Here is a 52,231-nt window from a genome sequence, read left to right as displayed (position 1 = left end):
CCCCGATAGAAATGGCGCTATTTACATTATCTGCATCATTTATATTGCTAGATTCTAGCTTTTTATTGATATTTGCGATGATACTTTGTATTGTCACTGCAGCATATTTTATATAGTTTTCATCACAGCCGAAAAACACATGCCCCACTTGACTATTTTCAGCATCATTATTTATCGTTTTTATATTACTAGCTTGACTCATTTATGCGAATCCCTTATTTTGATATTAAATATAAAAAAAGACTATGATTATAACATATTTTTGTCATTTTGAGTGTAGTGAGACAAAGCACGAGCCTTTTGTAATTTATATTTGTTTTTAGACTTTGGCTTGCTTGATATTTTTCATATAAGCATTTAGCTTGTAGCTGAAGACGGAATCTAGAGCGTGCTTTGTGTGAGGCGCGACAAGGCGCATTTGGTGGCATCGCATTTGCTAGCATTATTGGCGCAATCAGCCACATCATCGCAATTCGCACAGCTCACACAATTTTGGCAGCTTACACATTTTTGGCAATTTGCGCAATTTTGACAATTCGCGCAATTTTCACAATCGCTGTTTTTAGAATCCGCGCAGAAATCATATCTATATACGCTTGGTTCTGGTGCGATTTTGCGTATTTGTTTGAGCGCTTTTTTTAGGCGGTTGTGCGCGATGAGATCTGGCGCAGAATCCTTGCGAAACAAAAACACCTTCTCTTCCATGCCATCATCGCTTCGCACACAGCCTGCGATTTTGCCAGCGTTTTCACCGCCCGCGCCGCTATTTCCGCCAGCACTGCTACCGCTCCCGCCATTTTCGCCCGCGCCGCCAAGCCGCACAAAGCTAAGATTTGGAATGCGCCCATTGATATTCATGATAGGGTGGCTTAGGCTGGCATCGATTTGCAGCGTGCTTGGATTTAGCGTCATCGCCTCATAAAACCCATGCGCCTTATCCTCCGCGCTATGCGTGCAAGTGCGCACGATAGGCACTTCATCGCCGCTATTAAACACATCGATATGCCCTAGATACTCCACATCCATGCGCTCATCGCCACCTGTGATGAAATCTTTTAGCCGAGATAGCCCTTCATCGCCCGCGCCAAAGCCCGCGTTTGAGAGATCACTTGCTAGATTTTGCGCTAGAGACTCATCCAGCGCCCTAGCAGCGCTATCACAAATATGCGGCGCGCTAGTTTGGCTAAAATCTATCAGCGCATAAAGCGGCGGCGCGCTTATATTGCGCGTATTTGCCGTGCTTGTGGCATAGAGCCTATCTGGCATCAGCCAATAAAGTGCGCCATCAAAGCCAAAAAGCTTCGGCAGTGCTTCATAAGTCGGCGCGCAGTAGGAATGTGCTAAAATGGGCGCGCTGGCTTTGCTAGGTGTTTTGTCTGGGTTTTGGCTCGATGTCTTATCGGAGTTTTTGTCGCTAGTTTGCGTGATAAGCGTGATAAGCCCCATGCAGCGCTCCTGCATGGATTCTTTGCTAAAGATTCCGATAAAGGCACTCGTATCCTTGGCATAATGCTTGAAATACCCTTGCGCGAAAAGCGCAGAATCTAGCTTGCCCTCCAGCATCAAGCCAAGCGTGGATTCTAGCGTAAGCTTAGATGCGGGCGTGCGTAAGATATAGGCGAGATTTTTTGGCAGCGCGCTAAGCTCGCCGCCTTTTTGCGCGTAGGCTTGCAAAAACGCGCGGATATTTTGAAGCGCAAAAAACCCGCCCTGCTTGTATTCAAGCTCTGCAAGCGAAAGGTAAATGCTCGCATCATCGCGATGTGTTTTGTCGCTTAGCATTTTTTCTGCTAGCACGCGCTTTGCCTCTAGCAGCTGGCGATCATTGCTTTCTGCTTGCTTGAAATGTGCTAGATAGGCGCGCTGGCAGGATCTCACACCTTGACAAAGGCTAGAATCTATCTCAAATCTAAGGCGCGTTTGGGGCTTTGGCGTGGCGGGGGTTTTGGGGTTTGCGGGGTTGGATTCTGCGGATTTAGATTCTATAGATTTGGATTCTGGCGCGGTGTTTTTAGATTCTGCGATATTTGGCGCGCTAGAATCTGCCAAAAGTGTATCAAAATCCAAAAAACTATCCATAAGTTTATTTGCATCTTGCGCGCTTGGCGCGGGCTGTTTATCAAGCGATTTATCTGGCGCGCTTTGTGAAATATAGGCTGGAAAAATATGTGGCATAAAGGCAAATGAGCGCACAAAATCGCGCGCGCTAGAGAAGCTAAAAGTGTCCGCGCTTGTGGTTTTGCTGGTGATTGTGGTTTTGCCATTATTTGCGCTTGGCGCGGGCTGTGGATTTTGCGCGGATTCTGGCGAATTTTGTGCTAACTTTAGCGCGGATTTTGACGCGCTAGATTTTGCATTTGCCCTAGAAGCTATTTTAGATTCCGCGCCTGCCTGCAAGCACCCAAGCCCAAACAAAAGCGCAAGCGCGCCACAAACCCAAATCCCCCTGATTTTTCTCATCATTTTTCCTAACCCATAGAGTCCATATCGCTCATAGCTTGATAATCTTTGCGCCCATGCCACCCATATTTGGCGGGGCATCATCAAAGCTTAGCACCTTTGGATGCGCGCTTAGCACATCGCGCACCACCTTCGCAAGCCTGCCTGTGCCGATGCCATGATACACCAGCACCTCATCAAAGCCCGCTATAAGCGCATCGCTGATGAAATCCTCTAGCTTTTCTATCGCCTCTTCCGCGCGCAAACCATGCAGATCAAGACTCACGCTCGCGCGCGGCGTGTAGTCTAGCTTGATATTTGCTAGGCTTTTTAGGCCTTTGCTTTTTACGCTTTTTGCGCCACTTATGCCACCATTTGCGCCACTCGCGCCACCGCTAGCATTCGCCCCGCCAGCACCTCCATTTTTCGCGCCACTTGCGATATATCGCAGCTCATGTTTATCGACTTTGGCGCGCATACCAGAATCTAGCTCGATAAGGCATTGGCTAGATTCTAGGCGCAGTATGACGCCGCGCGTGTCCTTGTATGCCACGAGATCGCCCACGCTAAGCTTTTTTGGCGTATCTTTTGGCGCGCTGTATTTGGGCGCTTTTTTTAGGATTTGGTGCGCGTTGTTGATATTGCGATGTATGTCGCTTATATCTTTTGCCTCCTTTTTTAGCGTGTTTAGTGCGTCTTGATAGGTTTTTTCAAGCGCCTGAAGCTGTCTTTGGTGATCTTGTTTTAGATTTGCTATGAGCTCTAGATATTCTTGGCGTTTGGATTCTGCGGCTTGGATTTTTTGATCGAGTGCGCGGTTTTTGGATTTTAGCTCGATTTCTAGCTTTGATGAGCGCTCGATAAGCTCATTTAGCCGCTCTTTATCACTCCCATAGTGCGCTATCGCCTTGCTTATGATGTGTTTTGGGATGCCATAGCGCTGCGCTGTCTCAAAGGCATAGCTTTTGCCAATGCTTCCATGCATAAAAGCATAAGTCGGCGCGCCGCGCTTGATGTCAAAAAGTGCCGCGCTCATCTGCACGCGCGCATCATCCGCCATAAGAGCAGCTAAGCGTTTGTGGTGCGTGGTGATGATGATTTTGTTATTTTTGGCAAGCATGGTTTGAAGCAGCGTTTTATACAGGCTCGCCGCCTCATCCGCATCGGTGCCAAGCTCGATTTCATCGACACCCAAAAGCATATTTTCTAAGGCTAGATTTTGGCTAAATTGTAGCATCCTGCCTGCAAAGGTGCTTATGTCGTTTTTGGTGTTTTGCGGATCAGAGATGATGGCGCAGATGTGTTTAAAATGCGCGATTTTGCTATGGTGTGCGTTGCATTTCATCGGCAGCAGATGCTTTGCCAAAAATGCGGCACTCAAAATGGATTTTAAAAGCATGGTTTTGCCCCCGGCATTTACGCCTGTTAGCACTAAAAGCTGCTGGGAAAAATCGATGCTTAGAGGTGTGGGGTTTTGCAAAATAGGGTGGCAGAAGTCTTTCAAAATGATAGGCGCGCAAATGGGCGCTGTATAGGCGGGGGCGGTGTAAGCGGGCGCGGCGTGTGTGTGGCTCGCTGGCGCGGATTCTGCGCTAGAATCTAGTTTTTTAGATTCTGGTTTTAACGCGTGATTTTGGCGTGCCGGATTTGGATTTGGCGCGCTTTTTTGTGGCGATTTTTGCGGATTATAAGGCATGATAAACTCAAGCTCGAGCGTTTTGGCAAACTCGATGCGCGCAAAAAGCAGATCAAACCTATCAAACGCACCATTTATGAAGCGCAAAAACGCCAAATGCTTTTGCATCACTGCGCTCACTTCTTTGCAAAGCGCGCTTATCTGCACCTCTAGCGCGTCTTGCAAATCCTTCTGGCGCGCATACAGCCGCTCAATGCTCTGTGGCAAAACATAGAAAAACCCGCCTTGTGAGCGATCAAGCACCGAGCCTTTGAGCGCGTGCGTGTAGCCCGCTTTCAAAAGCAGCGTTTGTGCGTCAAACACGAGGTGGATCTGCCTATCGACAAGATAAGGCTCTAGGCTTTTGTTGTTGCTTAGGCGGTGGAGTTCGGATTTTATCTGATCTTTGGTATTTGATATATTTTGCTTGATATTATGTATTTCTACAAATTTTTTATCTATAAGCTCGCCATTTGACTCAAAAATACAAATCGTTTCTTTCAAAATCTGTGGTATTTCAATCTTATGAAGTAGCGTATAAAAGCTAGATTCTGGGACTATCTCACTCATATTTAATAAATTTTCAAAATAGCTTAAAATCTGGCTAAAAGCAAAAATATCTTTAAGTCTCAAAGTGCCAAATTTTTGCAAGATAAAAAGCTCTTTGTCTAGGTTTGGGATACGCGGCATGGGCGGAATAGTAAGCGTCTCTAGCTCATCGATGATTTTTTTGTGTGATTGCAAATCGCCTTGGAGATAAAAGCCTTTGGGTCTAGCAAGAAGCGAGGCAAATTTATAAATAAAAGATTCTAAATCTAGCTGGGCTAAAAGCTTGGCGTCTTTTTTGCAAAAAATCGCGCAATATTGGCTTGGCGTAATGGCGGAGATGTCATCTATCGTGGCGGCATAAGAGGCATTGTCAAATGCGCTGCCAAATGCGCCACTGCCACTATTAAACGCGCCATTTTCTGAAGCACCACCAAAAGCAGATTCTGGCGCAGAATCCAAAATGGAATCTAAAGTAGTGGAATCTAAAGCAGCAGAATCCAAAGCAGATTTTTTGAGCGCAGAATCCTTTGTCAAATCCCCAGCACGCGCAGAATCCAAAGCGCGCAAAGTTCTAGATTTTGATATTTTAGATTCTGGCATTTTTGCCCCATTTACTCCATTCGCCCCGCTCAATTTGGCAGAATCCATCAATACCCCATCTCATAAAACTTTTTGCGCTCGCTCGAGCTTGCGATATTGAGCTGTTTGCGGTATTTGGTGATGGTGCGGCGCACGATTTTTAGCCCGAAATGCTGCTCGATGAGTTGGAGTATTTTTATATCGCTTAGCGGTTTTTTCTTGTTTTCGTTTTTTATTATCTCGCTTAGAAAATCTTTTATCGAAGCATTGCTCACATCGCCTTCTATCGCGGCGGTGAAAAAGCTTTTGATAGGAAAAATCCCGCGCTGGCATTCAAGGTATTTGTTGGATATGGCGCGCGAGATGGTGCTTGGCGCATAGTTTAGCTCAGTAGCGATATCTTTTAGCTTCATAGGCTTCATCTCACCGCCGCGGAAAAAATCATATTGATAATCCACAATCATAAGCCCCACTTTTTTTATCGTGGCTTTTCGCATCTCAAGCGCATCGATGAGGTCGCGCGCTTCTTTGATTTTGTTTTTGATATAGCTTTGCGCGTCTTTGTCAGAATCTATGCTATTTTTGGAGTCTTTGGCTTTGGCGTCGTTTATCTCGATGATTGGATAATACTCATCATTTGTATGCACGATGATGTTGCCATCCTCTTCTTGCACGAAAATATCTGGAATCTTATAGCTTTCCTCATGCGCGAAATCAAGCGCTGGCGGGTTTTTGAAGCTTCTTATAATTTTCATCGCCTCGCTATAGCGCGCGTGTTTTTTTTGCTTGGCGTGCAAGTCTAGATTTTCGATGATTTCTTTGCATAGCGCATAAAGTTCATTATCCACTTCTTGGCTCTCCAGCTGGAAGCAAAACGACTCGCGCACATCTCTCGCACCTATCCCTCTTGGCTCTAGGAAACAAAATCTAGCGCGCACCTTTTCGTATTCTCCCACCTCTACGCCTAGCCTTTGCGCCGCTAGCTTAATATCTTCTTGGAAATACCCCTCCGCATCGATGCCTTCGATGATGTCAAATGCGATATCTTGGCTAAGCTTAGTAGGAAAAAGCGGCGGGCAAATCTGGCTATAAAGATTCTCATACAAGCTTTCTCTAGCGATGGTTAGCTGCTCGATTTTGTCACTTATACTCGTGCCAGATTTTGCGTTATTACGCATTTGCTTGGTGAAAGTCGAGCCAAAATCCTTACTCATAGGCGTTTGCACGCTTACAAATGGATTTTCATTTGCGTATTCTTTGAGTATGTCTTCTACTTCAAACAAATCGCCCTGCAATATCGGCAGCCAGCTTTTTAGCGTGGTGGAGAGCTTGCCTTTGATATTTTGTCTAAGTCTCGCCCCACCTGATTGTATGCCCTGTGCCACGCTATCGCCCTATGCTTTAAAATGTTCGCCAAGATAGTATTTTCTCACAAGCGCATTGGCATAGATTTCATCCGCTGTGCCGCTTGCTAGGAGTGTGCCAGATTTTATCACATAGGCGCGATGACATACTGAAAGCATCTCGCGCACATTGTGATCGGTGATTAGCACGCCGATTTCCATTTGTGAGAGTGTCTCGATGATTTTTTGTATATCTATGACAGCTATAGGATCCACACCGGCAAATGGCTCATCTAGCAGGATGAATTTGGGCTCTTTGATAAGCGCGCGCGCTATCTCCACGCGCCGCCGCTCGCCACCGCTTAGGCTTAAGCCTTTGCGCTTGCGTATAGGCTCGATGTTGAAAGCCTCTAGCATTTGCTCGATTTTATGCATTCCTGCTTTTCTGCTAGAAAATGTCGCCTCTGCGGCAAGCGCTAGATTTTCCTCCACGCTCAAGTCTTTGAAAATGCTAGATTCTTGTGGCAAGTAGCCAATACCCATATTTGAGCGCTTATGCAAGGGGTAGGCGGATAAGTCGTTGTTGTCAAGATAGACATTGCCCGCACTTGGCTCTAATAGCCCGCAAATCATATAAAAAGTAGTTGTTTTGCCAGCACCATTTGGCCCTAGAAGTCCCACGACTTCGCCGCTTTTGACTTCTAGGGACACATCATTTACGATTTTTGTTTTTTTGATATGTTTGGCAAGGTTTTTGGCTTGCAGTTTGTGGATACCCAAAATTTTTCCTTCTATAAAAGCATGGTTTTGGCGCGCGTGGCTAGAATTTTGAAGCCTAAAATCTAAAATCCCAAGAATCCAGATTTTTGGATTCTAGTGCGTCTTTAGATTCTAGCTCGCTTGCTTTGCTGTTTAGATTCTCGCACAAAAGCTAATATTTTATACCCTCTTGTCTTAAAGATCAATCTCAAAGCCCCGCAAACTTATATGCCAAATCTCGCCGCTAAATTTAGTGCAGAAGGCTTGAAAGCCAGATAAAAGATTCAAGCTATTTTGCAAATTTTGCTACAATGCTACGCATCAACCTCTACGCGCGCCATGCTAACGCACAAGTCAAAACGCGCGCAAACACGCAAAACAAACGCTTCCAAGGAGAATCTATCATGCAAGGAGAATCTATTATGCAAGGGAGTCTATTATGAAAGTCGCAAAAATATTTGGCACTGATGGCGTGCGCGGGCGCGCTGGCACACATATCACGCCCACGCTTTGTATCGACCTTGGTATCGCTGCTGGGCTTTATTTCCGCGAGCTTGCAAGCACTAGCAAGACGCCCTCGACAAATAAGATTCTGCTAGGCAAAGACACGCGCCGCAGCGGCTATATGATAGAAAATGCGCTTGTGAGCGCACTAACTTCTGTAGGCTATGATGTGATACAAGTAGGACCGATGCCAACGCCTGCTATCGCCTTTCTCACCGCAGATATGCGCTGTGATGCGGGCATCATGATAAGTGCGAGCCACAATCCTTATGATGACAATGGCATCAAGTTTTTTGACCGCTTTGGCTGCAAACTCGATGAAAACGCAGAATCTGCGATAGAAAAAATCTACCACCAAAAAGACTTGCTAGCTAGGAGCTACAAAACAGGGCGCGAGATAGGCAGCTCTAAGCGCATCGATGATGTCATCGGGCGCTACATCGTGCATATCAAAAACTCTTTTCCAAAAGAGCTGACACTGCAAGGGCTTCGCGTGGTGCTTGATTGTGCCAATGGTGCGGCGTATAAAGTCGCGCCTACGATTTTTGGCGAGCTTGGCGCGGATGTGGTGGTGATGAATGATGAGCCAAATGGATTTAACATAAACGAGCAGTGTGGCGCGATGCACCCGCAAGATCTGGCAAATGAAGTCATCAAATATCGCGCGGATATTGGGTTTGCGCTAGATGGTGATGCGGATAGGCTCGTGGTGGTGGATGATAGCGGCGCTATTGTCGGCGGGGATATGCTTATCGGCGCTCTTGGAGCGTATCTAAAAAGCATAGGCGAGCTAGAGAGTGATACTATCGTGGCGACACAGATGAGTAATCTCGCGCTAGAAGAATACCTAAAATCGCAGAATCTAACCCTCGCGCGCTGTGATGTGGGCGATAAATATGTGTTTGATATGATGAAAAAGACGCATAGCAATTTTGGCGGCGAACAAAGCGGGCATATCATATTTAGCGACTACTCGACTACTGGCGATGGGCTGATGAGTGCGATACAAGTGATGGCGCTCGTGCTTAGAGCGCGCGAGAGAAGCGGTGCTAAAGCGCATGAGGTGCTTTCACCATTCACCCTATATCCGCAAAAGCTCATAAACATCGCAGTAAATAAAAAGCCCCCGCTAGAATCTATCGCTGGCTATGATAAGCTCTGTGGCAAGCTGGCGGATTCTGGTATGCGCTCGCTCATCCGCTACTCTGGGACAGAAAACAAGCTGCGCGTGCTGATAGAGGGCAAAGATGAAAGCGCGCTAAAACAGGCATGCAAAGAGGCGGAGGAGTTTTTCTGCAAAGCGCTGGGGTAGGGCAAGTTTAGCATTTTTGCAATTATATAGCTAGCAGAACTATCGGCGTATTAAGTGGGCTGGTTTTTGATTTTGCCAAATATCAATTTGGCGATAATATAAGAATCTTTTTAGTGATTTTAAAGTATATTGCGCGGGTTGTAATTTTAGGGTTTGGCGTTTTGGGTTTGCAATCTACGCATTAGCAATAATGCCAAAATCATGCAAATTAATGTATTGAAATTTAGAGCGAGGAAAAATATGCAGCATTTTTTGACATTAAAAGATTTTAGCAAGCAAGAAATTTATGAGATTTTGGCTTCGGCGCTGGTGCAAAAGGCAGGAGCGCGCCTCACCTCTGAAAATTCTAAAAATCAAGTCGCGCAAAATCTAGATTCTGCGAGCGTGCGCGCCACACAAAGCGCACAAACTATGCAAAACACAAAAGCTCAAGATTCCAAAAATACACAAAACACGCCAAGCCGCGCAGCAGAATCCAAGACGCATGCAGATTCTGCGCCCTTCACGCTAGCCTTGCCGCTTTTTGGCAAAAATATCGCGCTTATCCTAGAAAAGCCCTCCACTCGCACGCGCGTGAGCTTTGAGGCGGGTGTGAATAATATCGGCGCACATCCTATCGTGCTTATGGGCGGCGATACGCAAATCGGGCGCGGTGAACCCATAAAAGACACTGCGCGCGTGCTTAGCGGCATGGTGGATATGGTGATGATTCGCACTTTTGAGCAGGCGCGCATCGAGGAGTTTGCGCGATATAGCCAAGTGCCTGTGATAAATGGCCTGACGGATTTGTTCCACCCGCTGCAGATTCTGGCGGATATGCTTACGATGATAGAGTGCGGGATTTATCCTAAGGATTTTGGCGAGTTTTTTGCGGATTTCGTGCGCGAGTGCGGGGCAAACACGACTCAAAGCGCACAGCAAAACGCACCGCAAAGCACCGCCCACATCCTGCCAGCATACATCGCAGAGCCAATCGTCGCCTACATCGGCGATGGCAACAACATCACAAACTCATGGCTAAACCTAGCGAGCATCCTTGACATCCCCTTGCGTATCGCCACGCCCAAGGGATATGAGCCGGATGCCGCCACGATAGAGTATGCCAAATCGCGCCTAGATTCTGCGCTCACGCTCACCCACTCGCCAGAATCCGCGATAGAAAATGCCAGCGTAGTTATCACAGATACTTGGATTTCTATGGGGCAGGAGGAGGAGAAACAACGCAGGGTAGCGGATTTCAAAGGCTTTTGTGTGGATGAAAATCTCATGCAAAAAGCGGATAAAAACGCGATATTTTTGCACTGCTTGCCGGCGTATCGTGGCTATGAAGTAAGCGAAAATGTGATAGAATCCGCGCAAAGCAAAGTGTGGCTTGAAGCGCATAATAGGCTTTATATACAGCAAGGCGTCATGCTATGGCTAGCCAGACAAAACAAACGCGCCAAATAGAATCTAGGCCAAGCGAAATCTAAGCCAAGCGAAAACTAGCCACAAAGCAGAATCTAAAAGCATCTAGGCAAATCCAAACAGCAACAACCTAAGGCAGATACATGAAAAATCAATCCGCGACATTTGCAGATAAATCGCCAGCAGAAGAATCAGCGCAAACATCACTAGAGAAAAAAGCACGCAAAGATTCTGCTAGCAACAAAGCCAAAGAGGCTTCAAGCGCCTCATCGATGAAAGCATCCCAGCTTTTTGAGGCCAACAACATCGCAAGGGCTAGCAAAATCTCTGACACGCAGATGCTTTTAAACATCGAGCAGGGGGCGTTTGACCCGCAAGAGACTTGGTTTTTGAGGGATGATGAGGGGCAAGAATATGTCGTGATACCCCAAAACATCCTCAAAAAAATCGTCTCTATCATGCGCAACGCGCACGAGGAGCGGCTGCTTTTGGAGCTCGCGCGCGATATCAGCCAAAACACGCCCATAGATTTTGATGATGTGATGGCGGTGGCGCGCGCGCGGCTGGAATCTAGGCGCCTGCGCGATGGCTCGCTGCCTATCATCAACACCAAAGCGATGGTAAAGGAGATAAAAAAAGAATATCCAAATCTGTTTTTTGACATCTCAAGCCAGCTTTTGTTTAAGGGAATGCGATGAGTGGCGCGAAAAATATGACAGAATCTAGCGCGCCAAAAGCAATGGGCGCACCAGAATCTACTTCGCCAGAATCCATAGAAAATATAGAAAATGTGGCAAGCCACAAAACAAGCGGCGCGCGCGCAAGTTTGGATTCTGTCGCTTTGGATTCTGCTGGCTTATCTGCCAATCTAGATTCTAGCACAGATTCTAGCCATGCAGATTTTGCCAACAAAACAAACGCGCCAGAATCCGCTTCGCCAGATTCCAACTCATCAAAATCCACTGCGCCAGAATCTAGCGCACTAGAATCCGCTTCAGTAGAAAACCTAGATTTTGACAAATTCACCAAATACTCCAAATCCGCCCCCAGATACACGAGCTACCCCACTGCTGTGGAGTTTAGCACTAGCTTTGATTATGACGCGCTAAAGTCAGCGTTTATCCGCAATGACGCGCTAGCTAGAAAATCCAAAATGCCCCTTTCTTTGTATGTGCATCTACCTTTTTGCAAAAGTGCGTGCTATTTTTGCGGGTGCAATGTCATCTACACCAACCGCCAAGACAGAAAAGACCGCTACATAAGCTACCTAAAAAAAGAAATAGACATCCTAAAAACGCTTATGGATACCAAGCGCGAGGTGGTGCAGTTTCACTTCGGCGGGGGGACGCCGACATTTTTTGACGCCGCGCAGCTTTCGCAAGTCATCGCACTTGTGCGCGACGCTTTTCCAAACTTCGCGCCAAACGCGGAGGTGAGCTGTGAGATAGACCCGCGCCATTTTGAGCCCTCACAAATGCAAGCGCTAAAAGAGGGCGGATTTAACCGCCTAAGCTTTGGCGTGCAGGATTTTGATGAGGGCGTGCAAAAGGCGGTAAATAGATTCCAAGATGTGGCACTTGTGAGTAATGCTGTGAAAATAGCCAGAGATGCGGGGATAAACTCGATAAATTTTGATCTCATCTATGGCCTGCCTTTGCAAAGTGCTGATAGCTTCATCGACACGCTAAAAAAGGTCGTCTCGCTAAGTCCTGATAGGCTAGCGATTTTCAACTACGCGCATATCCCATGGATGAAAAAAACCATGCAAAAGATAAATGAAGCCGACTTGCCAACGCCCGGCATGAAGCTAGAGATTCTAAAAAAGACGATAGATTTTCTAGTGAAAAATGACTATGCGATGATTGGCATGGATCATTTTGCCAAAAAAAGCGATGAGCTCTATGAAGCCAAAATCACGCATCAATTGCGCCGCAATTTCCAAGGCTACACGACGCGCGGATTCTCGCAGACTATCGGCATCGGGCTTACTTCTATAGGCGAGGGATGGGATTATTACGCGCAAAACCACAAAGATTTGCCAAGCTACGAAAAAGCGCTAGATGAGGGCAGAATCCCGCTAGAGCGGGGCATCGCGCTAAGTCAAGAAGATATTTTACGCAAAGAAGTGATAATGGGGCTTATGAATAATCTCTGCCTAGATTTTGCGCCCTTCAAGCAGCGATATGGCATCGATTTTAGGCAGCATTTTGCAAAGGAGCTTTTGGCATTGAAAGAGTATGAAGATATAGGCGTGGTGTCTATCAATGATCGCGGTATCTACACCACTCCCACCGGCGGGCTATTGATACGCAATATCGCTATGGTATTTGATGCGTATTTGGCAAACATTTCTCAAGAAAAACGCGTATTTAGCAAAACGATATGATAGATTTTAGCACGATTTCAAACGCTTGTGTGAAATGCGGCAAATGCATCCCTTATTGCACGATTTATCGCGTGCATAGAGAGGAAGTCACCTCGCCTAGAGGGTATCTGGATTTGGTGGGCGCGTATTCTAGGGGCGATTTGTCGCTAGATAAGCTAGCAAAAGATTTTTTTGAATCCTGCTTTTTATGCACCACTTGCGTGGAGGTTTGCCCTTCGAGCTTAGGCGTGGATCAAGCGATAGAAAAAGTGCGTATCGACATCGCGCAAAAATATGGCATCGCGTGGTATAAGAGGGCGTATTTTTTCTTGCTTAGGCATCGCAGGCTTATGGATTTTGTCTTTAGTATGGTGGCGTTTGTCGCGCCCTGTGCGTTTAAGCGCGAGGATGGCGGGAATAAGATTTGGTTTAGCAAGCGCGTGGTTTTTCCATTTTTGAAAAAAAGCTTCATCTCTAGCTACAAAGGGCTAAACGCCGCAAGCGCGCCAAAAGCGCAGAATCTAGCGCATCATAAAGTAGCGATATTTATCGGCTGTCTGGCAAACTACAACTATAAAGGCGTGGGCGAAGGATTGCTAAAAATCCTTGATAGGCTAGGCATCGATGCGCTAGTGCCAAAGCAGGAGTGCTGTGGCGCGCCGGCGTTTTTCACCGGTGATATAAAGTCTGTAAATACGCTAATCAAGCGCAATATCGAGTATTTCGAGTCGTTTATAGATGAGGTGGATGCGATTTTGATCCCGGAGGCGACTTGCGCGGCGATGCTTATGAGTGATTGGGAGCATGCGCTAGAATACGATGATGAAGCGAGCGAATATCTTGCGCGCCTCAAAGCGCTAAAGCCTAAAATGGCGATGGCAAGTCATTGGCTGTATCATAATACAAATTTGGCAGAGGTGCTGGAATCTAAAGGCGGAGAATCTAAAAATGTGGATTCTAATGTTTTGGATTCTGGTGCGTCAAATAGCGCAACCAAACTAAAATCCAAAGCGCTTATGGATTCTCTCATCACCTATCACGATCCATGCCACGCCAAAAAAGTGCTAAAAATCCACAAAGAGCCCCGCGCCCTGCTTGCCAAAAATCACCGCTTGATAGAGATGAGCGAGTCAGATAGATGCTGTGGATTTGGCGGGGTTAGCATGCAGTCAGATAGATACGCGCTGACTCTCAAAGCCGGCGCACCAAAAGCCAAGATGATAGCCGACACGCGCGCAAATATCGTAAGCGCAGAATGTAGCGCCTGCCGCATGCAAATCACAAACTCCCTCTCACACGCGGGCGTAAATGCGAAGTTCGCGCACCCTCTAGAGCTTATCGCAAAGGCATTGGATTAGATTTTATGGCTATTTTGCGATTTTTTAGCTAGAATACGCGCTATTTAAAGCGCAAATGGAGAATGATGCCTTCTTCACTATCTTCTCGTCATTTTTGCTCTAGCAAGTCCGTGCGTATGTGCGTGGGCTGTCGCAAGAGGTTTTTGCAGCCAGAATTATTGCGATTGGCGGTGCTAGATTCTAGTGTCGTAGCGTTTGGTGGCGTGGGGAGAAGCTTTTATTTTTGTAAGGAGTGCCTAACCAGTGAAAAAGTAATCCTAAAAGCCCTCGCGCGCTACAAATCATTGACAGACAAACCAAAAAACTTACAAGAGATTCAGGAGATTGCAAAAGAATGGAAAAAGTAAAAATCGCAGAGATCGCCGCAGAGATCGCCAGATCGACGAAAGAAGTCTTTGAAAAAGCCAAAGAAATGGGGCTTGATGTCAAAAACGCGACAAGCCCAGTGGATATAAAAACTGCGGAATATTTGTCAGAATATGTGCTAACCGGCATAAATAATATGCCAAAGCCCGAGAAAAAGCCTGCCAAAAGTGCTAGCAAAGCAAAATCTAGTAGCAAAACAAGCGCGAAAGATGCCAAAAAACCAGAATCTAAAAGCGCCAAAAGCGCAAGCGATGAAGCAGAATCCAAAAAGGGCGCAAAAACCGCTACTAAGGGCTCTGGCAAAGATTCTGCTAAAGATGCCGGCAAAGATGCCACTAAAGATGCTAGCAAAGCAAAATCTAGCAAAAAAGGCGATAAAGAAAACGAAGCAGAATCTAGCGCAAAAGATAGCAAAAGCGCCCAAAGCGATAAAGCAAACGATGCAGCCAAAAAGGCGACAAAAGATGACAAAAATGCTGCCAAAGATTCTACAAAAGCAGATTCTAGCAAAGCAGATTCCACCAAAACGGATTCTGCCAAAAGCGCATTAAAAGCGAAAGATAGCGACAAAGCAGAATCTAGCGCCAAAGCTAGCAATCAAGATTCTAGCGCAGAATCCAAAGCAGAATCTAGCCAAGAATTTGGCGGCAAAAAAGAAGTTGAGATAAAAAGAGACTCTACGCTCACCCAGCGCAGCATGGGGATCCGCATCGTGCGCAAGACAAACGCGCAAGAAGAGCCAGAAAAGCCAGTCGCCAAAAAGCGCCAAGACTATGCGCCCTCCATCCAAGAGATGATGGGGCAAGGCTTGCAGGACAAAGAAACCTATCAGCGCAAACCCAAAAAACAAAAAAAGCAAATCCCTGCGACAAAGCATGCCAGCGGGCAAAAGATAGATTTGCTAGAGCGCAACCTTGAAAGCCACAGCAGCGAGTATGATGATGATAGCGATGAAATCATGCTATTTGACCTAAACCAGCACGAACTCATCGATGAAGAAAAAGAAGCGCAAGAGCGACAAATCATCACCGATCGCGTGCAAATCCAGCGCAAAAACCCATGGCTAAACGAAAATCGCTCCATATCGCGCTCGCGTCGCAAGCGCTCCTCGCGCCCCAAAGAAGAAGCGAGCAAAGTGGCAAAAAGCGCTATCGTCATCCCTGAAGAAATCCGCGTGTATGAGTTTGCCGAAATCTCTGGGCGCCCGCTTACTGAAGTGATAAAGACGCTTTTTGGGCTAGGCGTGATGGCTACCAAAAACGACTTTTTGGATAAAGATGCGATAGAGATTCTGGCTGATGAGTTTAAAATCGAGATCTCCATACAAGAACAGCAAGAAGAAGTCATCGAGGAAAACATCGATGAGGGCGATTTGCGCGAGCGCGCACCGGTGGTGACTATCATGGGGCATGTCGATCATGGCAAGACTTCTTTGCTAGATAAAATACGCGATTCTCGCGTGGCAAGTGCTGAAGCAGGCGGTATCACGCAGCATATTGGCGCGTATATGGTGGAGAAAAATGGCAAGCTGATAAGCTTCATCGACACGCCCGGGCACGAGGCGTTTAGCGAGATGCGAAGCCGCGGCGCGCAAGTCACAGACATCGCTATCATCGTCATCGCCGCAGATGATGGCGTGAAACCTCAAACCATCGAGGCGCTAAACCACGCCAAAGCTGCGGGCGTGCAGATAATCATCGCGATGAATAAAATCGACAAAGAAAACGCCAATATCGACAAGCTAAAATCCGAGTGCGCGGAGCTTGGATTTTTGGCAAATGATTGGGGCGGGGAGTATGAGTTTATCCCCGTTTCTGCCAAAACAGGCGAGGGGCTAGATCTTTTGCTAGAGACGATTTTGCTGCAAGCAGAGGTTATGGATCTAAAAGCCGCGCCAAATGCGAGCGCGCAAGCGGTGGTGCTGGAAGGCAGCGTGCAAAAAGGGCGCGGACCAGTGGCAAGCGTCATCGTGCGACAAGGCACGCTGCGCGTGGGCGATCCTATTTATGCGGGCACGGCGTTTGGGCGCGTGCGTGCGCTTAGCGATGATGTAGGGCGCAGTATCGATGCGCTGCTGCCTTCATTTGTAGCGCAGATCGCTGGGCTAAACGAAGTCCCAAGCGCTGGCTCGATACTCTATGTCGCAGAAAATGACTCTATCGCGCGCGAAAAAGCGCAAAAAATGGCTACTTATCTGCGCCAAAAAGAGCTTAGCAAATCCACCAAAGTGTCTTTTGATGAGCTAAGCGAAATGGTGGCAAAAGGACAGCTAAAAACACTGCCACTTGTGGTAAAAGCTGACACGCAAGGAAGCCTAGAAGCGATAAAATCAAGCCTTGAAAAGCTTAGTAATGATGAAGTGCGGATAAATATCATAGGCTTTGGTGTGGGCGGTATCACAGAGGGCGATGTTTCGCTAGGTGCAGCGAGTGAAAACTGCATTATTTTGGGTTTTGGCTTGCGCCCTACTGGCATCGTGAAGTCCAAGGCAAAAGAGCTAGGCGTGGAGATAAAAACCTACTCTATCATCTATGACTTAATCGATGACATAAAAGCGCTGGTCTCTGGGCTCATGTCGCCAGTGGTAGAGGAAGAAAACAGCGGGCAGGCGGAAGTGCGAGAGACATTTGTCGTGTCAAAAGTCGGCACAATCGCTGGCTGCATGGTGACAGAAGGCGTGATAAAGCGCGGAATCAAAGTGTGCCTAATCCGTAATGGCGTGGTGATCCACACAGGCACGATAGCCAGCCTCAAGCGCTTCAAAGATGACGCCAAAGAAGTCGCCAAAGGCTATGAATGTGGCATCATGCTAGAAAACTACAATGACATACAAGTGGGCGATGTGTTTGAGACATTTATCGAGGTGCAAAGACGCCAGACGATATAGGGGCTTGCGAATCTCCTGATTGCGCGAATCATAGGCGAGTAGCGTAAATTAAACAGTGTGAATCGCTAGAGATTGTGCGAATATTGGCAAATCGCATGGCTGGATGCAGAATCTAAATTCTGTATTGGGGCTACTAGAATCCAAATCTAGATTTTAGACTTTTTGGTTTTTTGTGGTTGATTTTTGGTTTTAGATTCTGTGGCGTGGTTATTTAGCATGTTTTGCGGGGAGTATATTTTGAGAAATATTTTTACATACATTAGAGAAAATACCAACAATATTTACAAGATTCTGGCATTTTTGCTTATCGCACTAGGCATCATCGCTAGGCTTTATAATTATATTTGGCATAAAGATTTGTGGCTGGATGAGGCAGCTTTGGCTTTTAGCATGTATGCCGTTCCGTTTAGTGAAATATTTTTTAAACCACTGCCAACCACATCTAGTGAATGGCTTCCACAGGCTGCGCCCCTTGGCTTTCTGGCTTTTACCAAGCTGCTTGGCGTGGTATTTGGATATAGCGAGCATGTGCTTTATTTCTTGCCTCTTGTGTGCGGGATTGGCACGCTGATTTTATCTTTTTTGATTGGCAGGCGATTGTTTGATGGTTTTGGCACACTGGCATTTGTGGCACTTGTTGTTGGATCTATAGCGCTGCTTCACTATAGCACTGAATTTAAACAATATGGCATCGAAGCATTTATAGGATTTTTGTTATTTTATCTCTATATTCGCCACACTAGCTTGCACGTATTTAGCATTATCGCTAGTATTTGTATATTATTTTCTAATACCGCGATATTTTTGATTATCCCATTCTTAATGATATATATATATCGAGCGGCGATGCCAAAAGTTTGCCCGATAATCCGCAGAATCCACAAAGATTTCGCCTAAAAGCAGCTTTTCAATATTGCCTCAAAAACTTTTTCTATCTTGCGCTGCCCCTAATAGTTTTTATTATTTATTATTTTTTGTATATTAGATTTCAATCTTCGGATTATTTCTATAGATTTTTCCAAGAAGGTTTTCTGCCTCATAACATAAAAGAATATCCCAAATTTATCAAAGAAGTTTGGCTTGGTGTGTATCAAAGCTATACACCATTTCTTACGACAAATGCAGTACGATTTTATGCACTAGCCTGTATTTTTGGACTATTTGCGCTCTACAAACAACGCAGAGATATATTTTATATTTGTGTGTTTAGTCTTTTTATTGATATAGCTTTGAGTTGGTTTAGAATCTATCCTTTTGGACGCAATGAATTTATTGGAGGCAGATTATCGCTTTTTATGTCGGTGATTTTTTATATTTCTATATGCTATTTTTTATACGCGCTGCATCTTAGCAAAAAATTTTATATCAGAATCATTGCCAATCTTTTGCTGGCCACGATAACTATCGCCGCATTTGTGGCCTATAAAAAGCCCATTATCAAACATCAATTTTTTACATATCAGCAAATGCATGTGCATATTACAAATATTGCAAATAACGCTTCTGCTAGGGATGTGGTGTTTTTGTCTGAACTTACCAAGCCGGCATTTTTTTATTATAGCTATCTTGAGAATATTAAAATACCGCATAAAATAATAAATGACGATCTTAAATTGCTAGAGTCTGAATTGATTCAAATATTTGATAGTGGCGCTAATATTTGGATTTTGGCAAGTCATTATTCTTTTGAGCTAAAAGAAGAGATTATGATCATAGCAAGGCGCGTATTTGAAAATAAAGCAGATTTAACTATAAGTACAAAAGATGGTGCTATGTTTATAAAAATTGCACACAAAAAGTATGATAGCGCCCCCACTTGAGTAAAATGATTAACTTAATGCAACTAAAATATAAAGATGCAAAAAGGAGCAAAAATGAGCGCGAATACCGAATTTATCACTATTTTTGACACGACGCTTCGAGATGGCGAGCAGAGCCCCGGCGCTTCGATGAATATCGAGGAAAAAATCAAAATCGCCCTCCAGCTAGAAAAACTCGGCGTAGATGTCATAGAAGCGGGTTTTGCGGCATCTAGTCAGGGCGATTTTGAGGCGATAAACCAGATAGCCAAAGTCTTGCGCACTACCTCTGTGTGCTCGCTCGCGCGCGCACTGCCAGCCGACATAGAATCCGCCGCCAAAGCAATAGCCCCAGCCAAGCACAAAAGAATCCACACCTTCATCGCCACGAGCCCCATACACATGGAGTTTAAGCTAAAGATGAAGCCTTCTGAAGTCATCAAGCGCGCAGTGGAGGCGGTGTCGCTTGCCAAATCGCTTTGTGAAGATGTGGAGTTTAGCTGCGAGGATGCGCTTCGTAGCGATATGGGCTTTTTGAAAGAGGTGCTAGATGCCGTGATAAGTGCTGGCGCTAGCACGCTAAACCTCCCTGATACCGTGGGTTATCGCCTGCCACATGAGATTGGCGCTTTTATGCGCGAGGCGCATGAGTTTGTGGGCGATCGGGCGGTTTTGTCGATCCACTGCCACAATGACTTGGGACTTGCAGTGGCAAACTCCATCGCTGCTATCCAAAATGGCGCAAGGCAGGTAGAATGCACGATAAATGGGCTTGGCGAGCGCGCCGGGAACACCGCGCTAGAAGAAGTCGTGATGATACTAAAAACGCGCAAAGATTTGTTTGTGGATTCTGGTGCAAACTTTGGCGCGGATTCTGGTTTAGATTCTAGCAAATCACGCGCGGGCAAATCACGCACACTCGACACCCGCATCAACACCAAAGAAATATACGCCTCAAGCAAGCTAGTAGCCGACATCACCGGCATCCGCCCCCAGCCAAACAAGGCAATCGTTGGCAAAAACGCCTTCGCGCATGAAAGCGGAATCCACCAAGATGGCATGCTAAAGCACCCAGAGACTTACGAGATAATGCGCCCGGGCGATATCGGCATGCCAGAATCTAGCGGCTTGGTGCTTGGCAAACACAGCGGGCGCGCGGCGTTTCGCGACAAGCTGGGCTCGCTTGGCTTTGTCGTGAGCGATGATGAGCTAAACGCAGCGTTTGAGCGCTTCAAAATCCTCTGCGATAGCAAAAAAGAAGTGTTTGATGATGATATCAGGGCGATTGTGGGCGAGGAGACATCGCACATCCCGCAGGTTTTCGCGCTAGAGATGGTGCAGGTGAGTGCGTGCAGCAGTGGCAAATACTGCGCGGCGGTGAGTATCTGCAAAGGCGGCGAGGAGCTTAGCGACAGCGCGCTTGGCAATGGCGCGGTGGATTCTGTGCTAAAAAGCATCGATAGGATCACACAGATAAATGGCAAGCTAAAAGACTACAAAGTAGAATCTGTCACAAGCGGCAAAGACGCGCTAGCAAAAGCCATCGTCAAAGTGGCGTTTGAAGGCAAAGAGCGCGCATTTATAGGACATGGCATCGACATCGACACGATGAGCGCCACCGCAAAAGCCTACATCGCCGCACTAAATAGCTATCTATCTATGCGCGAGCTGATGTAGATTGCGCGCGCCGCAGATTCTTGGTTTTAGATTCTGCTTTGGGTGTGAATTTGGATTTGATTAAAGTATGATTTTTGGGCGCAGATTTTGGTGGAAATAGCGCAAAAAAGGGCAAAAAATGGAGCAAAAAATATTTGATGAATTTTGTGCGCGTATCGGCGAAAACCCCAAGCGCGAAGGGCTGAAAAACACGCCAAAGCGCCTGCGCGAGCTAGAATCTGTGCTCTATGCTGGCTATAATACACAGACCAAAGATGCGCTTGGCGCGCTGTTTGCCAATGATGGCATGGATGAGATGGTGATGCTAAAAGATATCGAGTTTTACTCGATGTGCGAGCATCATATTTTGCCCTTTTTTGGGCGCATCCACATAGGCTATGTGCCGCGCGCTCATATCGCTGGTATCAGCGGGCTGGCGCGGCTGGTGGAGGTGTTTGCGCGGCGGCTGCAAATACAGGAAAATCTCACCAACCAAATCGCGGATGAGATAAACGCGCTGCTTGAGCCAAAGGGCGTGATGGTGGTGTGTGAGGCGAGGCATCTATGCATGAGTATGCGCCAAAAACACGACCCCATCATCAAGACAAGTGCTGTACGCGGGATTTTCAAAAGCGATCAACGCACCCGCGCAGAATTCCTAGAACTCTTGCGCTCATAGATTCTGGCTTTTAGCACTGCTTTTGTGGCTTTTGCGCTTGTTTTGGTTTAATGATGCGTAAAATTGTCATTACTTAAAGAAACTCGCTCTGCTCGTTTTGCGAGGAGCGAAGCGACGAAGCAATCCATACCAAAAGCCAGAATCTAAGTTTTGGTGTTTTTGAGCTTTTTTAGATTCTGCCATTTCAATCATTTTTTATTTGTGGATTACTAAAGAAGCTTGCGCTTTACTAAAGAAACTCACTTCGTTCATTTTCTGAAAAAGCTTTGCTAGCGCGGGGTGATTAAGCTAGTGTTTTTGCTTTTTTTAGGCAGTTTGTAGATTTTGTAGAAAACAAACGCGCAAAGAAGCAAAGTAACACCCGCTAGGATATTCATACCCATTTCATTTATCATCATCTTTTCTCCTTCGCGCGTTGGCTTTTGGGTGAATTTCGCGGAGTGCTTCATAAAGCTTGTGCGATAGCCATCACAGGCAAATCTTGCGCGCTTTACTCGCACAGCCACAAAATTTGCACCAAAAACGAGCCAAAGGCAAGGTTTCTTTAGTAAAGCGTCAGCTTTTTTAGCAAAACGAGCAGGGCGGGGTTCTTTAGGAATCCACGCAAAGCACTAAAAATAGCTACAAAAACACCAGCGCGTAAAAACATCGCAAAAATCATCACAAAATCCCTACAAAATCGCGCGTATTAAGCGATATATAATCTGCGGCGCGGTAGAATACCGCCCTTTTGGGGTCGATTTGGCTTCGACAAGATTTGTTTCCCTTGAGTGCATGCCGGCATTGGTAAGCCGTAAAACTGCCAGTCAAAACAAACGCAGACAATGCAACTTTCGCTCCAGCTTACGCAAAAGCAGCATAAGCCTAACCAACTTCCGGAGCCGACTGCCTAGGCGAGACTAGCGCGCTTTTGTGGTCGTCATTTTTGCTAGTTGCCTCTAGAAAATGGCTCGATTTTTAGAGAAAGATGAGAGCTTTTTGCGCGAGTAAGTTTGGGGTCTTTCGCGCGAGAATCTAAACCCCGCCCTTTTAAGCATGTCGATGCTCTTGATTTGGAGGCTGGTTTTGGACTGGGGTTCGATTCCCCACGACTCCACCATGACTACTTTCTTGATATTTCGTTTTATTTCTAGAAATGCCCCACCTGCTTCAAATACGAGCCTTTATTTTTCCTTTTGAATACTGCTTATTTCTGCTTATTTTCATTTCATTTGGGAACTTTTAAGGGAACCTCATTATACTTCTATAAAAATCCGCCAATGGGAGTGAAATAAGTAATGAGCCGCATAGCTAAACAAATCTTATTTGATAAAGATATAAGAGCACTAGAGCCAAAAAAGCAAAAATATCGTGTTGTGGTAGGCAATCCAAGCGAACTTATCTTGTGGGTATATCCAAGTGGCGTTAAAAGCTTTGCACTCAGGATCCGCAATAACGATAGAGAAAAGAATATACTACTTAAGCAATTTAGGCAAGGTATTTATAGTGCAGCAGAGGCCAGAAAAGAAGCGATAGAAAAGCTAAAAATCATTGAAAACGGCGGTGAGCTCAATACCGACAAATACCTTTTTAAGAATCTTTATAAAAGCTACATAACCCAAAAACACAAAAAAGGTCAAGCACAAAGCACTATTAAATCAGCGCAAAGTCTTTGTGAAAACCACTTGCTGCCACATTTCGGCAATTTAGATGCAAAGCAAATCAAGTATTCAAATATTCTCCATGCTTTCAATGGGATATTTGATGAGAATAATCCAAAATCACCAAAACTAGAAACCATAAAGCGAGCCAAAATAGCATTGCGTGGAATTCTAGCTCCAGCAATAAAAGATAGATACATAGAATATGATCCAACGATTGGGCTAGAAAAGGAATTCCCAAGCATAAGGCGATACTGCATAGAAAATGATATTGATACACGCCTTGCGGCATTAGTCAAAGAGGATGATTTGCGCGAGTTTTTAAGCGATTTGAGTGTAGCAAGCAATATGGATATACAAGTTAAAAGAGCAATATACTTACAGATTTTATGCATAAATCGCCCAGCCAATACTGCTGGAGCTAAATGGAAGCACATAGATTTAGATACTGCCATTTGGCGCATTCCAGCAAAAGAGATGAAAATGCGAGAATCTGTAAGTATTGCCATAAACTCATATGCATTGCAAATACTAAAAAAGCAAAAAGAGGAATATGGTATTCTAAATAGCGAGTTTGTATTTCCTAGATTGAATAAGAAAGGACATATACATAGAGACTCGCTTAGCAAAGCTTTGCGACATTTGGCTAATGGCAAGTGGTGTAGCAAGGTGACCACGCACGGATTCCGCTCTACCTTTAGAACCATTTGCTCTACCAATGAGACAACATTGCTAAAGCTTGGCATTGGCAACAATGCGATTGAAGTGGCGTTAGCGCATAAAACCACCAACGCAATACAATATGCCTATGAGCGAGAAAAAAGCACCATAGAACAACAAGCTATACTAATGCAGTGGTATGGTGATTATTTAAATAATCTATGCAAATTTAAAATATAGATACATTTTTTGATTTTGCTTTGCGTTGCGAACGCAATCTTATGCATAATTTGCGAAAAACAAAATATGTAAAACTTGCGTATATAGCGATGTTTCTTGGATATAAAATACAACACTTTTTAATATATGTGCGTGCAAGAAGCTGTTTTATAGCCCAAAAAGCGCCTATTATACGCGGTTTGAAGCATAAGAACAATTGAAAAATAACCTGTTTTTTGATGCAAATAAATACAGCGGAGTTGCTTTTGGATAGTGTTAAATCCTCCAATTTGTGAGTTTTTAGCACTTTTTGATTATGCGGAGATAAGATAGAGCTATGGGGCGTGTGTGATTACTGCAATAGCCTAGATTCCTAAAAGTAAAGCCACCTTTTCTTTGACGCTTTTTAGCTCATCTTGACTTGCTTTTTGGATAAACACCGCATTCCGCGCAACCCAATCCAAGCTTTTAACTTGGTCGCTTAGGGCTACGCTGTTTAATTTGGCTTTTATGGCAACTTCAAATGGGTAATTTTTGATTTTTGTGGTAAGTGGCACACAGATAAGCAGGTGTGTTTTTTGGTTATAAGCCTTTGGGCTTAGCAGGAGAGCTGGGCGTCTTTTTGCTTCTTCGTGCCCAAGCTGCGGATCAAAATCTAGATATATAATATCACCAACATCTGGCACATAGCTCATACATTTTCCTTGCCAACCGCCACGCCACAACTAATTTCGCCATGCAAATTTTCATCTGTGATAGCATTTAGCAAAGCGTGCAGCTTTTTATCTTTGTTGCTTAGTGGCTCTATGATGGCTTTGCCATTTTCAACCCTTACATCTACACTGCTGTTAGAATCAAGCCTAAGCTCTTGCAAAACATTATTTGGGATTCTAAGCCCTACGCTATTACCCCATTTATTAAGTGTTACTTGCATGTTTTTGGCCCCTTTATAAATATACATAGTATATCATATTTTACGATTCTAATTGCCACAATTTAGAACTAAAGTGAATTGGTTATTTTTTGTTTAATGATGCCTAGAATCTCCACTTTGTCCAGCTCATTATTTTTTAGCTTTATTTCCACTCCATTTGCGCCTTTTAGCAGCACTTCATTAATGCCAGCAATGAAATATTGGAATATAATGTAATTTTCTTGAAATTTAGTAATGACAAAATCTCCATTAAGAGTCTCTGTGGTCTTTGTGACAATCAAAATGTCACCATTTTTTGCAAATGGTTCATTAGAACCTTCATTTAGCTTAATAAAGTGATATGTTGCTTTATCTTTGATATCAAAAAGGAATGTTAAAACTTGAAGCTTTATGCTAAAGTCGCCTGTTGCAAAGTTATTTTTAGCGTAATTTTCGATGCCTTCATATACAAAACAGCTTGTTTCATCAAAATCGTTCATCTTTAGTACATCAATAGGCTTGATATTGCCTTTATCTATGGCTTCTTGCAAAGCCATATCGGTTTCAAAATATTCACTTGGTATGCCTGTGGCTTGGATAACTCTTAGGATTAGATTGTTTGGCACATTGTTTTGGTTCGCTTCATAAGAATTAATAGCGCCTCTTGTTACTCCTAATTTTTCGCCAAATTCTCTTTGGGATATACCATAGAATAATCTTAAGTTGCGCAACTTAACACCCCTATTGATTGCGCTTGGCTGTTGTTTTGCTCTCAAAGAAACTCCCTTGCTTTATAATATTGCCACAAAATTATAGCAAAAGCGCAAAAATTTTATACTATTTGTTGTTTTTATATGATATTATTTGTATTAATTTCAATATTATTACATTATGCCATGTAATAATATAGTAAAAGGAGTATATTATGAATTCTAGCGCACAACAGACATCACAATTTGAATTTATGTCGCCAAAGCAGCTGGAAGAAGAGCTTGGTATTCAGATGGGATACCAAGCGCACTTGCGCCTTCGGAAGAAATTGCCTTTCTATAGAATTACCGGAGCTGGCATTAGATATAAGCGCAGTGAGATAATAAAATGGATAGAAAAGCAAAAAGTTGTATGATGCTTAAAGATTTAGAGCCAAGCAACCCAGCCGTATTAAGCCCCAAGCAATTTGAGCGAGAGTTTGGTATTAGCACAAGCAAACAAAATAAGCTCAGAATGCGCAAGAGTAAAGAGAGCGACGGCATCTATGCATTGCCATTTTTTAAGGTAGGCAACAAGATCCGCTACAATCGAGAAGCAATTATGCAGTGGTTTTCCAAGTTGCAAGAGAAAGAGCAAATCAAATAAAAGGAGACAAAATGAGTGCAAAATATGAGAATTTACCTTTGGTGTATGGTGTATTTAGCGATTGTGCTAGATTAGCAAACAAGGAATATATGTCTAAAGAGGCAAGAAAGCCAAAGTGGCTAGTAGATCATTTCTTGATGCAAAGAAGTCTAAATATGGTTTATGCTTCTGCCGGGGTTGGGAAGTCGCTCTTATCGCTCGAGTTAGCGCACTTTTTAGCCACTAAGCCCAATGTATCAAAAGTTATCTATTTGGATGGCGATAATAGCGAAGCCGCGCTGACTACGCGAGGGCTTAATGATATTGTAGAATCTAGTGGCGCAAAGCTAGAGTATTACCTTGTAAATAACCATAAGCGATTTAGTATCTTTGGTCGGCTTAAAAATTATAACCTAGAAAATGTCATAGTTATTATAGACAGCATTCGAAATTTCATTAAGTTTGACATTAAGGACGACATTAAAGTAACTAAATATTTGCATAAAATGCAAGAGCTTAGAGATAAGGGGGCAACTATCATTTTCTTGCATCACCAACCAAAGCAGTATGGCGATGAAAATAACAAAATGTATAAGGGCGCAACAGCCTTTATAGACAGCGTAGATGAAGCTTGGTATGTATCAAAATCTCTTGTCCAAAACAATGCAGACAAAACACTTAGTCTAGACCTAGAACCGCAAAAAAATAGGCTAGACACAAAGGCGCAAAGGGCTATTGTGGATAATAAAACCCATAGCGTTTCTTTTAGTATTAATACACAAATAGGGCTAAATCAAAAACAGCGTATAACGCTTGAAATAGCCCAAGAAATCATTAATGCCAACCCAAATGGCATCATTCAAAGCGATTTAGCAAAACAAATACTAAAAATAGCAAATGCAAATTACTATGAGATTGTTGGCAAAAACCAACTATGGAATCTATTAGCGGAGTTTGGCGATAAACTCTTTAAAATAAGCACCTTTACGCCAAAAGGCGGAGGCGTGCGCAAATTATATACTCCACTAAACAGTGCCGAGACAGAATCTAAAACACCAAAAAGAGAGTCAAAGAAGGAAAATGCGCTAAATCTAGCCAAAACAATCATTGCCAAAGCCGAAAATGGTATCGCGCAGAAGGATTTGGCGGAGTTAATTTTCAAACAAGCAACGAGCGATACGCTAGAAATAGTTGGCAAAAATACACTTTGGAAGTTGCTGGATGAATACGATGGTGTATTTTACAAAGCAGAAAAGACGCAACGAAAAAGCGGGTATGGCATCACAAAAATATATTTACCCTTGAGCAATTTGGGTGGCGACATAAAGGCAAGTTAAATGCAAGTATGACTAATGCGATAGGGTCAATAATGGATCTTGGCAGAAGCGCGCACGAGCATTAAGATACAAAAGATTCAAAAGCAGATTTGGGTCATTGGGTCAAGATAAGACTGGCATATTGCTATGCCAGCTTAAATAGCCATATATGGGCTATTTATTGCATTTGCGGCAATTATTTGCCTATATTTTTAAATCTTTCTGATAGCGAAGGTCGTGGCTTGTTGAATTCTTCCAAGCCACCTTGTAAAGCAATGCCAATTCTGCCGCATTCCACATATTCTGCATACTCACTATTGCCAAATTTGGAAAGCTCTTCATCTGTCACTGTTCCATACCAAGCTAGTCCAAATGGGATAACGCTTGTGCCACGCGCTTCATTTATTTTTTTGGTAACCTTGTTGATTGCTTCCTCTTTTTTTATAGCTTCATTCATTTCATCCCGTGATGAAAAATCTTTGTTTAGCAGCTTTTTTTCACATTTATCATACATAGATTCTAGCTCTGCTTTTGGTAGCTTTTGATAATCCTCTATGCTTTTTGGTGAATCCCCACACCCACTAATTGCTAACATTGCTGCCGCCGCTGCGCTAAATACTAAAGCCTTATTCATTGTTTCTCCTTGTCTAAGTAAAAAGTAGGTAACATTATAATCAAAGAATATAAATACGAGAGGATTTTTGTGGAATATTAAACGAACGATTATTGTAGCATAATATTTATATAATTTTTCTACTTCTTATAAAATTTGTAAAGCTTTTAAAAGTTTTGTGTGTGTAGCCTAGCTTTTCCCATATTTGTTTTGTTTTGCCCTTATTTAGCATTGCCTTTATTTTATCTATATCCTTGTCGTATTCGCTATTGAAGCTGCCTTTTGGGCGACCGAGTTTTTTCCCGCTCGCTATAGCCTTCTCTAGTCCGGCTTTTGTTCGCTGGCTTATAAACTCCCGCTCTGTCTCATCAATATAGGCATAAATTGCCAAAAGCAATTTGGCGCAAGCATTATTAAAAGTGCTTAATTCGGGCTGTCTCAGAAATATCATTTGCACACCTTTATTGCTTAGTTCCAACACCAGATTCATTACTTCCAGCATGCTTCTGCCGAGCCTTGATAACTCAACCACAATAAGCAGATCTCCGCGATTTAAATTCTCTTTCAATTCATCTATTTTTCTAATTTCTTGGCTTTTTTTGCTGCTCTGTTCTATCTCTATAAATCTATCAATACTAATGCCACTCGCCTTGCAATATTCTTGGATTTGCAGCTTTTGCGTTTGTGTGTCTTGCTTGTTTGTGCTAATTCTAATATACGCCAAAGTCATGCCTTTCCTTACTCTCAAACTAGGTTTTAATTATAACAGAGGAATAAAAATCGTTCAATTTTAATTCCAAAGGAGTAAGTATGGCTAAAGCTTATAAAAGCGTTTTTGGCGCTATCTTAGCTATTTTGTTGTTGCCTAGCTTTGCGTTTGCTGCAGGTGGGCTGGATAAGGTAAATAGCCTTATGTCTGTGGTTAGCACTGCATTATATGCGGTAGGAGTAGTTGTTTTGACTATTGCGATTATGTGGGCTGGCTTTAAAATTATGTTCCAAGGACAAACTTTGCGTGAAGTTGCCCCTCCTTTGCTTGGTGGAATCTTAGTCGGTGCCGCAAGCGGTATAGCCGGGCTTTTGATTAGTTAAATTTATGCAGGGTGATTAAATGGTGCAGCCACTTTTTAAGGGATTGACTCGCCCAGCTTTATTGTTTGGCGTGCCTATGATACCACTATTGGTAACATTTGGTGTGTTACTCTTGGTGACTTTTTGGTCGCAGAGTTTTGTTTTGCTATTGCTCGCTATCCCTATATTTTTTATAGAAAAGGCAATGGCAAAAAAAGATCCTTATGTTTTTAGGCTTTTTATGTTGAAAGCGATGTTTTTGACAAATCCATTCAGCAAGAAATTTCATAGCGTAAAAACATATTCTGCCACGAGCTATACCAAAAAGCAACCGCCAAAAGCAGAGGTGCCAAAACTAAATGTAATTGCCCTGCACAATGAACCGAATTTTGAAAAATTGATTCCGTATTCAAGCATTATCGCCCCAAGCGTGGTAATGACAAAGGACTATTTGCTTTTAAGCACATATAGAATTGATGGGATTTGTTTTGAGGCTGAAAGTGATACAAATCTTGCTTTTATCAACGAATCATTGAATATGTGTTTTCGTGCATTTAGCAATGAGCCAGTCAGCTTTTATTTCCACAATGCCAGACATAGGATTAATGATAGCCTAAACGCCAATTTTGACAATCCATATTTTAATGGATATTGATGAGAAATATAAGCAATCTTTTGGCGATAAAACGCTTTTAAGAAATAGCCTTTTTATTACCATTATTTACTCGCCTATGGGTCGCTTAGATAAAGGGGTATTTAAAAAAGCAAGCCTGCAAGACAAGCAAAAGCAACTCGTAGGCTTTCTTTATGCTTTTAAAGAATATAAAGCAAGATTTGAAAGCAATGTTAAGCAATTTGGTATCTCGCTTTTAGGCGAATATGATAAAGATGGTGTCAAGTTTTCTAAACAACTTGAATTTTACAATTATTTAATAAGTGGCAGATTTGTGCCAGCACGCATTTTGGATATGCCATTATATGAATATCTAAGCGGTGGTCTAAACAATATTTATTTTGAGCATAAAACAGCGCAAATAAACTACAACGACGATACACACAAATTTTGTCGAGCTATTGAGGTGAAAGATTATTCAAGCACCACTTATGCAGGAATCTTGGATGCGCTAATGTATCTGAATTGTGAATTTACCATAACACAAAGCTATGTTCCGCTTTCTCAAATAGAAGCAAAATCCGCATTAAAGACACAAGCAAACCAGTTAAAAAGCGTAGAGGATGATTCTGTATCCCAAATGGCACAAATAGAGGAAGCGTTGGATGATTTGGCAAGCGGAGAAATAGGCTTTGGGAATTATCACTTCGTAATCGTTGTATTTGGGGATACTCTAAAAGATTGCAAAGACAATACAAATCAAACTATTACGCTTTTAAATGAAATTGGGATTTTGACAAGCATAGCAGAAATAGCATTGCCAGCTAGCTATTTTTCGCAATTGCCAGCTAACTTTATTTTTCGCCCAAGAATCCACAAAATTAGCACAGCCAATTACTCAAGCTTAATTGCTCTGCATAATTTTAGTGGTGGCAAGAGAGATAAGAACTGCTGGGGCGAAGCGGTTTGCATGCTAAAAACACCAAATAAAAGTCCATATTATCTTAATTTCCACCAAAGCAATAATAACAAAGATGATTTCGGTGAATTGTTTTTGGCAAATTCATTGATTCTGGGGCAAAGTGGTGGCGGCAAAACAGTGTTTATGAACTTTACATTTAATCAAATGCAAAAATATAAAGATCCAAACACCTTTCCAGAATCTACGCCAATGGATAAAAGAAAATTCACAAGTGTTTATTTGGATAAAGATTATGGTGCTCTAGGCAACATCCTTTGTGCTGGCGGTAAATATATAAAAATAGAAAATGGCAAGCCTACTGGGTTTAATCCTTTCATGGTTGAAGAAAGTGCAGAAAATATAAGGGCTCTAAAAAGCTTAGTCACCATGCTTGTTACTCGCAAAGGCGAGTTTCTAAATGCCAAAGAAGAAAAAAAGCTCAGCGATGCGGTTGAATTCATAATGCGTGAATTTAAAAAAGATGAGCGCAAATTTCCAATATCACTACTACTTGAGAATCTAACTGAAGATGTTAATGATGACAATTCACTGAAGGCAAGGCTAACAGCATTTAAAAAAGGCAAACAGTTTGGTTGGGTGTTTGACAATGAAAGCGACATTTTGGAGTTTAGTGATGATATAAGCATTTATGGCGAGGTTGTTGCCGAAGAAGTCAAAAATAAATTTAAAACCATAAGAAAGCAAAATGGCTTCTTGCGTCTTGCCACCCAAAGCGTAGAAGACTTTTTAAAATTGCCCATCGCCAAAACGCTAATAGAACAAAGTGCTACAAAGATTTTCTTGCCAAATCCCCTAGCGAAGTCGGATGACTATATAAACGGACTAAATCTCAGCGAAGATGAGTATCAGATTATTAGAGATTTTCAGCCAGTGAAGCGACAATTTCTAATAAAACGACAGGACGAGAGCGTTATTGCCACACTTGACTTAAGCACGCTTGGTAAAGAAAATCTAATGATTCTTAGCACAGGCACTTCTTACATAGACACGATTGAAAGTATCTTTAACGATCAAGAAACAAGTCTTGAGACAAAAATAACCACACTAAAGGAGGTATATAAAAATGCGTAAAATGGGACACAAAAAGATTGTAGCAGCATTTATATTTGTTGGATTAAGCGCAAATCTAAACGCTTTTCCTGTAATTGATCCAACCAATTTGATCCAAAACACAATAAGTGCTATTCAGCAAGTATCGAGCTATGCGAAGCAGTTGAGCGATTCTATACGCCAAATCCAAGAATTTGATAAGCATGCCGCTGAATTTACCAACGAGGCATTTGGGCTTGGTGATTTGCTGGGAGATATAAACAATATCAGCAAGGATATAAGCGACATTTACAAAGCCAAAGAGGATATGGAGCAATTCAACAAAGAGGTGCTGAGCGATCCAAAAGGCTTTTTCAATGAAAAATATAAGAAATATACAGACAACTACAATCTCTATGATAAATGCAAGGGACTTAAAGATGATGCCCTAAATATTTGCCTAAGAGATAAAATCAACTATGCGGCTGGAATAAAGCAGCATAGCGATTATGGAAATATTATTCGTAGGCTCCAAAAACAGTTAGATAAACAATTGAAGGAATTTGATAGGGCAAGCAGTCAAAAAGATAGAGAAAATGCTGCCTTAGCGATTCGTGCCACGCAAGCAGAGTTGGAAAAAGCAAGATCTCTAAATGAGCTTGATTCGATTGAATATAGAAATAATGAGAGAATAATAGCCGAACAACAAGAAGAGTTATTTAAAGAAAGCCTTAATGCTAGATATTCGGTAGCTGAAAAATACAAAAATGTAGGCAAAGGCAAGGAATAGAAAATGGCAGACACCACAACCAAAACAGATATTTTTACAGGTATAGGATACATAGTAAATAACTTGCTTGACAATATACAACAAATTAGCCTTGATGACAAAATGCAGCAGCTTCAATTGCTGGTTAGCGCGATTATCACCCTGACTATTATGTATAAAGGTTATATGGTGCTAGCAGGAAAAAGTCAAGATCCTATAAGGGAACTTGTATGGGATTTAGGCAGAAAGGCTTTTATCTTATCTTTTGCTATGGGCGCTGGGGCTTGGCTTAATTATTCTATTGAAGCAGTCAAGGGTATTTATGAATGGGCTGGTGGTGGCATAGGGTTCTATGAGAAACTAGATGGACTTGTAGATTCTGTATTAAGCTATATGGAGGTTCTTTGGAAAGAAGCTCCAATGAGGCTTGCACCATTAACAGCACTTATGGTGGTAATTATAGGTATATGCTTTGTTGCTATTACGCTAGAGTTGTTTTTCTCTATCATAGCGTGTAGCGTTAGCAATACATTTCTCATAATAGTTTTGCCTTTGGCGCTATTTTGTCTAATGTGGAATCAAACAAAGCAAGTTTTTACGCAATGGTGCCAATTGCTGCTTTCCAATACCTTTACACTTTTATTTTTATTTATGTTTTTATCATTTTGTCAATCTGCATTGGAACAAATTTTTGATTACAAAAAATTAGAAGAATTTAAAATGGTGAATATGTTCTTGCAAGTATTTGAAGTGGTACTTATTTGTTTTGTATTGGTGCAAATAATAAAAGTGATCAAGTCTCTAGCGCAAAATCTAGCACAGGTAAGCCTTGATTCTGCCATGAGCGGTGTTGGAGCTTCTCAAATGGCTGGTGCAGTGCTAGGTGGCGCCTCAAAAGGCGCAGGCAAAGCTGCCATGGGTGCAGCAGGCGGAGCAGCTGGACAAAGCTTAGGCTCTGCTCTAAAGAGCGGCGGTTTGGCGGGTGCAGCTGGCAATCTAGCTGCTAAAGGCTTGGGCAAAGGGGCAACGACTGCTGTAAGTATGGGTAAAGCCCTATTATCAAAATTGCGAGGAGCTTCAAAATGAAACTTAAGGTAGCGCTAATAGCAGGCTTGTCAATTTTTTTATTGGCAGCATGCAGTGGCAAAAAAGCAAACCCGTATGATGAAATTTTTAGTGATGAAAATAAATTTGTCCCCATTAATACCAAAGAGTTGAAGGAAGTCAAATGAGGCAGATTGTCGAAAAAATTAAGGCTATTTTTAATGCCAAGCGCAAAGAATTTAGCAATGTGGATTCTGATGAATTTTATCAATCATATGATGACATTCAAGGCAGCTATAGGGAGGCTCTAGATTTTGAATCTAGCTTGCGCTATATGGTGGAGCAAAGCAACAAAAAGGCATATCTATTTGCTATTTTTTGTGGTGCCTTATCTATCTTGGCCATCATAGCAGTCATGCTCCTAACGCCACTAAAAACCACAGAGCCATATTTAATTCGCGTAAATGATACTACAGGCGCAGTGGATATTATAACCGTATTAGACACAGAGCAGATAAGCAACAATGAGGCTTTAGATAAGCATTTTATTAATAGCTATGTCCGCGCAAGGGAAGGTTATTTTTATGACATGCTAAACAGAGATTATGAGCTTGTGCTAACATTAAGTAGTGATCGGGTGGCTGCAGACTACAAAGAACTTTATAAGGGCGAAAACGCGAGGGATAAAGTCTTTAAAAACAATATACAAATCAGCGTTGATGTCCTATCAATCGTTCTTACAGAATCTGCCGGTGTAAAAACAGCCACCATTAGAACAAATTTGGCAATCAAGAATCTAAGTAGCAGAAATTTAATCAACCAATATCGCATTATTACTCTTAGCTACGAATACCAAAACTTAGCATTTAGAGAAAACTTGCGCCATATTAATCCACTTGGATTCAAAGTCTTAACTTATAGAATAGATGAGGATATAAAACGATGAGACAATTAGCATTAATCTGCGTATTTGTAGTAGCAAGCTTTGGCGCAAGTGTGCCCACAAAAAGTAGTTTTGATTCAAAAAATACTTATGCTGTGTTTAACGCACAGGATGTGCTAACAATCACAGCGGCAAATGGCTATGTAAGCGTAATAGAATTTGCAGAAAACGAGCGAGTGATAAATATTGCCGCTGGATTTAGCGAGGGTTGGGAAATCATAGATAGAGAGAATTTGCTATTTATAAAGCCAAAAGCGGTAACGACTAAATTTGTCCATAATCCAGACCCTATGCAAAATGGCGCAGAAAAAGAGATGCTTATAGATCCTATACCGCAAACTTGGAAAACAAACTTAATAGTAACGACAAACATTAACTTTTATACATTTGATTTGGTCTTAAACTCCAAAAATAAAATCTACAAAATGAGCTTTACATATCCAAAAGTTGAGGATGAAGCGATAGAAAAAGCCAAAAAAAGGCTCGAGAGGGCTATAGAAATTGATAGATTGCAAAAAAGCCTTAACCGCACATCGGTGCCGCGCAATTGGGATTATTATATGAGGGTCAATGGAGGATCTGACAATATCGCACCAGATTTTGCGTACGATGATGGCGTTTTTACCTATATAGGATTTGACAACACAAAAGTATTTCCAAGCGCTTTTGCCTATGATGGCGAAGAGCAGATAGTGAATCAGCATATTAAAAAAGAGGGCAAATTTTCAATTCTTGTTATTCACTCTATCCATAAGAAAATATTGCTCAGGAGTGGCGATAAATTGGTGGGTGTTTTCAACAAAGGATATGCACTAAATCCACTGCCAAAAGCACCAGAAACTAGCAATGAAGCTGAAGTAAAAAGGGAGCTTTTGAATGGAAAATAATAGAGAGACAAACAATAGCAATGTTTTGCTAGAAAGTGAGGGTGGAAGCAAGCGTTTAATGGGCATAGTAGCGATAGTTGGTGGCGCATTGTTTATTTTATTTTTGGCGTTACTTAGTTTTAGTTTTGCCAGCGATTCAAGCGATAAAGAAAAAGACGCAGACAATAGAAAAAATGCCCTCGATATGCTTAATGCCAATAGCGATTCTGCAAGCAGTAGCGAAATGGCATTTGATCAAGATAATAATTTTACGGAGATAGAATCTAGTGGCAATGGCCTATTAAGCGATTTGGGGTTGGATAAAGACAAACAAAATAGCAATGATTTGGTTGATAGCGTAAAAAATAATGAAACATTTGAGCCACAAGGGAAGCTAACTTTTAATGAAAATTTTGGTGTTGAGTCACAAAAGGAAGAGCAGCCTTGGTGGCTTACAAAAGATGGTTTTATGAAGCCTCGCATCATAAAAGGTGCAAGTGCTGCAGTAATAAGCCCAAGGGGTGGTGAAGCCGCAAAAGAATCTACCGAAAAGAAACAAGACAAACTAGATCCAATGGAGATGGAGCAAAAAACACTACAAGCATTAAACAAAATGATAGACCAAACAACCAATATAGATTATGAAGCGCTTATGGCGGCAAATACCGAAGCGCAAGCTGCCGCTGGAATAAGTCTTGGTGGTGAATCTACTGCCTATAGGCAAAATAGTGATTTTAAAGGCGAAGTTTATCAGCCTACAAGCGCGTTTTATAGTCCTTTTGACCAATCGTTGCTTTTGCCAAAAAATACTTACATTCCATGCAGCCTACAAACAAAAATAGTAAGCGAATTAAAGGGTAGTATAGGCTGTATCGTAGCAAGCGATATTTATTCTGCAAATGGGCAAACGCTCCTAATAGAAAAAGGTAGCCAAATAAGCGGAAGTTATACCAATGCAGATGTAACGGATGGCAGCTCTAGGCTTTATGTAATATGGAGTGAGATAAGGACGCCAAATAATATTGTAATACCAGTGGAGAGCGGCGGGGTTGATGCTTTGGGTGGTGCTGGCATTGAGGGCGATAGAGATAATCACTATGTGACAAGATTTGGTGCTGCTATTTTGCTAAGCGTAATTGATGGAACAATCAAATCGCTTGGTCAGTATGTAAACGCCCAAATAGCTCCAAATAGCCAAATGTATAGTCCAATGCAGGCAAATCAATTGGCAAATACAGCTTTGCGACAGACAATCAATATAAAACCTACTATTTATCGCAATCATGGCGACTTGGTTGGTGTATATGTTAATAAAGACATAGATTTTAGCAAGGTGTACCAATTGCGCTTAAAGGGAGGCAAAAAATGAGTGTAAGCCTGCAAAAATATGCTGATAATTTATTTGGTAAATATCTAAAAGACGACTCAATCAATGAAATTTGTTATAACGGTGATGATTTGATTTGGTTTCAAAATACAAATGGCGTATGGCAGTGTGAAGCCACACATATCACTTATGAAAATGCCGAAGCATTTGCGCAAGCGAGTGCCAGTTACAAAGAAGATCAAATAGACAAAGCACGACCTATTTTGAGCTGCGTATTGGTAAGTGGTGAAAGAGTGCAAATAGTTTTGCCTCCGGCAAGCAAAAAGGATCATATCTCGATTACTATTAGAAAACCGAGTCGTACTAGATTTGTAATGAATGATTTTTCTAAACAAGGGCTTTTTAGTGAAATAAGGCCAAATACCAATACATTAAGCCAAAAAGATTCTGAGTTGCTAAATCTATACGAGAAAAGCGAATATGAAACCTTTATAAGCAGTGCTGTTAGCTATGGCAAAAATGTAATTATTTGTGGCGAAACGGGTAGCGGCAAAACTACTTTTATGAAAAGCTTAATAGACTTTATTCCACTTGATTCTAGACTAATAACAATCGAAGATGTCGAAGAAATTGTGTTTTTTACACATAAAAATTTTGTGCAACTTTTTTATCCAAGTGAAGCGAAGAGTGAGGATTTTTTAAATTCGGCAACTCTGCTTAAAAGCTGCTTGCGCATGAAGCCAGATCGTATTCTGTTAGCCGAATTGCGTGGTGCTGAAACTTATGACTTTGTTAATGTATTAAGTAGCGGACATGGCGGATCTTTGACAAGCTGCCATGCTGGAAGCAGTGCAGATTGCTTCAAGCGCCTTGCAATGATGATATTGCAAAATCCACAAGGACAAAAAATACCATATGAGCAAATCATGGCAATGCTTCATGACCTAATAGATGTAATTATTCATATCTATGCACATAATGGGAAACGCCGCATAAGCGAGGTGTACTTCAAGGCGGCAAACGACCTAAATTCAAAAAAGGAGCAAATGTGGAAGAGCTAAATGTAAAAGACCTGAAAGAGCAAATCATAGACATGGAGGACAGACTAGATGAGTTTGTAGAGGAAATGCAAAAACGGATTTCTGCGCTAAAAAATGCTTTAGGAAGTGTGGAGGCGGAGAAGTCAAAGGCAAAAGATTATGAAAGATAATAATCTAGCAAAAGCCGCATTTTTAAGCATCCCGCTTTTAGCATTAAGCTATATTTTAAGCGGCTTCATGGTGCTAATAATAAACAAAGTGCCTATGGCAAAAGCGTTTAAAATATGGCACCTGAATTTTATTTATGAGGCTATAGATAAAGGCTACCCAAACGCTTGGCTAGCAGTTTTAGCATCCATTGTATTGAGCGCAATTATTTTGGCAAGTGCATTTGTTTTTATGAAACAAAAAGAGAGCCTGCATGGCGAGGCAAGATTTGCGAATATAAATGAAATTCGCAAAGCTGGGCTTTTTGGCGATAAAAACAATGCCGTAAAGCGCGGCATTATAATTGGTAAATATGGCAATAAGTTTTTGAAATTTGGCGGAGCGCAGTTTGTTGCTCTTGGGGCACCAACAAGAAGTGGAAAGGGTGTTGGGATTGTTATTCCAAATCTTTTGGAATGGCAAGAATCTGCTGTTGTGCAAGATATTAAGCAGGAGTGTTTTGATTATACTAGTCGATACCGTGCGGAAAAATTAGGCAATGAAGTATATCTTTTTAATCCATTCTCTAGCCGCACACATCGCTATAATCCATTTACATACATTGATATGTTGGATAATGAACATTGCGATTCTCAGCTTATGGATTTGGCAAACATTATCTATCCAAGTGATGGAAAGGATGCTTTTTGGAGTCAGCAAGCACAGAATCTTTTTATAGGGCTTTGTTATCTATATAAAGATTTGGCATTGAGCGAAGATGGTAAGGCGTTTTTGACATTATATAATCTGAAGGCAGAATTTAATTTTTATGGACTTTTGCAGCTAAGCAAAGGGTTTGAATTTAAGGTTGGCGAGCAAGAAGTAAAAGGTTTTGAATCTACATACAGCTTTTTAAAAGATATAGGCGTAATTAGTGAAGCTACAAATCGCAGGTTAAGCACATATTTTAATGTGGATAGCGACAACACAAAGTCAAGCATAATGGCGAGCTTTAATGCCCCTATCAGTTCTTTTGAAAGCGACACATTGAGATTATCGACAGCTACTAGCGATTTTGATTTGCGAGAATTGCGCAAGAAAAAAATGACTATCTATATTGGCATTACACCAGATCAATTGGCAAACGCGCAATTTATCCTAAATATTTTTTGGTCACAATTAATTCTATTGAATACCAAAGAATTGCCGCAACAAAACAAAGATTTGAAGTTTGCCACACTTTTGCTAATGGACGAATTCACTGCACCGGGCAGAATCCCGGTATTGCAAAAAGGCGTTAGCTTTATTGCCGGCTATAACTTGCGATTGCTTACAATTTATCAATCTCTATCACAGCTAGAAACTCCGGTTCCTGATGGATATGGCAAAGAGGGGGCAAAAACCCTTTTGACTAATCACGCCTGCCAAATCTTTTATGCACCAAGAGAACAAGAAGATGCAGAGGCAATAAGCAAGATTTTGGGAAACAAAACAGTAAAGCAAACAAGTAGAAGTCATAATCATGGTGGAAGCGGTGGAGGTAGCCGTAGCATAAGCGAAACTCATCGTGCGCTAATGTTGCCACAAGAGTTAAGAGAAATGGATTTTAGCAAGGAGCTAATTACTATTGACAGCGGCAAACCAATTCTTGCAAATAAAGCATTTTATTATAGCGACAGATATTTCATGGACAAATTTAAGGCGGTTAGCGAGTCACTAAAAAATATTAAAGGCATACCTAGCAGAGATGAGCTAGAAAATGCAATCCTACAAGGAGAGTGCAATATCAAAATACCAATCCAAAAGGAGTAGTTATGAACAAGGCTTTAGTATTTAGCGCAGTGGCGGCAGCAATGTTAGCAATTAGTGGGTGTAGCAAAAAACCAGTGCAAATTGAGTGGAAGGCAACTTCACAAAGCATTAATAATGCTCTCTTGGAAGAGCGTTATAGCTTTGTGCCAAAGGATAAAAAGCTAAAAGAAAGCAATTGGGCGTATGAAGTAGAGGCGCAAGCAAAGGGTGATTATTTATTTGAAAATAATCAAATGGTAAAAGTTTTTTTGCTTGCACACAATGCCGATAAAATAATAATTCTAGGCGAAAAAAACTTAGCTTTACAATACCGCAATTATTTTAAAGCAAATGGTGTGATTGCATATATAGATGTCCAGCCTGTTGATTTGGCAAGAGGCCTAAGAGATAGGGTAAAAATAATGTTTTTTAGCTCTAAAGCCACCCTCAATGACAATAAAGAAGTTAATCCGTTGATTATAAATCCCATAGAGGAACCAACGGAGTCAATCAACAGTAGCGAGGAATCTGTCAATGGATATTGAAAATAGCGAAATTGAATAAGACGCTGAAAATGGCTCCGTAAGTCCGCACAGGGAAGCACTAAACGATTTACTTGGTGGCAGAGCCTATCATTTTATGGATGGTATCGCCAATGCCAAAACCCTTTTGGGTGGATTAAATAGCAAGATAGAGTCTTTAAAAACAAAAAGCGAAGTTATGGAATCTAACGAAGTGCTGGGCATTATGAGCGACTTTGCCAATCAAAGCGATATGCTGAATAGCGAATTTGAAAGGATAGATAATTTCTTTGATAATTCTTTGAGTCAAAAAGAATTAAATTTCATTAATAAGTTAAAGCTTATTAATGATTCGCTTGATGAGTCAATGCAAAAACTAGATTCCATAAGGTTGGATGAGGCATTAAGGGATATTAACGAATCCGTAGAGCAAAGTGGCGAAATAAGAGCGGATCTGAAGCATTTTTTTCTAGAGTTAAAATCACTCATAAAAAGCACAGATGAGAACACCAAAAAGAAAATATCCACAAATCTAAGTGCAATCAATACTCTTGAGGAAGAGTTTTGTGAAAAACACAAAGAGAATATGGATAAGTTTTTGGATTTGCAAAATAAAAACTTCCAATTGCAGTTAGATGCGCAAAGCGAAGTATTTCAAAAGCAATTGGACCTGCAAAAAGAACAGCTAAATTCTCTTATAAATCATATTAACAACATTAAAAAATCAATTTTTGCACTTATTTTTGCAGCCTTGTTTATAGGACTTATATGCGGAGCTTTTAGCTTTTTGGCATTTAGTAAATATAGCGAATACAAGGAAATCGAAACCAAGTTTAATGCCATAAGTGAAAAATTGAATGGCGTAAAAATACTCAAAAATAGCAGCAACGATATTGTGCTTTCAATCCCAAAAAGCGCCACCATAAATAGCAGCGGTAAAGAACACATAATTAATCTAGGAGGTGGCAAATGAAAACTTAACATCTTTAATAGCAATAGATGACAAGCGGCGGCATACAATACCATGACTTAAAAAGGAGTAACAAATGGCAATAGCAAAATTAGATTCAAATCAAAGAGTTGTGCTAAATAGCGATTCGCAAATGGATTATGTAAGTAAAGCCAATGAGCAAAAGCTTATGGCGGCAAAAACGGCAGCTATAAATGTGGTTGAAAATGCATTGGAAGCTAAAAATATGGGTATTGACAAATTGAATGTCAGCTTTAAGCAAAGTGTTGATGGTGCAGAGCCAAAGTGGCAAAGCTATTTTATCAATATGCAAAAAAATGGCAATGTGAGCCTGAAACCCTTCAATAGCGATGTCAAAGATGGCAGCGATCTAATCTACTTCAACAAAGTAGAAAAAGATGGGAAAAGCTTTTTGATGTTGAATGAGCAAAATGAAGCGGGTAAAAATTTTACCAATTCCTTGACCACAAATACTTGGCAAGACAAAAATGGCAATGAGCATACAAGCCTGACTGCAAGAGTAAATATTAATGATGAAAATCTAAAGCAAGCTCTGTTGGATAAAGGCGATGGCGCTTATGCTGTAATTAGCAAGGAAGGCATTAGTGTAACAAACAAGCAAGAACAAGAAGCCGCAAAGGCAGCAGCACAAAATAAAGAGCAGCCTGCCAAAGATAATGAGCGGTAAGCTTTTGCAGGGCAGCCAGAAAAGCTGTCTTGCCATACTAAATAGAGTCTTTATTGATAACAGTATGGAGTTGGTAGATGAATAGAGACAAGAAAGAATCAAGAGGTATTTACAATGTAACTTTTAATGGCAAGAGAGCTACACCAATAAAGACGGACTTAGAAATCATAGAAGATGCAATTATTGCTGAAGTTGTTATGTATGTTAAGGGCTGGCATAATGAAAGAAGAGATAAAGGGGCTGGTGCAGAACATATTAAACTTCATTTAGAAAAAGGAAGTGATGGTGAAATTTCAATTGAGGAGCTTTTAAATCTAGGCAATTCAATAAGGGAATATTTAAAAGTATTCAAAGAACCATATCTTGAAGACAAAAATAGAAGTGGAAAAGTCTATGAGTGGCAAAATAAGGAAGGTGTTAGATTTAGGGTAGCAACCGACACAATCAAAGGGGAGGGTCTCATTCCGCCACTATCCCCCTCTGACAAGCAAATTATATCGTTCTATTCTGATAGAAATCTTAAAGAAAGAATGCAATTTAAGAATCCTAAAGTAGCACAATACTACAAAAATCAAATAGCAAATCCCACGCAAGAGCAAGATTCTGCTATTGCCAAAATGAAGCAAAAGATAGAAAAAATTGCCCAAAAGGGATTGCAAAATAACACCAAAAAAGACAAGGGAGCAGAGCGATGAGGCTTTTTATAGCAGAAAAACCGGATTTGGCAAAGGCAATAGCGGCGGCATTAAATGGCGAATTTAAAAATTATTCCAATAAGGGCGTGGGATATTATACAAAGGGCGATGATTATATCACTTGGAGTTTTGGGCATTTGCTAGAGCTCTATAAGCCCGAAGATTATAAGGCGGAATGGAAAAAGTGGGATATAAATGATTTGCCATTTAATATCGCAAAATATGAATATAAGCCGCTAGAAAAAAGCGAGAAACAACTTAAAGAAATAGGCAAGTTAATCCACAAGAAAGATATTAGTGAAATTATGCATTGTGGTGATAGTGATGATGAAGGGCAGATCCTAATAGACGAGATTTTAGCCTATGCCAAAAACAATAAGCCTGTAAAACGGGTGCTAATAAATGACATTACACCAGAAGCGGTGCGAGATGAGATAAAAAAGGCACGACCAAATAGCGAATTTAAAACGATGAGTGATAGAGGATTCGCCAGAAGCATTGCGGATTGGATAGTGGGAATAAATCTGACTAGAGCCTATACCTGCGCTTATCGCGCTAAAGGTGGCAACGAAACATTGAGGGTTGGGCGAGTTATGACGCCTATACTTAGCTTGATTGTAGATAGAGATTTGCAAAATGAGAATTTTGTAAGCTCTGATTATTATGTACTAAGTGGCGAGTTTGAAGCGGATTCTGTCATTATTGGGGCTAATCTAAAAACAGAAAAAAATATTGTGGATAAAGTCGAGATTGAGAGAATAAAGGCGGCTATCGAATCCAAACAATTCAATATTAAGCTGACAAAAATACCAAAAAAAGAGAATCCGCCCTTGCCTTATAATCTTTTGATTTTACAAACAGATGCGGCTAGGCTATATGGCTATTCGCCTAAAGATACGCTGGCCTATACGCAAACATTGAGGGAAAAATACAAGGCGATAAGTTATAACAGGAGCGATTGCCAATATTTGCCTGAAAAAATTTATTCACAAAGCAAAGGTATTTTGGATGCCGTTAAATCAAATATAGGTGAGCAAGATTTTTTAAGCAAAGCAAACCTAAGTATTAAAAGTAAGGCATTTAATGATAAAAACCTATCCGCCCACTATGGAATAATTCCGCTTAATAGCAAATTTGAGTTTGGCAAGCTGAGCGAGATGGAAAAAAATATCTATATGCTGATTGTAAAACGCTTTGCTATGCAGTTTTATGAGGCTAGAGAATATATCGCATACAATATAGAGCTAGAACATGAAGGAATAAAGTTTATTGCAAGTGCAGCAAAAACTACCAAAAGCGGCTTTAGGGGCATTTTTGGCAAGTCAAGCGAAGATGGCGATGAAATCGAGTTAGATTTGGAGAATATAAAAAGTAATATTGCCACTTTAAAATCTAGCGAGATTAAAACACTGAAAACAAAGCCATTGCCACAATACACAATGACCACGCTTTTAAAGGACTTAAATCAGGTTGCAAAGTATGTAAAAAATGAAAATATAAAAAAGCTACTAATTGAAAAAGACAAGGATAAGAAAGGCGAAAGTGGTGGTATTGGCACACCAGCCACAAGAAGTGAAATGATAGATAAGCTAATATCGCAAGGTTTTATAACTTGTAGCAAAGACAAAAAACAAAGTATTAGATCCACGCAACTTGGGCGTGATTTGATAAAAAGCGTTAGCCCCATGCTGTCTAATCCGGACATGACTGCCCTGTGGTTTGAATATCAAAAAAGTATCGAAAAAGGAGAAATGACCAAAGACGGTTTTCTGAAAGATGTGCTGGATTCTGTCAAGGCCGAGATCGAGAACATTAAGAAGGCAAATTTGAATATAAAAATCGCCGGAGCAATAATGTGTCCAAAGTGCAATAAGGGGCATTTGCGAAGAATCAAGAGCGGCAAAAGTGCATTTTATGGATGCAGTGAATACAAGAATGGCTGCACATTTACGGCGATAGAAAAGAATGGAAAACCTATTTTGCCCAATCAATAATTAAATAAAATCTTTTACTTATATTTAATTATATTTACTTATATTTAATTAAAGGAGCTATAATGGCAAAAGCAAAAACACCAAATGGCAAACATTTGCCCACACTTTTTGATGTCTTTGACTATTATGATGAGAAAGGAGAGCTTCAAAATGATGTCCTCAACCCAAGCAATAGGCCAAGAAAACAAGAAAAAGATAGAGGCTTACTTCAAAGACAAGGACAGATTAGCAGATCTTCTCAAAATTCGCAGGGGAAAATACCAAGCGAGTCAAGAGGAGCAGGATCGATTCCTAGCCAAAGTGAAGGAGGAGGGATACGACGGATATGGGGATTTGACAATACACGAGGAGATATGGGAAGCGGAAGTAAGCAAGCTGGAAAGAGCGCTTCCGCAGATTCTAGCCAATCCACCGATAGAGTTTTATTTCGACCGCAAGATATGGGCGGTGATAGAAAGCGAATGGCAGAGCATGAGTCAGTATCTAAATCCGCTGGCGAAAGAAACGCTAAATTCATCGATAATGGAGGGGAACTTTCATCGGTGGATAGTAGTCATTCTAGTGCGATGGGCAAAAAACCTATATCCAAAAGCAATACAAACAGCAGATTACAACAGGCTGATTTATTTAGTAGAGCAGCAATATCAAGCGGAGATGGAGGCATTTATGCAGGCGTCTTTTTTTCCAAACATAGCGAATCTGACTCCTTATCAAGCTCTGGAGGCAATGGGAGTGAGCCCGAATCAATACTGTCTAGCATGGCAAGAGAAAAAGAGCAGCCTAAATCCCAATCACAACAACATATGGGATATTTTAATGAGCGAGCACAAAGAGAATCTAGCAGAGGGGGTTTATTAGGGGGTGAACCAGATGCTCAAATACCAAATTTTTCAGACACCAGAAAAACCGGGGAATCGCCGAGCCTAATAAGCGATGAAGAACAGCTTGACATAGGCGAAAATTACAGATTGAATGATAGTATAGCTATTAAGGGATTGCGCGATAGATTTGAAGCAAATATAGCAGCCATAGCCACACTTAGAGCCTTGCAAGCCAATGATAAAATGCCAAGCGAGGAGCAAAAAGAAGTTTTGAGTAAATTTAGTGGTTTTGGCGGCATGGCTAAAATTATAAATAGTGGGCTAAATGGCGACTATGCAAAAGAATATGAGACTATATGTAAAATTGTAGACAACAAGGAAGATTTGGATAGATTAGAAAGAAGCTGTTCTGATTCATATTATACCCCCAAATTCATTATTGATAGCATATACAATGGCCTAAAACATTTTGGACTAGACAATGATTCAAACACGAAGCATATATACGAGCCAAGCTGTGGTAATGGGCGATTTATTGGATATATGCCTAAATCCAATTACAAAATACATGGCACAGAACTAGATAAAGTGACCTATGGTATAGCAAAGCTTTTGTATCCGCAAGCCAACTTGGAAAATATGGCATTTGAGAGGGTAAAATTTAATCGCAATTTTGATGCTTTCATAGGCAACCCACCATATGGCGATAAGGATACTGGCAATGCAAATGGCGAAGGCAAAATATGCGACTTTTTTATGCTTAACTCAATTGAGAATCTAAAAGATGATGGTATAGCAGCTTTTGTGGTAAGCAGTCGTTTTTTGGATAAATCTAGCGAATCTATAAGGGCAAAAATTGCAAAAGAAGCTACATTTATAGGCGCAATTCGCTTGCCCAATAATGTGTTTAAGGATACAAATGCCGAAGTGACAAGCGATATTGTTTTTTTCAAAAAAGGACTAGATAATTCAATCAACCAAGAATGGATAAAAAGCAAGCTTGTCGGCAAAGGCGATATAAAACTAAATGAATATTTTTGGAATTATAAGGAACACATTTTGGGTGAATTGTGTTTGGTTGATACCAAATTCGGCAAAAAATTATCTGTTATGGATAATGGTAAAGATTTACCGAGCGAGATTGATAAAATAATATCGGTTTTGCCAAAAGATATCTATCAATACCATGAGCCAATATTTAAATATAAAAGCAGTTATCTAAACAAAGAAGCTCCTCAATATGAGGATCTAAAAAAATATATAAGCAACCTAAAGTCAGGAAGTTTGTGTATTATAGATGGCAGCGTATATCAAGTTGCTGATATAAATGGCAGATTAAGATCACCTGAGCGAAATTATACCGACAAGGAAGTGGAAAAGATAAAAGGATTTATTGCCATTAGAGATACCTTTAATGAACTTGTAGCGCTAGAACAAAGCAATATAGCTGATAATGATATAAATTTAATTGCCAAAAGAGCAGAGTTAAATCAGGCATATGATCGTTTTGTTAAGGAATATGGCTATCTTAGCAGCTCGCGCAATATTGCCCTTTATCGCAATATAGACCCAGAATCCAATAAGATCACAGCTCTCGAAAAGCAATATGATAAAGGCATAGGCAAAGAAACAGCTAAAAAAATGGTGTAGAAGCCAGAAAGCCAAGTGCCATAAAGGCAGATATTTTTAACACCCGCACAATTAACTATATTAAAGATTGCGTAGTAGAAACGCCAAAAGAAGCTCTAATGGCAAGCCTTAGCATTCATGGAGCAATTAATAACGAATGGATTAGATCTGCCTTACCTCAGATGAGCGAAGAGGTGATTTTTAATGATTTGCTTGAGCAAAAACTAATTTTTGTAAATCATTTGGATAAATCACAATACTTAAGTGCAGACTTATATTTAAGTGGTAATGTTAAGACAAAATATAAAGAAGTAGAGAGCCTTATTAACGATGGCGATGAAAGTTTGAGGGTAAATTTAGACGCACTGAAAGAAGTAATACCAAAGGATATAAGGGCTGCCGATATTGCCGTAACTATAGGAACTTCTTGGATACCAGCCAAGTACTACAAAGAGTTTATTGCAGAACATTTTGGCTTAGACCAAGAATATGTGGATGTCAGAAACAATAAGCATTTAGGGTGGAAAGTGGCTTTTAGTGATTATGCGGTAAGCACGGAAGCAAAGCATAAATATGGTTATAGCAGCGAGAGACACAGCGTGTATCCTAGCACAATATTGGAATATGCCTTTGCTAATACCGCATTAATTCTTACCAAGCCAAGCGAAACAAGATTCAATAATAAGGGTGAAGCAGAGCGAGAAACAGATCATGAAGCCACCGCTATTGTCAATGAAAAGATCGATAATTTGAAATTGGCATTTAAGGAATGGGTTTTTCGAGACATAGATAGGCGAGAACATTTGGAGCAAATCTATAATGAAACTTTCAATACGCATATAACGCGAAAATATGATGGTTCGCATTTGACACTGCCCGGATTTAGCTCTGCAAAAACACTTTATCCACACCAAAAAGATGCAATTTGGGCGGCTATACAAAATAAATCCATTTTATTGGATCATCAGGTAGGCGCAGGCAAAACGCTTAGCACTATTTGTGCTCTAATGGAGCAAAAACGCATGGGGTTAATAAATAAGCCGTTAGTGATTGTGCCAAACCACATTACTGAGCAATGGAATAAAGATTTTTATGATGCATATCCAAATGCAAATATCTTGGTTGCAAGTAGAGAGGATCTAAGCCCAAATAAACGAGAGGAGTTTTATGCAAAAATCGCCTCCAATAATTGGGATTGCGTGATTATGGCTCACTCTCAATTAGAAAAAATCCCTATGCCAAATAGTTTTTATGAGAACTATATAAGCGAAGTCAAAGAGGAACTCCAAACCCTTAAAAACGATTTAAGTGAAAAAAATGACAAAAGAGATATTATTCGCATAGATAAAATGCTTACAAAGCTGGAAAACCAATTGCATAAAAATATTGAAGCCAAAACAAAATCTATTGATTTTAGCGAATTAGGTGTGGATAGCATAGTAATTGATGAGGCGCATGAGTTTAAAAATTTGGGCGTAAATACCAAAATGAAGAATGTGTTGGGGCTTGGAGCAAGAGAGCCGAGCCAAAAAGCACAAAATTTATTTGTATTGACTAAATATTTGCATGCAAACGATAAGAGGGTGATGTTCTTGACAGGTACGCCTATTAGCAATTCTGTAACAGAACTATATACAATGCAGCGCTATCTGCAGCCACAATTATTGAAAGAAAAAGGAATAGAATCTTTTGATTCTTGGGCTTCTTGTTTTGGGGAAAGTGTCCATGACTTCGAATTGGATTCAAGCGGGATTAACTATAAACTCGTTACCAGATTTAGCAAATTTAACAATATAAGCGAGTTGAGTGATATGTATCGAACCAATACGCATATTGTTACCAATGCAGATATATTGAAGTTAAATCCAAATTTTGTGCCGCGTTTGGCAAATGGTAAGCCCACAAATATTATTGCCCCAAGAAGTGATGCGGTAGCCAATTTTATTGGCGTTCAAGATGATAGCGGCAGGTGGAATGAGGGCTCCATAGTGTGGCGCATGGAACACTTTAAGGATGACCCTAGAAAAAACAATGTTTTGGCTTGCACTACAGACGCAAGAAAGGCGGGGCTAGATTATCGACTTATAGATTTAAATGCAACTGATTACGCAGAATCTAAGAGTAATTTGCTGGCTGAAGAGATATTTAAAAGGTGGGAACACTGGAACGAAGATAAGGGGACACAATTAGTTTTTTGCGATCTGAGCACACCAAAGATACATAGTCAAAAAATTGCATGCGATAGAGAAATGAGTCAAAACGAAATTGAGGCCATCGCCAAGGCAGAAGCGAAAGAAGCGGCAAATCTTAACGCAATAATGGGCTCAAGCGATATTAGTGAAAGCGTAGAAGCTGCCGAAAAAAGCAATGATGAAATTATTGCTTCTCAGTCAAAATTTGATGTATATAGCGATGTACTTAAAAAGCTTGTGGCAAAAGGCATACCACAAAAAGAAATTGCATTTATCCATGATGCCAAAACGCCCCTGCAAAAGCAAGCGCTATTCGATAAGGTCAATAGTGGTGAAATTCGAATATTAATTGGTTCTCGCTCTAAAATGGGGGCTGGGACAAATGTGCAAAAAAGGGGTGTAGCCATACATCATTTGGATTGCCCATGGCGACCAAGTGATTTGGAGCAAAGCAATGGGAGATTTATAAGGCAAGGCAATATGCTACATGCAAAATATGGTGATAATTTTGCTATTGAGGAAATAAGATACGCCACAGAAAAGACTTATGATGCTCGCATGTGGCAAACAATTGAATCGAAGGCAAAGGGAATAGAGCAATTCAGAAATGCCGATAAAAGTGTGAGAGAGATAGATGAAGTGTCTATGGGCAGCGCAAGTGCTGGCGAAATGAAAGCTGAAGCTGTTAGAAATCCATTGATGCTTTTGCAGATTCAAATAGCCAACGAATTAAGAAAGGAAACCGCCAAAGAAGCGGCATTTAAAAAAGAGTTGTTTAACAATGAAGAAATGTTGCAAAAAAACATAGAGATTAAGCCACTATGGGAAAAAGAATTAAGTGACTTAAGGGCTTTTAAAAATGTCTTGATGGCAAATCCCAAAGGGGAGCACTTCAAGTGCGAGTGTTTTGATATATCGAGCGGTGAATTTAAGATATATGAGATAATATCTGAATCAAAAAAGACAGAATCCAATAAAGACAATGGCTCGAGCAATGGTGACAAGACCCCAAAAGAAAATCCACAACAAGTTGCGCTAGAAAAATCCTTTTGGGAGAGTTTTGATAGCCTATACAATAGTGGCCCTGATGAAGCGTCATTCTTTAAATATCGTGGGTTGACTATAGGCGGCTCTTTAAGCGATGATATGAAGACTTTTAGTTTTTATATTGCCGATTCAAACAATGGCTATATTGAACCAGATAACTTGGTCTATAAGATTAACCCAAATAGTGTTTTTGAAAATAACTTTAGAAGTGTAATTAAATTCAATGGCTTGTGGGCTAGAATTAATAATTTTGCTTCTAATATAGATAAGTTGATACAAGACCAAGAGACCAAATTAGGCAAAAATGCTGAAGTTGTGGAGTATTTAAGCAAGCAGGTTAAACAAAATGAGTATCCAAATGCTTTGTATTTAGAGGCATTGCGCAAAGATAATAATAGCATAATAAAAGAGATTCAAAAAATGAGCCACACAAGAGGCTATGTAAGTGATTTTGTGCCGAAATCTTTTGAAATCAAGGTAGCGAGTGGGACTGCCAAGAAAGCGCAAATGGATAGATAAACAATCAAAATATTTTAATTTATTTAATTTATAATTATTTTAAAATATTAAATTTTATATATTTATATTTATATATAAAATATTTTATTATATTTACTTTACTTATATATAATTATAAATATTTTTAAAGTAAAGGATTGCAAATGAAAAAAGACCAGCCCAATAGATTTGTTTTATTGAAAAGCGAGTTCACCAATGATGTAATAAAGCTAAGTTCCATGAAGAAAATCAACATCGATGTTGATTCAAGCGATAATGTTATAACATGCATAAGTGTTTATATTAATGATGAGCATTGGGAAGCATTTGATGGAGAAAATGTGCCTCTTAGGCTTGAGCGCGAGTTGCAAACAGAAATACTAAAAGAGTTCTCCACCAAGTTGAATGAAGACTGCAACGATATAGATATGGAATCGCTTATTAGAGACTGTGCGAATAATGTTAAGGCAAGGAATGAGAAATGATAATTGCGATAGCCAATGAAAAAGGCGGGAGCGGCAAGACAACAATAGCTGTTAATTTAGCATGCTATTTGGCCAAACAGGGCGATAGGGTAACTCTCATCGATGCAGATCCACAAAGAAGTAGTGAGGTTTTTAGCAATAATAGGAGCGATAGCGAATTAGAACCATTATTCTCCAACATAAGCAAAATAGGCAGTTCATTAAAAGATGAAATTGTCTTGCAGGATGCTAAAAATGACTGTGTAATTATAGATACTGGTGGTAGCGATAGTAAAGAGATGCGAATTGCCATGAATAAAGCAAATCTGCTCATAATTCCAACAATACCATCTCAATATGATGTGGTTGTGTTAGACAGAATGCTGGAAGTATTTAATTTGGCAAAAGAAAACAACACTGGGCTCCATTGTCTAATTCTATTCAATAAAATCAGTCCAAATCCATTTTTACATAAGGAGCTGGGCGATTTAAAAGAATTTGTGGAGTCCGCCATTAAGGATAAGGGTTTGGAAGAAATATCTATTTTGGAACCGCTAATCTATGAGCGCAGAGCATATAAAAGGGCGGTGATAGAAGGCAAAAGCCTAGATGAATTTGATGACATCAAAGCCACAAGTGAATTTGGCGCATTGTGCGAAGCTATCGTTAGTTTTGGAAAAACATTATAATTACTTTTAAAACATTGTAAATAAAATT

At 41.0% G+C, this 52,231-nt stretch carries 47 protein-coding genes and 1 other RNA gene; 37 read left to right on the top strand and 11 right to left on the bottom strand.

What is annotated here, in order from left to right; translation table 11 throughout:
* From BKN38_RS05400 to lptB, 5 genes are all read right to left on the bottom strand, one after another.
* Positions 1 to 202: hypothetical protein (locus BKN38_RS05400; RefSeq protein WP_143000213.1), on the bottom strand; the 202-nt coding region annotated here is incomplete at its 3' end.
* A gap of 179 nt (positions 203 to 381) precedes the next feature.
* Positions 382 to 2,460 carry a hypothetical protein gene (locus tag BKN38_RS05395; RefSeq protein WP_066453129.1) on the bottom strand — a complete coding sequence of 693 codons (2,079 nt, stop codon included), beginning with the start codon at positions 2,458 to 2,460 and terminating at the stop codon, positions 382 to 384.
* A 31-nt stretch (positions 2,461 to 2,491) separates the two neighbouring features.
* On the bottom strand, positions 2,492 to 5,311 hold the full coding sequence (locus BKN38_RS11860) for a Smr/MutS family protein (protein ID WP_070957724.1): 2,820 nt from the start codon (positions 5,309 to 5,311) through the stop codon (positions 2,492 to 2,494).
* On the bottom strand, positions 5,311 to 6,627 hold the full coding sequence (locus tag BKN38_RS05385) for an RNA polymerase factor sigma-54 (protein WP_233712828.1): 1,317 nt from the start codon (positions 6,625 to 6,627) through the stop codon (positions 5,311 to 5,313). Before BKN38_RS05385 ends, BKN38_RS11860 begins: the two co-directional genes overlap by 1 nt.
* Positions 6,628 to 6,636: 9 nt before the next feature.
* On the bottom strand, positions 6,637 to 7,359 hold the full coding sequence (lptB, locus tag BKN38_RS05380; RefSeq protein WP_066453209.1) for an LPS export ABC transporter ATP-binding protein: 723 nt from the start codon (positions 7,357 to 7,359) through the stop codon (positions 6,637 to 6,639).
* Between the two features lie 424 nt (positions 7,360 to 7,783).
* Between lptB and glmM the strand changes: the two genes are divergently transcribed.
* From glmM to folE, 11 genes are all read left to right on the top strand, one after another.
* Entirely contained in the window at positions 7,784 to 9,160 is a 1,377-nt protein-coding gene (glmM, locus tag BKN38_RS05375) for a phosphoglucosamine mutase (RefSeq protein WP_066453138.1), read from the top strand.
* A 240-nt stretch (positions 9,161 to 9,400) separates the two neighbouring features.
* Positions 9,401 to 10,609, top strand: coding sequence for an ornithine carbamoyltransferase (gene argF / locus BKN38_RS05370; protein ID WP_066453139.1), 1,209 nt, complete (start codon positions 9,401 to 9,403; stop codon positions 10,607 to 10,609).
* A gap of 101 nt (positions 10,610 to 10,710) precedes the next feature.
* Entirely contained in the window at positions 10,711 to 11,265 is a 555-nt protein-coding gene (locus tag BKN38_RS05365) for a DUF2603 domain-containing protein (protein WP_233712829.1), read from the top strand.
* Positions 11,262 to 12,953 carry an oxygen-independent coproporphyrinogen III oxidase gene (gene hemN, locus BKN38_RS05360; protein WP_233712830.1) on the top strand — a complete coding sequence of 564 codons (1,692 nt, stop codon included), beginning with the start codon at positions 11,262 to 11,264 and terminating at the stop codon, positions 12,951 to 12,953. The genes BKN38_RS05365 and hemN overlap by 4 nt, the downstream gene beginning before the upstream one ends.
* Entirely contained in the window at positions 12,950 to 14,290 is a 1,341-nt protein-coding gene (locus tag BKN38_RS05355) for a (Fe-S)-binding protein (protein WP_066453140.1), read from the top strand. The genes hemN and BKN38_RS05355 overlap by 4 nt, the downstream gene beginning before the upstream one ends.
* 65 nt (positions 14,291 to 14,355) lie before the next feature.
* Positions 14,356 to 14,637, top strand: coding sequence for a DUF448 domain-containing protein (locus BKN38_RS05350; protein ID WP_066453141.1), 282 nt, complete (start codon positions 14,356 to 14,358; stop codon positions 14,635 to 14,637).
* The gene (gene infB / locus BKN38_RS05345; RefSeq protein ID WP_066453144.1) at positions 14,625 to 17,543 is read left to right on the top strand and encodes a translation initiation factor IF-2; all 2,919 of its coding nucleotides are present in this window, start codon (positions 14,625 to 14,627) and stop codon (positions 17,541 to 17,543) included. Before BKN38_RS05350 ends, infB begins: the two co-directional genes overlap by 13 nt.
* A 237-nt stretch (positions 17,544 to 17,780) precedes the next feature.
* Positions 17,781 to 18,440, top strand: coding sequence for a hypothetical protein (locus BKN38_RS05340; protein WP_143000211.1), 660 nt, complete (start codon positions 17,781 to 17,783; stop codon positions 18,438 to 18,440).
* Positions 18,401 to 19,363, top strand: coding sequence for a hypothetical protein (locus tag BKN38_RS05335; RefSeq protein WP_066453150.1), 963 nt, complete (start codon positions 18,401 to 18,403; stop codon positions 19,361 to 19,363). Before BKN38_RS05340 ends, BKN38_RS05335 begins: the two co-directional genes overlap by 40 nt.
* 54 nt (positions 19,364 to 19,417) lie before the next feature.
* Positions 19,418 to 21,019: a 2-isopropylmalate synthase gene (locus BKN38_RS05330; protein WP_066453152.1), complete on the top strand. Its 1,602-nt coding sequence runs from the start codon at positions 19,418 to 19,420 to the stop codon at positions 21,017 to 21,019.
* A 118-nt stretch (positions 21,020 to 21,137) separates the two neighbouring features.
* Positions 21,138 to 21,677 carry a GTP cyclohydrolase I FolE gene (folE, locus tag BKN38_RS05325; protein WP_066453154.1) on the top strand — a complete coding sequence of 180 codons (540 nt, stop codon included), beginning with the start codon at positions 21,138 to 21,140 and terminating at the stop codon, positions 21,675 to 21,677.
* 269 nt (positions 21,678 to 21,946) lie between these two features.
* Here folE and BKN38_RS11855 read toward each other — a convergent pair whose 3' ends face one another.
* Positions 21,947 to 22,075: a hypothetical protein gene (locus tag BKN38_RS11855; protein WP_256325548.1), complete on the bottom strand. Its 129-nt coding sequence runs from the start codon at positions 22,073 to 22,075 to the stop codon at positions 21,947 to 21,949.
* 334 nt (positions 22,076 to 22,409) lie between these two features.
* Between BKN38_RS11855 and ssrA the strand changes: the two genes are divergently transcribed.
* Both ssrA and BKN38_RS05310 read left to right on the top strand, forming a co-directional pair.
* Positions 22,410 to 22,776, top strand: a transfer-messenger RNA (tmRNA) gene (ssrA, locus tag BKN38_RS05315).
* A 178-nt stretch (positions 22,777 to 22,954) separates the two neighbouring features.
* Positions 22,955 to 24,217, top strand: a complete 1,263-nt coding sequence (locus tag BKN38_RS05310) for a site-specific integrase (RefSeq protein ID WP_066453158.1) — start codon at positions 22,955 to 22,957, stop codon at positions 24,215 to 24,217.
* Between the two features lie 344 nt (positions 24,218 to 24,561).
* Here BKN38_RS05310 and mazF read toward each other — a convergent pair whose 3' ends face one another.
* The 3 genes from mazF to BKN38_RS05295 form a co-directional block, all read right to left on the bottom strand.
* The gene (gene mazF / locus BKN38_RS05305; RefSeq protein ID WP_066453161.1) at positions 24,562 to 24,891 is read right to left on the bottom strand and encodes an endoribonuclease MazF; all 330 of its coding nucleotides are present in this window, start codon (positions 24,889 to 24,891) and stop codon (positions 24,562 to 24,564) included.
* Positions 24,888 to 25,130 carry an AbrB/MazE/SpoVT family DNA-binding domain-containing protein gene (locus BKN38_RS05300; protein ID WP_066453216.1) on the bottom strand — a complete coding sequence of 81 codons (243 nt, stop codon included), beginning with the start codon at positions 25,128 to 25,130 and terminating at the stop codon, positions 24,888 to 24,890. Before BKN38_RS05300 ends, mazF begins: the two co-directional genes overlap by 4 nt.
* Positions 25,131 to 25,198: 68 nt before the next feature.
* On the bottom strand, positions 25,199 to 25,885 hold the full coding sequence (locus tag BKN38_RS05295; protein ID WP_233712831.1) for a helix-turn-helix domain-containing protein: 687 nt from the start codon (positions 25,883 to 25,885) through the stop codon (positions 25,199 to 25,201).
* 149 nt (positions 25,886 to 26,034) lie between these two features.
* Here BKN38_RS05295 and BKN38_RS05290 point away from each other — a divergent pair, with 149 nt between their 5' ends.
* From BKN38_RS05290 to BKN38_RS05280, 3 genes are read left to right on the top strand one after another with little or no spacing between them, the layout of a single operon-like run.
* On the top strand, positions 26,035 to 26,235 hold the full coding sequence (locus tag BKN38_RS05290; RefSeq protein WP_066453163.1) for a DNA-binding protein: 201 nt from the start codon (positions 26,035 to 26,037) through the stop codon (positions 26,233 to 26,235).
* A complete protein-coding gene (locus tag BKN38_RS05285) occupies positions 26,232 to 26,465 on the top strand; it encodes a hypothetical protein (protein ID WP_172798585.1) in 234 nt (77 codons plus the stop codon). Before BKN38_RS05290 ends, BKN38_RS05285 begins: the two co-directional genes overlap by 4 nt.
* Positions 26,466 to 26,476: 11 nt before the next feature.
* Complete coding sequence (locus tag BKN38_RS05280) at positions 26,477 to 27,781, top strand: AAA family ATPase (protein ID WP_066453165.1); 1,305 nt, start codon at positions 26,477 to 26,479, stop codon at positions 27,779 to 27,781.
* 175 nt (positions 27,782 to 27,956) lie between these two features.
* Here the strand turns inward: BKN38_RS05280 and BKN38_RS05275 are convergent, their stop codons facing one another.
* Together BKN38_RS05275 and BKN38_RS05270 are read right to left on the bottom strand one after the other, a co-directional pair.
* A complete protein-coding gene (locus BKN38_RS05275; protein ID WP_066453168.1) occupies positions 27,957 to 28,394 on the bottom strand; it encodes a hypothetical protein in 438 nt (145 codons plus the stop codon).
* Positions 28,395 to 28,500: 106 nt separating this feature from the next.
* Entirely contained in the window at positions 28,501 to 29,103 is a 603-nt protein-coding gene (locus BKN38_RS05270; protein ID WP_066453171.1) for a recombinase family protein, read from the bottom strand.
* An 80-nt stretch (positions 29,104 to 29,183) separates the two neighbouring features.
* On the opposite strand from BKN38_RS05270, the gene BKN38_RS05265 reads away from it, so the two are divergent.
* From BKN38_RS05265 to BKN38_RS05180, 21 genes are all read left to right on the top strand, one after another.
* Complete coding sequence (locus tag BKN38_RS05265; RefSeq protein ID WP_066453173.1) at positions 29,184 to 29,465, top strand: TrbC/VirB2 family protein; 282 nt, start codon at positions 29,184 to 29,186, stop codon at positions 29,463 to 29,465.
* A 19-nt stretch (positions 29,466 to 29,484) separates the two neighbouring features.
* Positions 29,485 to 30,099 carry a type IV secretion system protein VirB3 gene (locus BKN38_RS11850; RefSeq protein WP_233712832.1) on the top strand — a complete coding sequence of 205 codons (615 nt, stop codon included), beginning with the start codon at positions 29,485 to 29,487 and terminating at the stop codon, positions 30,097 to 30,099.
* Complete coding sequence (locus tag BKN38_RS05260; RefSeq protein ID WP_233712833.1) at positions 30,071 to 32,110, top strand: type IV secretion system protein VirB4; 2,040 nt, start codon at positions 30,071 to 30,073, stop codon at positions 32,108 to 32,110. The genes BKN38_RS11850 and BKN38_RS05260 overlap by 29 nt, the downstream gene beginning before the upstream one ends.
* Positions 32,103 to 32,858, top strand: a complete 756-nt coding sequence (locus BKN38_RS05255) for a hypothetical protein (RefSeq protein ID WP_082942393.1) — start codon at positions 32,103 to 32,105, stop codon at positions 32,856 to 32,858. Before BKN38_RS05260 ends, BKN38_RS05255 begins: the two co-directional genes overlap by 8 nt.
* Before the next feature lie 3 nt (positions 32,859 to 32,861).
* Positions 32,862 to 33,923 (top strand): type IV secretion system protein, encoded by a 1,062-nt coding sequence (locus BKN38_RS05250; protein WP_066453179.1) that lies wholly within the window; start codon positions 32,862 to 32,864, stop codon positions 33,921 to 33,923.
* Positions 33,920 to 34,069: a hypothetical protein gene (locus BKN38_RS11075; protein ID WP_156528056.1), complete on the top strand. Its 150-nt coding sequence runs from the start codon at positions 33,920 to 33,922 to the stop codon at positions 34,067 to 34,069. Before BKN38_RS05250 ends, BKN38_RS11075 begins: the two co-directional genes overlap by 4 nt.
* A 95-nt stretch (positions 34,070 to 34,164) precedes the next feature.
* Positions 34,165 to 34,827 (top strand): virB8 family protein, encoded by a 663-nt coding sequence (locus BKN38_RS05245; protein ID WP_371113555.1) that lies wholly within the window; start codon positions 34,165 to 34,167, stop codon positions 34,825 to 34,827.
* Positions 34,824 to 35,711 (top strand): TrbG/VirB9 family P-type conjugative transfer protein, encoded by an 888-nt coding sequence (locus BKN38_RS05240; RefSeq protein WP_066453182.1) that lies wholly within the window; start codon positions 34,824 to 34,826, stop codon positions 35,709 to 35,711. Before BKN38_RS05245 ends, BKN38_RS05240 begins: the two co-directional genes overlap by 4 nt.
* Positions 35,701 to 37,059 carry a TrbI/VirB10 family protein gene (locus tag BKN38_RS05235; RefSeq protein WP_066453184.1) on the top strand — a complete coding sequence of 453 codons (1,359 nt, stop codon included), beginning with the start codon at positions 35,701 to 35,703 and terminating at the stop codon, positions 37,057 to 37,059. Before BKN38_RS05240 ends, BKN38_RS05235 begins: the two co-directional genes overlap by 11 nt.
* Positions 37,056 to 38,078 (top strand): P-type DNA transfer ATPase VirB11, encoded by a 1,023-nt coding sequence (gene virB11, locus BKN38_RS05230; RefSeq protein ID WP_066453187.1) that lies wholly within the window; start codon positions 37,056 to 37,058, stop codon positions 38,076 to 38,078. The genes BKN38_RS05235 and virB11 overlap by 4 nt, the downstream gene beginning before the upstream one ends.
* A complete protein-coding gene (locus BKN38_RS11070; RefSeq protein ID WP_156528059.1) occupies positions 38,066 to 38,227 on the top strand; it encodes a hypothetical protein in 162 nt (53 codons plus the stop codon). Before virB11 ends, BKN38_RS11070 begins: the two co-directional genes overlap by 13 nt.
* The gene (locus tag BKN38_RS05225; protein WP_066453189.1) at positions 38,217 to 40,016 is read left to right on the top strand and encodes a type IV secretory system conjugative DNA transfer family protein; all 1,800 of its coding nucleotides are present in this window, start codon (positions 38,217 to 38,219) and stop codon (positions 40,014 to 40,016) included. Before BKN38_RS11070 ends, BKN38_RS05225 begins: the two co-directional genes overlap by 11 nt.
* Before the next feature lie 2 nt (positions 40,017 to 40,018).
* Positions 40,019 to 40,540, top strand: coding sequence for a cag pathogenicity island Cag12 family protein (locus tag BKN38_RS05220; protein ID WP_066453192.1), 522 nt, complete (start codon positions 40,019 to 40,021; stop codon positions 40,538 to 40,540).
* Between the two features lie 94 nt (positions 40,541 to 40,634).
* On the top strand, positions 40,635 to 41,489 hold the full coding sequence (locus BKN38_RS05215; protein WP_066453194.1) for a hypothetical protein: 855 nt from the start codon (positions 40,635 to 40,637) through the stop codon (positions 41,487 to 41,489).
* A 73-nt stretch (positions 41,490 to 41,562) separates the two neighbouring features.
* Positions 41,563 to 42,174, top strand: coding sequence for a hypothetical protein (locus tag BKN38_RS05210; protein WP_066453197.1), 612 nt, complete (start codon positions 41,563 to 41,565; stop codon positions 42,172 to 42,174).
* A 77-nt stretch (positions 42,175 to 42,251) separates the two neighbouring features.
* Positions 42,252 to 42,869: a hypothetical protein gene (locus BKN38_RS05205; RefSeq protein ID WP_066453198.1), complete on the top strand. Its 618-nt coding sequence runs from the start codon at positions 42,252 to 42,254 to the stop codon at positions 42,867 to 42,869.
* The gene (locus BKN38_RS05200) at positions 42,866 to 44,863 is read left to right on the top strand and encodes a DNA topoisomerase (protein ID WP_066453202.1); all 1,998 of its coding nucleotides are present in this window, start codon (positions 42,866 to 42,868) and stop codon (positions 44,861 to 44,863) included. The genes BKN38_RS05205 and BKN38_RS05200 overlap by 4 nt, the downstream gene beginning before the upstream one ends.
* Positions 44,864 to 44,925: 62 nt before the next feature.
* Positions 44,926 to 47,334 carry an N-6 DNA methylase gene (locus tag BKN38_RS10305; RefSeq protein ID WP_082942696.1) on the top strand — a complete coding sequence of 803 codons (2,409 nt, stop codon included), beginning with the start codon at positions 44,926 to 44,928 and terminating at the stop codon, positions 47,332 to 47,334.
* A 98-nt stretch (positions 47,335 to 47,432) separates the two neighbouring features.
* Positions 47,433 to 51,071, top strand: coding sequence for an SNF2-related protein (locus BKN38_RS05190; protein ID WP_082942697.1), 3,639 nt, complete (start codon positions 47,433 to 47,435; stop codon positions 51,069 to 51,071).
* Between the two features lie 143 nt (positions 51,072 to 51,214).
* Positions 51,215 to 51,535: a hypothetical protein gene (locus BKN38_RS05185; RefSeq protein WP_066453592.1), complete on the top strand. Its 321-nt coding sequence runs from the start codon at positions 51,215 to 51,217 to the stop codon at positions 51,533 to 51,535.
* Positions 51,532 to 52,203, top strand: coding sequence for an AAA family ATPase (locus BKN38_RS05180; RefSeq protein WP_070957723.1), 672 nt, complete (start codon positions 51,532 to 51,534; stop codon positions 52,201 to 52,203). Before BKN38_RS05185 ends, BKN38_RS05180 begins: the two co-directional genes overlap by 4 nt.
* Positions 52,204 to 52,231: the final 28 nt, after the last annotated feature.

Source organism: Helicobacter sp. CLO-3 (assembly GCF_001854545.1).
GTDB lineage: Bacteria > Campylobacterota > Campylobacteria > Campylobacterales > Helicobacteraceae > Helicobacter_B.
The sequence above is the reverse complement of the archived record's forward strand: the minus strand, read 5'-3'. Positions and strand labels throughout refer to the sequence as shown.

Coding starts and splice junctions, on each gene's coding strand:
- BKN38_RS05395 (WP_066453129.1), bottom strand. CDS start 2,460: ATGAGAAAAATCAGGGGGATTTGGGTTTGTGGCGCGCTTGCGCTTTTG.
- BKN38_RS11860 (WP_070957724.1), bottom strand. CDS start 5,311: ATGGATTCTGCCAAATTGAGCGGGGCGAATGGAGTAAATGGGGCAAAA.
- glmM (WP_066453138.1), top strand. CDS start 7,784: ATGAAAGTCGCAAAAATATTTGGCACTGATGGCGTGCGCGGGCGCGCT.
- argF (WP_066453139.1), top strand. CDS start 9,401: ATGCAGCATTTTTTGACATTAAAAGATTTTAGCAAGCAAGAAATTTAT.
- BKN38_RS05365 (WP_233712829.1), top strand. CDS start 10,711: ATGAAAAATCAATCCGCGACATTTGCAGATAAATCGCCAGCAGAAGAA.
- hemN (WP_233712830.1), top strand. CDS start 11,262: ATGAGTGGCGCGAAAAATATGACAGAATCTAGCGCGCCAAAAGCAATG.
- BKN38_RS05355 (WP_066453140.1), top strand. CDS start 12,950: ATGATAGATTTTAGCACGATTTCAAACGCTTGTGTGAAATGCGGCAAA.
- BKN38_RS05350 (WP_066453141.1), top strand. CDS start 14,356: ATGCCTTCTTCACTATCTTCTCGTCATTTTTGCTCTAGCAAGTCCGTG.
- infB (WP_066453144.1), top strand. CDS start 14,625: ATGGAAAAAGTAAAAATCGCAGAGATCGCCGCAGAGATCGCCAGATCG.
- BKN38_RS05330 (WP_066453152.1), top strand. CDS start 19,418: ATGAGCGCGAATACCGAATTTATCACTATTTTTGACACGACGCTTCGA.
- folE (WP_066453154.1), top strand. CDS start 21,138: ATGGAGCAAAAAATATTTGATGAATTTTGTGCGCGTATCGGCGAAAAC.
- BKN38_RS11855 (WP_256325548.1), bottom strand. CDS start 22,075: ATGATGATAAATGAAATGGGTATGAATATCCTAGCGGGTGTTACTTTG.
- BKN38_RS05310 (WP_066453158.1), top strand. CDS start 22,955: ATGAGCCGCATAGCTAAACAAATCTTATTTGATAAAGATATAAGAGCA.
- mazF (WP_066453161.1), bottom strand. CDS start 24,891: ATGAGCTATGTGCCAGATGTTGGTGATATTATATATCTAGATTTTGAT.
- BKN38_RS05300 (WP_066453216.1), bottom strand. CDS start 25,130: ATGCAAGTAACACTTAATAAATGGGGTAATAGCGTAGGGCTTAGAATC.
- BKN38_RS05290 (WP_066453163.1), top strand. CDS start 26,035: ATGAATTCTAGCGCACAACAGACATCACAATTTGAATTTATGTCGCCA.
- BKN38_RS05285 (WP_172798585.1), top strand. CDS start 26,232: ATGATGCTTAAAGATTTAGAGCCAAGCAACCCAGCCGTATTAAGCCCC.
- BKN38_RS05280 (WP_066453165.1), top strand. CDS start 26,477: ATGAGTGCAAAATATGAGAATTTACCTTTGGTGTATGGTGTATTTAGC.
- BKN38_RS05275 (WP_066453168.1), bottom strand. CDS start 28,394: ATGAATAAGGCTTTAGTATTTAGCGCAGCGGCGGCAGCAATGTTAGCA.
- BKN38_RS05270 (WP_066453171.1), bottom strand. CDS start 29,103: ATGACTTTGGCGTATATTAGAATTAGCACAAACAAGCAAGACACACAA.
- BKN38_RS05265 (WP_066453173.1), top strand. CDS start 29,184: ATGGCTAAAGCTTATAAAAGCGTTTTTGGCGCTATCTTAGCTATTTTG.
- BKN38_RS11850 (WP_233712832.1), top strand. CDS start 29,485: ATGGTGCAGCCACTTTTTAAGGGATTGACTCGCCCAGCTTTATTGTTT.
- BKN38_RS05255 (WP_082942393.1), top strand. CDS start 32,103: ATGCGTAAAATGGGACACAAAAAGATTGTAGCAGCATTTATATTTGTT.
- BKN38_RS05250 (WP_066453179.1), top strand. CDS start 32,862: ATGGCAGACACCACAACCAAAACAGATATTTTTACAGGTATAGGATAC.
- BKN38_RS11075 (WP_156528056.1), top strand. CDS start 33,920: ATGAAACTTAAGGTAGCGCTAATAGCAGGCTTGTCAATTTTTTTATTG.
- BKN38_RS05240 (WP_066453182.1), top strand. CDS start 34,824: ATGAGACAATTAGCATTAATCTGCGTATTTGTAGTAGCAAGCTTTGGC.
- BKN38_RS05235 (WP_066453184.1), top strand. CDS start 35,701: ATGGAAAATAATAGAGAGACAAACAATAGCAATGTTTTGCTAGAAAGT.
- virB11 (WP_066453187.1), top strand. CDS start 37,056: ATGAGTGTAAGCCTGCAAAAATATGCTGATAATTTATTTGGTAAATAT.
- BKN38_RS05225 (WP_066453189.1), top strand. CDS start 38,217: ATGAAAGATAATAATCTAGCAAAAGCCGCATTTTTAAGCATCCCGCTT.
- BKN38_RS05220 (WP_066453192.1), top strand. CDS start 40,019: ATGAACAAGGCTTTAGTATTTAGCGCAGTGGCGGCAGCAATGTTAGCA.
- BKN38_RS05215 (WP_066453194.1), top strand. CDS start 40,635: ATGGATGGTATCGCCAATGCCAAAACCCTTTTGGGTGGATTAAATAGC.
- BKN38_RS05210 (WP_066453197.1), top strand. CDS start 41,563: ATGGCAATAGCAAAATTAGATTCAAATCAAAGAGTTGTGCTAAATAGC.
- BKN38_RS05205 (WP_066453198.1), top strand. CDS start 42,252: ATGAATAGAGACAAGAAAGAATCAAGAGGTATTTACAATGTAACTTTT.
- BKN38_RS05200 (WP_066453202.1), top strand. CDS start 42,866: ATGAGGCTTTTTATAGCAGAAAAACCGGATTTGGCAAAGGCAATAGCG.
- BKN38_RS10305 (WP_082942696.1), top strand. CDS start 44,926: ATGGCAAAAGCAAAAACACCAAATGGCAAACATTTGCCCACACTTTTT.
- BKN38_RS05190 (WP_082942697.1), top strand. CDS start 47,433: ATGGCAAGCCTTAGCATTCATGGAGCAATTAATAACGAATGGATTAGA.
- BKN38_RS05185 (WP_066453592.1), top strand. CDS start 51,215: ATGAAAAAAGACCAGCCCAATAGATTTGTTTTATTGAAAAGCGAGTTC.
- BKN38_RS05180 (WP_070957723.1), top strand. CDS start 51,532: ATGATAATTGCGATAGCCAATGAAAAAGGCGGGAGCGGCAAGACAACA.